This is a genomic window from Cohnella sp. LGH, assembly GCF_017671885.1.
GTDB lineage: Bacteria > Bacillota > Bacilli > Paenibacillales > Paenibacillaceae > Cohnella > Cohnella phaseoli.
In genome coordinates, this window is sequence record NZ_CP072117.1 from 5,414,156 (window position 1) to 5,471,826 (window position 57,671).

Consider the following 57,671-nt stretch of genomic DNA (forward strand, 5'->3'; position numbering starts at 1 on the left):
AGGCCAGCACGATCCCGACCATCGGCAAGTAGCTGAACAGAATCAGCAGCACGATCGCCGGCAGCATCATCAGATGCAGCGGGCCTTCCCGGATTTGCCTTTTCCGTCTGATTGAAGTCGAAGAAGCTTCTGTCATCGTTATCATCCTTTAATTCCAAGTCGCGGGGGAGGAAAGGTGTCTCCTCCTCCCTCCGCCTATACTGTCGTTACTTTTGGCTGGCAGCCCATTCGTTGACTTCCGTCGTAATTTCCGCGCCTCCGAGGGAGTTCCAGTTTTGCACGAAGCTGTCGAACTGCTCGATCGGCGTTACGCCCATGATAAATTTCGTGTAATTTTCCAGCACCAGCTTCTCCAGCGTCGATTGCTTGGCGGTCATCGTCGGCGTCGGCGCGCCGTAAAATACCGGTTCGACGATTTGCCCCTTCTCGACGTATTCGTTGACGACGCTGTAGGCCCCGAACGGCCCGACCCAGATCCAGCCCGGCCAGTTCTCGGTTTTGACGCCCCCCGCTTTGCCTTCCCCGCCTTCGCCGTCGAAGTTTTCCGTAAACTGCTTGAGATCGTTCTCGTTGCCCTGGTTCCAGGCGCTCAAGCTTTGAGGGTCTCTCGTTCGGCCGAATTCGACGATTCCGCGGTGGATCAGAATGTTCTGCTGCGGGTGGAAGACGGAGATCGGCGAGTATTTGTACTCGCTGTGAGATTCCTCCGGATAGTTCGGCCCGTTGTGGTACCGGGCGTCGTAGTTTTCGCTCATCGGGTTTTGCTTGTTCAGGAAGTAGTTCAAAATTTTGACGGCGGCCTCGGGAGTTTTCATCCCTTTCCGCACGACATAGAAGTTGCTGACGCCCAGCACGTTCTCCGCCGTAACGGTTCCATCGACGGAAGGAATGGCGTACGGCCTCCAATCGGCTTGCGGATTTTTCTTGACCGCGTCCGGCAGCGGCAGGAATGCGTTCCAATGCTGGCCGTAGAACATCCCGATTTTCTCCGAGACGACCGATTCGCTCACCTTGCCGCCGTCCTTGACGGCGAAATCCTTCTCGATGTATCCGGCTTTGTACATGTCAGCCAGCTTGCCGAGCGCCGTTTTCGCTTCGGGCTGCACGTAGCCGAGAATGAGCTTGCCGTCGCCGTCCTTGTTCCACAGCAAATTGCCCGGCATCCCGGTCACGGCATGGTAGCCGTTGAAAAATCCATTCAACACGTATTGGCCCCCGAACAACTCCTTCTGCAGCCCCAGTCCGTACGTGTCCTTCTGTCCGTTGCGGTCGGGATCGCTCTCCGTGAACGCCTGGGCGATCGCGTACAAATCGTCCATCGTTTTCGGAGGCTGCATTCCGACATTGTCGAGCCAATCCTTGCGAACCCACAGCACCGGAGCAGAATCGAGCGCGCCGTTCATCGCCGGAATCGCCAGCAGCTTGCCGTCGAACGTAGCCTGCTTCAGGCCGATGCCGCCGTCCGACGTCATGAGCTTGTCCGTGAGCTCGGACTTGTACTCCTCATATGCGGCAGTCAAGTCCTCGACCATGTCGTTGTCGACGAGCTGTTTAAGCTGCACCGCGTTGACGAGCGTAATATCGGGAAGATCGTCCGAAGCGATCGTCACGTTCAGCTTCTGCTCGTACTGATTGTCCGGAACGAGCCATTCCACCTTCAGCTTGACGCCCAGCTCCTGCTCCAGCCCCTGCGTCCATAAATTATTGTCGATCGACTCGCCGGCCGGAAATTTCATCGAACCGTCGTCCAGCGATTTGACCGTCGTCACTTCGATCGGCGGATCGAACTTGCCAAGCGGCTCGCCTTTCTCCGGCGCCGTTGCCCCCGAAGGGCTCGCCGTTTCTGTGCCAGCGCTTTCATTGGATTGGCTTGACGTGCCCGCCGGTTCCTCGTTCGATCCGCTGCAGGCCGCCAGCGCCGTCGCCAGCGCAAGCGTCGTTGCAAGCAGGCCCGCAGGTCTCTTCCATTGTCTATTTCCCATGCTTCTCCCCCGTTGCCACGTTATTAGAGCACCCGCGCTAAATGTAAGCGCTCTATGGAAATTTATTATGATTCATCGGAAGCGTTCTGCAAACGCATAACCTTTTTACCCGCTTATAGTTTTTTTACCTTCAAGGCCGAATGGTGATCTAATCGGTCCAATAAATAGGCTGTTCGTCGTCACACGCCAGCTTTAGATGAAATTCCGTACAGGAAACCCATCCCTCTTCGTTTATTCGAAGTCAAGTTGTACGATAAATCGTACAACTCTATTAACCAACCTTTCCAAACGCCGCATTTTGTACGATAAACCACATAAAATAGACGCATCGACCGACAAAATCGCGGTGTTTATACGATTTATCGCACAAATGAACACAAAGATAATAGCCCGCACCATGAAATCCAGCGCGGGCTTTAGCCCCCTTATTTATCCGTCCATCCTCGTCACCGCATCTGGCATGTCCGGCAGTCCCGCCATCCGGGCCTCGGCGTCAAGCAATCCGGGAAGCTCGTTGTCGGGGCGATCCAGATAGAAGTACGCGCAGCTGGACCAATCGTCCTGCCGCTCGAACAATCCCCAGTTCGGCGCTCCCCCGCGCTCGGAAAAATCGATGGCCTGCAAGCCTTGTCCGGCTTTGTACACCGTCCGGCCCGCATTGTGCAGATGCGGCTTCACCTCCGGCGACCAGCCTCCGATTTGCTGCATGGAGACGCGAATGTCCCGATGAAAATAAACCGGATCGGCGAGATGGTAACGGTAGAAGCAATAATGTATTCTCTCCGTATCGGCAATCGGGCAGCCCTGGCTCCATTGCGCGTATTGCCCTTGGCCCCATCCCGTTCCGATGTAGTCCTCGGTGCCCGTGCCGCACAGGCTGGGAAATCGCTCGTCGCCGTCGAGATATATTTTACATTCGCCCTCGCCCCACCAGGAATGGAAATAGCGCTCGCGATCGACGATGACCCCGGCGTTCAAGCCAAGAAAACGTCCTCTCCCGCACACCCGGGGCAGGAAGGCGTAGTCGTGCTGCAAGCACGTCGGATTTTCCCTGTTGAAATACGCGTGAAAATACATCGTGTCGTCGCCATGCCCGTCTCCCACCGTATAGTTAATGTCGTAGAAGAGACTGTCCAAATCAAAACCGCTCTCGTTCGTCAACGTTATTTTCATCCCCGCCTTAAAGGGCATCGGAACGGTGCAGTGGAAGCTGTGTCCCTCCGGACTTGAAAATAGCGCGCATTCGAAAGCGGCGGTCCGCCCGAGACCGATGCCGAAGAAATCGCCAAGCGGAACGCTTACCGCCGGCTTCTCGGCACCGTCCCAGCAGCAGTCGAGCCGCAGCCCGCGCAGCATAGCCGGAGAGCGATTCTCCATCGTCATCCAGATGCGGCGGATCGTCCCGCTGCCTGCCGCTTCCTCGGCAAGTAGGATACTCGCCCCCGCTTTCAAAGGAACGTTCGGCGCCCCTTTGCGTCCTCCGTTGCTTTTTCCTCCCGCTCCTGCGGCCGCAGACGGATTTTCCGGACTCGCCCATTTGGTGCTCAACGTTAGCTTGGGCATTACGAATAGCGGATTGCAGTCGTCGTACATGTCGCCTTTCCTCCTCGGTTGTTTTCCCATACTCTACAGCGCCTCCATTGTACAGGATTCGGGCAAGCATGGATTTGGCCAAAACTTCGAACTTGTCGGGGGCAATATGTTAGAATATCTCAATAACCAACCATACAGCCGCCGGCATTGAGGGGGCGCTTAGATGAGTTCCAACCAACCGCAAATAGACGAGACAAGGCAAGTAGGCTTCCAAGAGCTGGCGCCCTACGTCCGGCTTGTGCAGCACATCGAGGGGGACGACAGCTACAGGCTCCCCCCGAGAATCATCTATGATTATGAGCTTATATACGTCGTTGCCGGCCGCTGCGATTATGTCATCGAGGGCGCCGATTACCCGATCGGCGCGGGCGATCTGCTATTTATGCCGCCGATGGTGAGGCATTGCTGTTCGGTGCCTGCCGGAGAGACGTTCCGTTATTACGCCGTTCATTTCGATCTCGTCTATATGGGCGAAACGTTCGATTTCTCCGTCGACGACGTATACACGAGCCACGATTATTTGCATGCCCCGTATATTCCCGACGAGCCGGAATTGACGGAGCGTCCGGTCGTTCGCCTTGCCGAGGCCGAGCTTCCGTATGTGCTGTCGGCGCAGGAGCCGCTTGCCTGCGAATCGCTGCTGCGGTCGATGTTCCGCGTCTACGAGAGCGGCTCTTACGGCAAAGAGCTGCAGCTTCGGGCGGACATGCTGAGTCTGCTGGCCGTTATCGTCCGTCAACTGGCCACTCCCTCGGGCATCAGCAGACAGCATCCTCAAAGCGAGCGCATCCAGCAGGCTATGCAGTGGATGAAGCTCAACTACCGGATGCCGATTCAGCTCGCGGATATCGCGGCATCCGTCCATCTGTCCCCGAGCCACTTCCGCGCGCTGTTCAAGGAAGCGACGGGCAAATCGCCGATGGAGATGCTCGTGGCGCTGAGACTGGAACGCGCGAAGGAGCTTCTTCTGCATTCGGCGCTGTCTGTCGGCCAGGTCGCCGAGGAGGTCGGCTATGCCGATCTACATTATTTCAGCCGATTGTTTAAGAGATCTGAAGGGATGTCCCCTGTTCAATACGTCCAATCGCTGCGCCCTAAATTCCGCTAATCGTCCAACAGCATCGGCGTTTCGTCCAAATACGCGGCCCCATCCATGCGATACACTCGGAGTAACCTCTTGATGAAAGGTGATTATCCGAATGAATCGTAAACCGGAAGTGGCCGTCTATTATTTTCCTAACTATCACGTCGATCCTCGCAACGAGGCCGCCCACGGTCAGGGCTGGACGGAGTGGGAGCTCGTGCGCAGAGCGACGCCGCGCTTTCCCGGGCATCAGCAGCCGAAGGTACCCTTATGGGGTTACTTGGACGAAGCGAAGCCGGAGACGGCGGAGCGGCAAATCGCGGCGGCAGCCGATCACGGCGTCGACGCCTTCATCTACGATTGGTACTGGTACGAGGACGGTGCCTTCCTGAATCGGGCGCTGGAAGAAGGTTATCTGCAGGCGGGCAACAACGATCGGTTGAAATTTTCGCTGATGTGGGCTAATCACGACTGGATCAACATTTTTCCATACAAAAGGGGAATGGACCATACGCTGCTGCACAGCGGTCAAGTCTCTCTGCAAGCGTTCGAGAGAGCCTGCGATTATATGATCGAAAAATACTTCCGCCATCCGTCCTATTGGCGGGTCGACGGCGGTCTGTACTTCTCCGTGTATGAGCTGATGAGCCTGATGCAAAGTTTGGGCGGCTTGGAGGGAACAAAAGCGGCGCTGGACGGGTTCCGCGCCAAAGTACGCGCGGCGGGCCTTGGAGAGCTGCACCTGAACGCCGTTGTTTGGGGCATTCAAAACCTGCCGGGAGAACGCACGCTGGAAAATCCGGGAGAGCGCGTGAAGGAGCTCGGCTTCGATAGCGTTACCTCGTACGTGTGGATTCACAACGTGCCGATGGAGACGTATCCGACTGTCGACTACCCGGCTTACGCGCTGAAAGCCGAGCAGGATTGGAGCAAATACCGCGAACAGTTCGGCGATTACGGCCTCCCATATTTCCCGAACGTCTCGATGGGCTGGGATTCGAGCCCTCGCACCGTTCAATCCGACGTGCACGCGAATATCGGCTATCCGTTCACTCCGATTTTCGTGGGCAACACGCCGGACGAATTCCGCAAGTCTCTCGCCGCGGTGAAACGATTCCTGGCGGAGAGCGGCACGAATCCGCCGATCGTAACGATCAATTCGTGGAACGAATGGACGGAGGGCAGCTACATCGAGCCGGATACGGTTCATGGCTTCGGCTATCTGGAAGCGATCCGGGACGAGCTCGGCGGCGAATAAATGTTGGCGGCGACCCAGATCGTGTGAAAATCGCACAAACCTATTTCCACTAACGCGAAAACGGACGGCTTTCCAAGAGCGTCGCGCTCTCGAAGAACCGTCCGTTGTATCCCGCTAAATCAATCCCGATTTTTGCAGAAGCCGCTCGATCATCACCGCGACTTCCGCTCTCCGAATCAATTCCTTGGGTGCAAGCAAGCCATCGTTCGTCCCTGTTACGATACCGGCTTCGATTGTTTGCGCAACGCCGCCGATCGCCCAGGCGGAAATCTCGCCTGCATCCCCGTAAGAGCGAATCCGTTCCGCCGCCGAAGGAGCTTGAGCCCTCTCGCTCAATCCCGTAAGCTTCATCGCATTGGCGATCATCGTCATCGCCTGCTCCCGGGTGATCTTGTCGTTCGGACGGAACGTTCCGTCTTCAAAGCCGCTAATCAACCGGTAGGCATGAGCCGTTTGTACTGTGCCGCCATACCAGTCGGATTCCTTCACGTCCTTAAAGACGTTCGCGTCGGCGCTCGGTCGGAGTCCCAGGGCGCGCACGATCATAGCCGCAAACTCGGCGCGAGTGATGTCGCGGTTTGGGCCGAATTGATTGTCGCCGACTCCGCCCACGATCATTCGCGAGCCCATGCCGTTGACGGCGCCCTTCGCCCAGTGCCGTTCGACGTCCTCAAACGCAACCGGATTCGATACGAGAGAGTACGTGCTGTTCGTCAAGCTGTGGATAACCGCATACGCGGCTCCGTTGCGAACTTCCAGCTTCGTCGGTACCGATCGGATCGTTCCGTCTTCGTGCAGGACTACGGCGGTCGTGACGGTTCCCGCTTTGGTTCCCTGAGGAATCGGGATTTCGCGCGCCACGAAAGAATTGAAGCTCGTCACCCGAATCGTACGACCGCCGGATGAGGCGGTGATCTCGAAGTCGATCGGTGAAGCGACGAGGCTGAATCCGCCGTCTTGCGCCGCCTTCCGGAGTCGTTCGACGTTTGCGCCATCGCTTCGGACAATGTCTGCCTGAACGGTGACGTTCTCCGGCAGCGTTCCCGCCCCGAACTGCGACAGCAGCCGTTCGATCGGCACTTCGGCCGCCGGAAGCCTGTAGCTGCCGTTCGGCGTACGAATATCCAGAACGGCGCCTTTCTCCGCCAGTGCTTTGACGGCATCCCCCGTAAGGATCACGCTCACTTTATCCGCACTTAGGGAAACAGGGATGGCGACAACCGGACGATCTACCGCCTCCTTCAATCGTTTAATCAGCTTGGCCGAGTTCAAGGTCACCGTTGCCACCGTTTGTCCGTCTTGATCGGCGATCTTCGTGGTCACGATTGCTTCCGCCGCATTGCCGTCAATCGTTACTGCGAGATTCGCATCGGTTTGATCCGGCTGGGCGGGCGACACGCTTCCGCCTCCCCCTACGTTGCCGCCGTTGCCGGGAAACCCGCCTCCGCCGGAGGAACCGCCTCCGCTTTGCCTCGTTACCTCGATCGTATAGGTCTTCTCGGCGCCGTTCTGCGCCACGACTTCCAACGTGATCGTATTGTTGCCGGCGACGAGATCGATCGGACGGCTTGTCTGCCCGCTTGGGACCGGTTCGCCGTTAACCGTCACACTCGCTTTGCGACCGGCTTGCGCGATTGGGGTTACCGTGATGCTGGGGACCCCGCTCGCCACGGTTGCGGTATAATCGGTCGCGGCCGGGTCGAACGCCTGATCCAGCGCGCCGGACGACAGATGTAACGCCGTCAAGTCCCGAAGTGTACTTAGAGCTCGCCGGATGGCGGGTCCTCCTTCATCGTAGAAAGCCGCATAGGGGGTTCCGTCGTCTACGGATAGTCCCACGATTGCCGCTTGTCCCATCGAGAGGTTCGCATCTCCTACAAGGAGCCATTTGTCCACCGAAGCCTCGTATTGCACGACCGTCGCCGCGCCGCCCAAACGCCGGTCCAAGAATGCCGCGTAAGGAATACCGCCGTCTATCGCGAACGCGATCTCGGACGAATAGCCTTCGAATGGATTTATTCCGCCCAAGGAGCTCCATTCGCCGCCTTCATGCTTCGCTACCAAAGCGAACTCGTAGTCACGCAGTCCCAAATAAATGATGCCGTCTTCTATCTCCAAGCTTCCGATATTCACATACCGGGGGCCGTCTCCGTCTTCCACAGCAGGCGCCCAACCGCCGCCAAAATATTTTCGAACGACAATTTGGCCATCCGTCTGCGGATACGCAACGTAAGGAATTCCGTTATCTACCGTCACGGACAATGCTCCGCCGGCATAATAGTCTTCGTACGGGGAAGTGCCGATCGGCTCCCAGCTTCCGTTCTCGTACTTCATCACTCTGACGGCCGAAATATAATCGGTTACTCGTTCGAAGTATGCCGCGTAGACAATTTCATCTTCCACGTGCACCACGACATTGTAAGCCTCGTCGTCCGAGAATCCGGGTCCGCCCACGGGGTGCCATGTTCCGTCCTGATATTTCGCCACGGTCGCTTTCCGGCCTTCGGCTTCATCCGTATACGCCGCATAAGGAATGCCGCCGTTGACGCTGAAAGACACAGGGGCCCCAGCATCGGCTTCTCCGAAGGAGACGATGCCGCCGACGGAATGCCATTCATGGCTCGTATCGTTCACAATCTGATACGTCTTTGCCTGGACGTAATCCTCCGCTGTTACCGAGATCGAAGCAATGCCCGGAGTCAACACGCCTTTCGATATCGTGATTTTCCCTTCAGTTATGTTGTATTCGGTCCCTTCGGCAAGCGCGACGCCGTCAACCTTCACCGCGGTAACCGCCAAACGCCAAGCCGCATCGTCCGGGAACGTAATCTCGATGTCGTGTCCGCCATCGTTATCGATCGTATCCTCCGTCAACGCCGGCGAAGGCCGGAAGAGACTCATCACCTTTATTCTTTCGCTGTCCTCTTCCCGATAGGAAAGATACGGGATGCCGTCGGATACGGCCAACGAGAGAGTCGATACCGGCTCCGCGGATAACCCCGCTCGTCCGACCGTTACCCACTCGGCGCCGTCGTATTTCATTACGGTCGCCTTTCCGCCATTATCCCAGTCCTTAAATGCCGCATAAGGCGTACCGCGATCGAAGGACAACGAGAGGTCGTCGACCTGACCGGGCGAAAATCCGGCGTCGCCGACCGCCACCCAATCGTTGCCGTCATACCTTTTTACCGTTGCTCGAGAGTTTTCGTCATTGTCCTTATAGATCAAATACGGAATATCGTTGTCGATCGCCAAGACGCCTCCGAACGACGTTCCCGGAGAGCTAAGCGGCACCCACTGGTTGCCGTCATACTTCATCACATTCATGCCGAGCATAGTCCGATAAACGACGTAAGGATGGCCGGAAGAGTCCGCCGCAACGGAAATGTCGTTGATCTGTTGCCCGGAGAAGCCGGCGGGGCCTACCGTAACCCAATCGCTGCCGTCGTGCTTCATCACCGTCGCTTTCCACCCATTGGCCTGATCCCGATATGCCAGGTAAGGCGTGCCGTAGACAGCGACGGTTACGGACATGGAATACGCCCCTCCCGCGGTAAATCCGGCTCGGCCTATCGTCTCCCAGCCGCTGCCGTTGAATTTCTTCATCGTTGCTTTGCCGTCGTTGTCCCCGTCCATATAAGCGACGTAGGGCACACCGGACCCATCGAGCTTCATAAGCGGCTGATCCAACCAACTGTCCGCCTCCACCGGATTGCCGACGGTCTCCCAACCGCTGCCCCCGTGCTTCATCAGCTTCGCCTGGCCGTCTTCGTTCAGATACATCACATAGGGAGCGCCGTCATAGATGGCGATGGACGTTTGTGAGCCCTTCTCCGTGATGGCCGGGTCTCCGACTTCGCCCCAATCCAGCACGGCGGGCGCCGCTTCGGCCGTTCCCGCGACCGGCCCTCCGATCGCTCCCAAAATTCCGCCTGATACCAGTAGGGCCGCTAACAGCGCGCCGACTCGTTTCTTCCCTCTTTCAAACATGTTCTGCCTCCAATCCTTGTATGATGTTTGATCCGTGATTAAGTGTAGTGCACGCCAATGATATAACAATGACAACTCGGCTACCCGGCGCCGATCATCGATTGCAGATGAGCGTACAACTCCCGCAACTCCTCGGAAGGCTCGATATTCAGTTCCTGCCGCAATATTTTGGCATAGGCTTCATAGCGCTTCGCCAAAGAGGCTTGATCTTTCTTGATTGCATAGGCGCGAAGCAGCAATTCGACGTTCTCTTCGTCCAGTTCATTGCGAGCGGACAGCTTGCTCAGAAGCCGAAGGGAAACGTCCGTGTGCCGGCGCTCCATCAGCTTGCGCGCCAGCTTTTTGACGAATTCGGCATACACGGCGGAAAGACGCTCCGCCTCTCCCAATGCCCAGGCGTATCCTTTCTCGCCGAACAAATCCCCGGCGTACAGCTTCTCGATCTCCAGAGCCGTCTCCGGCTCGAAGGGGGTGATGCCGTCATTCCGCCTCAATCGGCCCTCGAACTCGATGAAATCGATCCAGGCGCCGTCAAGATGTACTCCGTAACCGTCGGCGTCCGATTGAATCAGGGTTTTCAAACCGTGCGAATCCAGCGCTTTTCTCAATTGGTAGACGGATGTGTTTAGATAGATTTCCGCGTTTTTGGGCGGTAAATCGCCGAATACATCGGAGATCAGCCTCGCGCGCGATACCATCCTGCCGCGATGCAGCAACAGATAGCCGAACAACTCGGCGCTTTTCCTGGAATTCCATTTCACCCTTTCTCCGCCGCTAAACAGCTCAAGCCCGCCCAACGCATAAATCCGAATGGAGCCAAACTCCCTCTTCCCCGGCGGCATCGATTCGGGTAAACGAGATGACTCGGATAACCGACGGAACGCTTGCGCGCGCTTTACCGAACGCTCGATTCGCTCCAAAGATACGGGTTTGACGATATAATCGAGCGCCTGAAGCTCGAACGCTTGCACAGCGTAATCTTTATGCGAGGTGACAAAAACGATCGAAAGGCCCGGTCGCAGCGCAATCAAGCGCTCGGCCAGGCGCAATCCGCTTTCCCCGGGCATGCGGATTTCGATGAACGCTAAATGAACGTCCTCCTCTTCGGCGAATCGGACGGAGGCAGCCGCGTCCGAGAAGCATCCGACGACTTCGACATCCGGCAGCTTGCCGAGCATTCCGGACATAATCAGATGCATAGCCCCTTCGTCGACGACGATTGCTCTTACCGGGCCGCCTCCTTCCCGCTGACTCATGTTCTCATCTCCTGCGGTCGTTGTTTCGCGAATATTCATTTTATAAGGAAACGGACAAAGAAAAAATCCCCCGTTCAGGGGGGGATTCTCAGAAAGTAATGTGAAGTTGTTCGGCTCGCCGGAGCAGTTGGACCCGATTGCTCACGTCCAGCTTCCGATACACGTTTTTCATATGCCATTTGACGGTTTCGGCGGCGATATTCAGCCGTGCGGCGATTTCTTTGTTCGACAATCCTTCGAAAACGAGGAGCATGACTCTCATTTCCTGCTCAGTCAGCATTCCTTCGCTCAGCGTTCTCACGTTGCTGGGGGATGGCCCGGGACGGAAACTCCCGTCGTCCGCTTTCCTGTCTCTTCGGCGGAGCTTGTCCAGGACGAGCGACATTCTCTCGGCGGTTACCGGCTTCATCACATAATCGAGCGCGCTTAATTCGAACGCCCGGACCGCATATTCTTCGTAGCCGGTCGCAAACACGATGCGGATATCGGGATCGATCTCGCCCAGCAGGCTTGCCAGCCGCAGGCCGTCGAGTTCGGGCATCGAGATGTCCAGAAAAGCCAGCTCGAGCCGGCGCTCCTTCGCATATTGATACGCCTCCCACGGATTCTGGGTCATATGAACGATTTCGATCTCGTCAAATTCGGACAGCATTATCTTTAACCGCTCTACGGCCAGTTCCTCATCGTCCACGATCATCGTTCTCAGCCGCATCCGCTTCACCCTCCCGTCGATCCGGACGTTCCCGCGGGAATGCGAAAAACGACCTTCGTTCCGGCGCCTTCGGCGCTCTCAACCCGCAAGCTTCTGCCGTACAGCAGTTCGAGACGCTCGCTGATATTCCGCAGCCCCACGCCCTTCGTCTTCCGCTTGCGCACGGCTTCCAACTGCTCCGCGCTCATTCCGCATCCGTCATCCTCCACGGCTATCGTAAGCTCGTCGTCCGGATGTTGAACGACGGAGATTTTCACCTTTCCGCCGCGCAGCGTGGACATCAGCCCGTGCCTCACGGCATTTTCCACTAACGGCTGCAAGATCAACGGCGGGATCGGAGTATGGGGGCGGACGGTATCTACGTCGTATTCCACGACCAATCGGGCCCCGAAGCGCGCTTTCTCCACATTTAGATAAGCCCTGACGAGCTCCAGCTCACGGGCAACGGAGGTCAGGGAATCGAGTCGATCAAATGCAAAGCTTTTTCTTAAATATTGCGAAAACTCCAGCGTCAACTCCTCGGCTTTGCGGGGATCCTTGAGACATAGCGTCGCGATCGAATTCAACGTGTTATAAAGAAAATGCGGCTTGATCTGGGAACGCAAAAAGGCGATTTCCGCATCCTTGGTCTCGGCCTGCAGCTGCTGATTTCTCCGAAGCATATCATTGATCGTTTCGCTTAGCGCCGTGAACACCAGGACGGATCCGACGATAATAGCGGCATGGATTCCATGCATCTGCAGCGTGTGCATACTGAAGCCTCTGACGACCGTGACGACGATAAGGCCGACGACGCAGTAGAACACAGCCATCGCCGCCGCGATGTCGATTCTCATTCTTCCCGCAGCGGCGAAAAATCGTTTGCGGGCATACAAGATCGCAGGCATGCTGAAGGCAAGCGTTAACAGAGTCGTGTAAAAGCCTGCGTCCATCCCCATGATCAATCGATAAAGAACGATAAGCGCCGACAGGGCCAAGCCCGCGCCCGTCCCGCCGTATAAAGTTCCAAGCAGCAGGGGAACGATCCGGATATCCAGCCGTATGCCCTGTGCCATATAGGCGGGGAAGGACATGCACAGCAGGATCGCCAATCCCATCGCCGCGGACAGGATGACGTTCGCGCGCGGCCTGTCCGACCTCCTCCCCGCATTGAAAATTTGGGAAATTGATACAATCGTTGCGATAATCGCCATTTGCGTCAAGAAATCTTTGAGCACGTTCATCTTCCTATTATATCAGGGGTTTGCAAAGATACGATAGGAAACAAAACGCAGCATGACCGTCGCCGCCTCCGCTCGCGTGGCCGATTCTTTCGGACGGAAGAAGCTGCCGCCTCTGCCCTTCATGAGCTCCAGCCGGTTCAACTCCTCCGCCGCGGCTTTCGCCCACGCCGGAATATCGCGATCATCCGCGAAAGACGTCGGCGATCCCTCAGGCAGCGATAGCCGTGACGCTCGGGCCAGCATAACGGCGATCTCGGCGCGCGAAACGTTCGTGTTCGGGCGGAACGAGCCGTCCGCGTAACCGGATACGATCCCGGCTTGCGACGCCTGAGCAACCCCCTTCCTTGCCCATTCTCCAATCCCGGCAACATCCGTAAATCCGGATTCCGCAGCTTCGTCCGCCGGCATTCCGAGCGCGTTCATCAGCATGACCGCGAATTCCGCCCGGCTCACGGGGGCGTTCGGCCGGAACGATCCGTTCGCATACCCCGATACGAGACCTTTCCCGGCCGCCTCCAGGATGGCGTCCTCCGCCCAGTGTCCGCCTATATCGCTAAACTTAGGCTCCGCAGGCTTCTGCTCCGAACCTACGGCAAACACCGCGAATTTCGTAAAATGGTCCACCTGGACCGAGAGCAGGCCGTCGGCCGCCGCGCCGCCGATTTCCACCCACTGCGCCGACGCTTCGTCGTAATAGAATACGACGGGCTTCTGACCTTCCGCCAAGCGGGCCGAATCGTAAGCCAGCTTCAATGTGACCGGCCTCTTGAAGTTCTCGGGAACGTTTTTCGTGATTTCGAAGATCGAACTGAGCAAACGTTCCTTATCGAATAGAAGCTTGCCGGTGTCCAGCACTTCTTCGATGACGAGAATCAGCTCCCGCTCCGCGGCGCCGGCCGGAACCGATACGCGAACCGCCTCGCCGAGACTCAGCAGTCCCGCTCTCCCGACGGGAAGCGTCAAGCGGCCGTTCGTGGAACTCAAAGGTCCATCGTCATGCGACGCCGCGCCTGAGCCTCCGCCGTTGGAAGAAGATCCGGCAGCGCCGCGCCTAACCGTCACCGTGTAGGTTTGAACTTCGCCGGTTAACGGCGTCACGTCGATTCGGATCGGGTTGCTCCCCACGTTCAGCCCAATTGCTTCGCTGGCTTGTCCGCTGGAGACTTCGGTTCCGTTCACCGTCAACAAGGCATGAACGTCATATACGCTCGCCGTGACCGATAAGCTGGACACTCCATAGGCTACATCGGCTACGTAGGACGTGATCGACGGGTCAAATTCCGGGAAGAGAGCCCCTGTCGACAACGATAATGCGCTTAATTCCGCATGACCGCCCGTTACGATCGGAACCGGCGTCGGTCCCGAGTACAGGGCGATCGGAATCGCGGAAAGATCCGGATCGTTGCTATCGATCAAGCTCGACATCATCGTGAACGTGACGAGACCCTTATCCGTGAAGCTGGACATCGCCCGGCTTTGCGTTTGGCTATTATGCCGGGGCTCGTTGTCGTAAAACGTCACTTGCTCCGAGGCTTCGATGTAAATTTCGGTTCGGTCGTCCACCGGTTCCCTGTTATTCCCGTAAACCGCATAAGTTACGCTCACAAATCCCGTTCTATTCGGATCCGCGACCGGTCGGCCCGCCTGAATGGCCGCGATCGGCTTGGCCCGGGGCTTGCTCTCGGCGATCTCCGAGAGGTAGACCTTCGAGCTGTTGTACACATCCTCGTATTCAAACCGGGGAACCCAACTGATCCCTGTCGCCGAGTCGTGAACAAACCCCCCGATCATCCTTTTATAGTCGGGATTCATAATGGAAAATGAAGCTTGTCCGGCCTGATTGTCCGAAGTAAGCGGTGTCGAGCCGTCTTGCAAACGCAAATAAAGCCGTTCATCGGCTTGAAGCGTATGGCCGTCAATTTCGAATTGGAGTTCCCCCTTCGTATTGATACACCCGCTGACCGCAGCCGCAATGAATAACAGAACGATCGACAAACTTAGCATCCTTCCGAAAACGAACCTTTTACTTAAGTTCAATTGTTCTCTTCTCCCTCTGCTTTTGACTGAATGCGTAACTTCAAGCATAACGCTCGCCAATGACAGAAGAATGACGGAAATCGGAGAGCACCGCCTTCGCCGTTGCGATTCATAATGCGACGGGTCGGCGTAAACGGAAGCAAATACGAAGCGATTCGCGAAAAACTAAGAATGCATCGTCCCCGAGTCGCGTCTTCGTTCATTTTGGCGCTCTTATCCGCTTTTCTCCCGATTTGTCTCCGATAGCTTTATTGCCAAGCGTGATATAATCTCCATAGTTTGCGCAAATCGGGAGCCCGTCCTCGGCGCTCCGACACCTACAACAAATAAAAGCCGGTGATGGAATGTTTCAGCTAAAGTGGCTATGGCAAAATTTGAAAGGAGATCGGGTACGGTACGTACTCGCTTTATTGTTCTCGGTCGTCGGCTCCTCGCTCACGATCGTGAACCCGTACATCGGCCAGCTCATCGTCGATACGTTCATTACGGGCGCGGACGCGGCTCAGAAGCTGACCGACGAGCGGGCGCTGCTCATCGGGCTGTGCCTGGGCATGATCGGCTTTTCCCTTCTCCGTACGGGACTGGCTTACTTCACGACTCTGATGTACGAGCGCGCTTCGCAGAACATGCTCTACCGCATCCGCATTTTTCTGTACAACAAAATTCAAGGCCAGGACATGCACTATTACGACCACAATCGCACAGGCGACCTCATGACCAAAATGACGGGCGACCTGGATATGGTCCGGCATACGATGTCCTGGATATTCAAGACGATCATCGAGTCGTTGACGGTATTTATCGCTGCAGTCGCCTATTTCTTCTACATTGACGCGGCGCTGACCTGGTGGATGCTGCTGCTGTCCCCTCCGATTTTTATCGTGACCTTTCTGTTTGCCAAACGCGTTCGCCCCATGTACACCGATCTCAGGGAGCGTTTGTCGCAGCTGAATACGATGACTCAGGAGAACATTGCAGGCAATCGCGTCGTTAAAGCGTTCGCCAGAGAAGAGTACGAGGTCGAGAAATTCAACGAAAAAAACATCAACTTCGCCAAAGCGAACAAAGCCGCGGCCATGGTGTGGCTCGATTACTTTCCGTATCTGGAGACGTTGGCCCAAGGCTTCACCGTCATTCTGATGATCGCCGGCGGATTGTTCGTCATGGACGGGCGCATCACCTTCGGGGAGTTCTCCGCCTTCTCCGCGCTGATCTGGGGCTTGTCCAACCCAATGCGCAACATCGGTATCATCATTAACGATATTCAGCGCTTCTTCGCAAGCTTAAGCAAAATCGTCGAGGTGTACTATGCTCAGCCGAAAATCGTCAACGAGCATAAAGGAGACGCGAAGCGACGTTACACGGGGCGAATTCAATTCGATCAGGTGAGCTTCAAGTACGACAATGCGATGGTTTTGGAAAATATCAGCTTCTCTGTCGAGCCCGGCGAGACGATCGCCATTATGGGTGCGACCGGTTCGGGCAAAACGACGTTGATCAATCTGATCCCCCGCTTCTACGACGTTGCGAAAGGGCGCGTGCTTGTCGACGGTACCGATGTACGCGAGCTGGAGCTGGATGAGCTGCGCGGCAATATCGGAGTAGCGACGCAGGACGTCCTGCTGTTCTCCGACACGATCGACGGCAATATCGCCTTCGGCAATCCGGAGATGCCGGAGGATGAAGTCGTGAAGTTTGCCGAATTGGCGGCCGCTCACAACTTCATTCGCAAAATGCCGGAAGGCTACAATACGATCGTCGGGGAACGCGGCGTCGGCCTATCGGGCGGACAGAAGCAGCGTATCGCCCTGGCGCGGGCGATGGCCGTGCAGCCGCCAATTCTGATTCTTGACGATACGACTTCGGCGGTGGATTTGGAGACGGAGGAACACATTCAGCAAAGCTTGCGAGAACTGGATTATTCCTGTACGAAAATCATCATCGCGCAGCGGGTATCCACCACGGCGCAGGCCGACCGTATTCTCATTCTGGATAACGGCCGTGTGATCGAAGAAGGCACCCATGCCGAGCTGCTGGCCAAGCGGGGCTATTATTACGAGGTATTCATGCTGCAGAACGAAGGCATCGGAAGGCAGGCGACAGCGAATGGCCAGAAATAAATTCGACATCGACGAAGAGCTGGAATCGCCGTTTAATATACGGCATTTCCGACGTGCGCTCGTCTATATCAAACGGCAGAAGAAGCCGATGATCATCGCTTTCGTCCTGAGTGCGCTATCGGCCGGCATCGGGCTCTCCGCGCCGCTTATTATGCAGCACGTCGTCGACGTCACGATTCCCGCTAAGGACAAGACGGGCCTGGTTGGTTGGTCGGCGCTTATTTTCGCCACCATCGTCTTCAGCGTCATCCTGGCCACCATTCGTTCGCGCATTATGACGCGCGTCGGCCAAGACATTATTTTCGAGATTCGCCACGATCTGTTTAAGCACTTGCAGAAGCTTCCTTTCCAGTATTACGACGACCGGCCGCAGGGCAAAATTCTCATCCGCGTCGTCAACTACGTCAATGCCGTGTCGGATGTGCTGTCCAACGGGATTATCAACTTTATACTCGAAATTATGAACCTGTTGTTCATCGCCGCCTTCATGTTCGCGGTGGACGCGCGGCTGTCGCTGATCATTCTCGGCGGGCTGCCGATCTTCCTCGGCATTATGCTGCTGATCAAGACCAAACAGCGCCGGGCCTGGCAGGCGGTATCCAACAAAAGCTCCAACCTGAACGCTTATATGCAGGAGAGCATCAGCGGCATTCGCGTCACGCAAATCTTCACCCGCGAAGAACGCAACGAAGGGCTGTTCACCCGACTGGCCGCGAATGCCCGCCAAACGTGGATGAAGGCGATGTATTTGAACTTTCTCGTTCCGTTCACGGTGGACAACCTGACGACGATCGTTACGACGGCGCTTTTCTTCGTGGGACTGCTGTGGATGGGGCCGGCCGAGATTACCTTCGGCGTCATTCTCGCCATGAGCGGCTATGCGGCGCGCTTCTGGCAGCCGATTCTCAACCTTTCCAACCTGTATAACAGCTTTATCAACGCCATCGCCTATTTGGAACGTATTTTCGAGACGCTTGACGAGCCGGTAACCGTAACCGACGTTCCTGATGCGCTCGAGCTGCCGACGCTGCAAGGTCGAGTTACATTTGACGACGTGACCTTCGCCTATGAACCGGGACACAATATTTTGGAGCATCTGAGCTTCGATATTAAGCCCGGCGAGAGCGTCGCCCTCGTCGGCCCGACGGGCGCGGGCAAGACGACGGTCGTCAACCTGATCTCCCGCTTCTATAATGTAACGGGAGGCCGGATTCTTGTCGACGGTCAAGATATCGCGGAGGCGACTCTGCAATCGCTGCGCAGCCAGATGGGCATCATGCTGCAGGACAGCTTTATTTTCTCCGGTTCGATTATGGACAATATCCGTTACGGCAAGCTCGACGCTACCGAGGAGGAAGTGATCGCCGCCGCCAAAACGGTGCGCGCCGACGATTTTATTCGCGAGTTCGAGAGAGGCTACATGACGGAGGTCAACGAGCGCGGCTCGAAGCTGTCCCAGGGGCAGCGCCAGTTGATCTCGTTCGCTAGAACGCTGCTGGCCAATCCGCGCATTCTGATTTTGGACGAGGCGACTTCATCCATCGACGCCCGAACGGAACGTTTGCTGCAGCAAGGGCTGAACGAGCTGCTCAAGGGCCGAACGTCGTTCATTATCGCGCACCGTCTCTCTACCGTCAAAAACTGCGACCGCATTATGTACATCTCCGACAAAGGCGTCGCCGAGTCCGGCTCTCACGACGAGCTGCTCGCCTTGCGCGGCCGATACTACAAGCTGTACAGCGCTCAGAAGATGGAGGCATAAAGGGCCATAGCTAAGAAGCTGTCCCATAAATACAAAGAGTCGTACCGATCGATGATCGATGGAATGGTGTAAGTCGCATCTATCTCCTTCCGATGCTATACGATCCTGAAATTTGAACTGATTAACCCGTGATAGGGTCATTTCAGGAACGTATGAGGCAGTCTCCAGGAGATAGATGCTTCTTCTTTTCCATCGATCCTCTTGTACGCCTTTACTTATGGAACAGCCTCTTCCCAATCCCTATGCCAGGATGACGGACAGAGGACGAAATCGCGGCGAGCTAAAGCTCGGCGACAAAACGGTTTGTCAGCGAGCCCAGCTTCTCGATCTCGATCGTCGCTTCGTCGCCGGGCTGCAAATACACTTGCCGCTCCGGTGGCAGTCCGAGCACAACGCCCTCCGGCGTGCCCGTCAAAATCACATCCCCGGGAACCAGCGTCATATGCCGGGAAATGTAGCTGACGATCTCGTCGACAGGGAAGATCATGTCCGACGTATTGGAGCTTTGGCGCACCTCTCCGTTCACGATCGCGCGGATCGCCAAATCGTTCGGGTTTCCGACCTCGTCCGCCGTGACCAAATACGGACCTAGCGGACTGAAGTCGTCGCATGTTTTGCCGAGCAGCCACTGCTGCGTGCGAAGCTGCAGATCGCGCGCGGACAAATCGTTCACGCAAGCATAGCCGAATACGTAATCAAGCGCCTTTTCTTTAGCTACGTTTTTCGCTTTCTTGCCGATTACGACGGCCAGTTCGGCTTCGTAGTCCAGCTTCCGAGTGACCTCGGGCACGGCGATCGGACGCAAATGCCCGGTCAGCGTGTTGTTGAACTTGTTGAACAAAATCGGATACTCCGGAATCGGCGCGTTCGTCTCTTCGGCATGCTTGCGGTAATTGAGTCCGACGCAAATGATTTTGTTCGGGCGCGTGACGCAGGGTCCCCACTCCAAGGACGATTCGTCCAGTACAAATTCGGAGGAAGCCGACAGCTCCAACTCCCCGATCGCCTGCTCCAGCTCCGCCACTTTGGCTGCGCCGCCCTCTATCACTTCCATAATATCGCTTGTCAATCCGACTCTTGCCACATCGACAACGCCCGCATCCACCTTCACGCCAAGCTGCTGTCTTCCGTTTCTAACGAAAGTTACCAGTTTCATAGTCCTAAGTCCCCCGTATTCCAATTCTGATCCTATTGGCCAAACCAAAACCTCAAGCTACGAGTCTCCCGTCAGGTCGAGACTGTAAAGCGGTAAGTGCCCGGCTGGCATAGATAGGCCACATTTTCTTCGTCTCGTCTCAGGAGAGCAACGCCATCCGCCTGTTCGGCGGGCACGCCGCTTTCCGTAACCGTCGCTCCGAACTTCAGCGGAATGACGACCTCTCCGGAAGCGTTGGGCGGGATCGTCACGCGCATTTCCAATTCGCCCCGATCGGTCACTTCCCACGCGGACTCGATCAACCCTTTGATGCAGCGATAGCGGACGTCGGCCTTGCGCAGCCGCTCGTTGATTCTCGGCTGGATGACGATTTTCTTGTATCCCGGCTCCGCCGGATGGATGCCTCCCATATAGCGGTACATCCATTCGCCGACCGAGCCTAACGCATAGTGGTTAAAGGAATTCATCAACGTATTCTGGAATCCTTTCTCTTCCGTCCATCCGTCCCATCGTTCCCAGATCGTCGTGGCGCCTTCATGGATCGTGTACATCCAGGACGGATAAGTATCCTGTTGCAGCAGACGATAAGCAACGTCGTCATAACCGTACTCGGACAGCACAGGGAGCAAGAAGCGGATGCCATGGATGCCGGTCGTAATGTGCCAATCCTCGATCTCGATGCGGCTGACCAGATGCCGGGCCGCTTGCTCGCGCTTTTCCTCCGGAAGCAGATCCATAAACAGCGCCATGGCGTAAGCCGTCTGCGTATTCCCGCTGATGCGCGCATCTTCGCCGACGAACTCCCGGTTAAACGTCGCTCTGATCTCTTCGTGCAGCTCGGCGTATTGACGCTCGTCCTCCGACTTGCCGAGAACGCCCGCGATATCCCGCATCATGCCGGCGACATAAGCATAATAAGCGGTTCCGAACACTTCAAACGGCGTCGTCGAGAACGCGCTGTAACGAGTGGTGCCGTGCTGCTCGTCGGTCTGATCGGCCGCGGGAATGGACAGCCAGTCCCCGTATTGCGGTTTGTTCCACCGGATATGACGCGGGTACAACATCCGGTTATAGCGAATCCAACGGCTCATGGCCTCGTAATGCCGCTCGAGTATGCGCTTGTCTCCGTAGATCCGATACATGTTCCACGGAATTACGACTCCGGCGTCCGCCCATCCCGAAGAACCGACGAGCGGATAGGCCGAGATCGTCGAATACGGCAAATGCGGCGAGACGTCTGTAAACGCCCCCGTCGGTTTCTGCGCATCCTCGACGTCGATCATCCACTTTTTGAAAAACGAGGCGACCTCCATATTAAAACTGGCCGTAAAAGAATAGATTTGCGCATCTCCCATCCAGCCCGCTCTCTCGTCGCGCTGCGGGCAATCCGTAGGTACGCTGAGGAAATTACCGCGCTGCGTCCAAAAAATGTTGCTGAACAGGCGATTCACCATCTCGTCCGAAGTCTCGATCTGGCCCGTGACGTCCATAGCGGAGTGTATCACCTCGCCGACCAGACATTCTTCCGTCAACTCCCCGGGATACCCGTCGAACTCGACGAACCGGAAACCGTGAAAGGTGAAGGTCGGCGCGTACGTCTCATCTCCCGAGCCGTTCGCGATATAGACATCTAGCTGTTTCGTGTTGCGAAGATTGTCCGTATACAGCTCGCCTTCGCGAGTGAGCACTTCGCCGTGGCGTATCGTTATCCGGTCGCCCCATTCAGCGTTCGCCGGAAGCTTCGCGATCACTCGGCCAACCATGTTTTGGCCCATGTCGACGATATATTTGCGAGGCGCGACCCGCGTTATTTTTTGCGGCTTAACGTTCATCGTCACTTTGATGTCAGGACCGCACTGTGCGTTCAAATAGCCTTTGTAGTCGAAATTGACGCTCGGGTCCAGCCAGCCGGTCGCCTCGTATCCGAATTCGTTCCAACCCGGCAACTCGAGTCTTGCGTCGTACACTTCGCCCATGATCAGGTCGGAGGAAACGATCGGACCAAAGGAAGCTTTCCAGCTTTCGTCCGTCGCCACGTACGACGAGCTCCCGTCTTCGTACTCGACATTCAGCTGCATCAGGGCAAAAGGATCGGTACCGTATTTCTGAAAATCGTACAGCCCGACGTAACCGGCATACCAGCCTTGGCCCAGCGTCAGCCCTATGCCGTTGCCGCCTTGCCGGAGTATTCCGGTCACGTCGAAAGTCTGATAATAGACCCGGGTATTGTAATCGGTAAATTCCGGAGAGAAGACATACTCGCCGACTTTTCTTCCATTAATGTGGCACACGTACAAGCCGAGCGCCGTGGCATGCATCGTCGCGCGTTTGACCGGTTTGGAGACGTTGAAAGTCTTGCGCAAATAAACCGAGGGCTTCTGAATCTCTTTGTTCGGCACGATGTCGGATTTCAGGCCGATCCACTTGCCCTTCCACTCGTCCCGGCTCAGCAGCCCCATCGACCAGCCCCCGTACGACCAGTCGGAAGATTCGTCGTTTTGATTCCATATTTTCACTTTCCAATAATACCGCTGCCTCGATTGCAGCTCCGCGCCCGCATACTCCACGTGCTCCGACTGCTCTGACGCGACTTTGCCTGTATCCCAGGCATGGCCTTCCTCGGCGTCGAGAAGCGACAACTCGGTTGCAACAAGAATGCGATAGGCCGTTTGACGGGTCCCTCTGCCCGAAGCTTCCAGGGCCCAGCCGAACCGGGGACGCAACTCGTCCATGCCTAGCGGATTTTCCAAATATTCAACTCTCAAGCGTTCTGGGCGGAATGCCATGTGAGCACCTCGTTCGTTGGGTTTGTTCAGTTAGGTCAGCCTTTGATGGCGCCGGCCGTCATGCCGGCAATAATGAAGCGTTGCGCGAAAAAGTAAATGATCAGAAGCGGAGCCGAGATAATCAGAATGTTGGCGAAAACAAGATTCCACATCGATCCGAATTGTCCGGTAAATAAGTACATGGTCAGAGGCAGAGTCATCTGTTTGCCGCTGGACAAGAAATAGAGCACGTACATAAAGTCGTTCCAGACGAAGGTGGAGTTAAAGATAAACAGCGTAACCATGATCGGTCCCATTAGCGGAAGAACGATCCGGAAAAACAATTTATATTTGCCGCAGCCGTCGATGATGGCGGCTTCGTCGATCTCTTTACTAATGCTCTTCAAGAACTGGTTCGCCAGAAATACGCTGAGCGGCGAACGAGTCGCCACGTTGATCAGTACGACGCCGAGGATCGTTCCGTTCAAATGGAAAAAGCTAAGCACCTTGTATAGCGGAACGATAGCGGGAGGAACGACGAGCCCCAGCATAACCAATACGTTTAATGCCGCACTCCAACCGTCTTTTCTTCGCTGTATCACGAATGCGGCCATCGCGGCCGAGATCAGAATGATCGCTACGCTCGAGAAGGTGAGCACGATGCTGTTCGTAAAGGCGAGCGGCAGATCGGCGACTTCGAACACTTTGGAATAATTGCTCCATTCCAGCTTTGAAGGGAAGGCAAGGCCCAATTCGCTCGCTTCAGCGGGCGACTTCAACGAATTGATAAAGATGAGGTAAAAAGGAACGAGGATCAGCAAGCTCATAGCGGATATCACGGCAATGAGAGCGATTTGTCCATACGGAAGGGAACGCGACTTCATTAGACCTCAACCTCCCGCTTGTCCAGGAATTTCCTCATTGTAACCGTCAGCGTGATCACGATCACGAATATAATCAACTCGCCGGCGGTAGCCAGGCCGTATCGGCCCATGGCGAATTGCTTGTAGACCAATGTTTTCAGCACTTCCGAATAATAACCCGGTCCGCCGCCCGTCGTTACGAATACGAGATCGAATTTCGTCAATCCGACGATAAGCGCGAAAATGACGTTGGCGTTAAACGCCGACGCAAGCATCGGAAACGTAATATAGCGGAATTTCTTCCAGGGTCCCGCACCGTCTATGGAGGCCGACTCCATCATGTCGGAGGGAATAGTCTGCAGCGCCGCGATAAAAATCGCCAAGTGAAAACCGGCCGATTTCCAGACGTCGATGAAGACTAAGGAGTAGATGACCTGACCTTTCTCGATGAGCCAATTCAGCGCCAAAAAATCCAATCCTATCGCTCGCAGCGCTTTGTTCAGCACGCCGATCTCCGGATGCATGATCGCAGTAAACAGGACGCCGATCGCGATATAGCTCAGAACGTAAGGGGAGAAGAAGATCGTACGAAAAAAGTTGCTGGCAATGCAATGATACAGCGCCATGGCAAGCGCTAGGGACACTCCGACTTTAAGGACGATCGACAAAATCGTAAAAATAGCGGTATTGGCCAGCGCCGTGGAAAACACCGGGTTGTTGAACATCTCGACAAAGTTGCTGAACCCGGAAAACTTCGCGGATGTCAGATCCCAGTCGGTAAACGCATAGTAGAAGCTGAACAAAGTAGGCAAAACGAAAAAAATGCCGTAGATGAGCAGCCAAGGAATAGCGAAGCTAATCGAGTAGGTTTTGCGTTCCAATTTATGCAATCTGATCTCCCCTATCCGATATTGAAGCCCCGTACGGGGCTCCAATATCCGTTATGCCGTCTATCAGAATCCCGGGGCGCCTTTGGCTTTCGCGTTCTTCGCAAGAATGTCGGACAACTCCGCGGCAAGATCCGCACCCGATTTCTGGCCCATCAGAATTTCTTGTACCGTTTGACCGAACGCGCCCATGTTGGCGACGACGCTGAAGTCGACTGTAGCGAACTGCTTCGCCGTTTTGGTGACTTCGATCATTTCTTTTACCGGATCAAGCAGTTTCGATTCGTCAAGCTCGACGCCTTTGTAAGCCGGTACGCCGGCTGCCGGCAACGTGTCGAAGTAAATTTTCTGTCCTTCGGAAGAGGCGAAGAACTCGATGTACTTCTTGACGGCGTCGGCGTTTTTGCTCGATTGCGGAATACCGTAGATCATCGGAGGCCATACGGTAACCGTCTTATCGCCTTCTACCGGCCATGGGAAGAAGCCCACGTCGTTTATCAGGTCGGGCATCGTGTCCAGAATGGTGCTAAAGGCGCTCGTCAGCACCGGATACATGCCCGCCTTGCCCTCGGAAATGGCTTGCAAGCCGTTCGTGTACGTAGCCGACAAGTAGTCGCTGTTCACGTAGCCTTGATCGACCATCTTCTTCATCGTATCGAACGCTTCGATGAAATGGGCAGCGTCCTTGAACGTAGCTTGATTCGTATTGATTTTGTCCAGTATGCCCGGGCTCTGCAGTTGGTCGTACGAGAAGGCGGCAAGTCCAGGAATTTGCAGCGTCCAGGAATCCTTCGCCGACAGGTAGAGCGGAACCTTGCCGGCCGCTTTCAGCTTCTCGCTGACGGCGAACAGTTCGTCGAGCGATTGCGGAATGCTGATGCCCGCCTCCGTAAACGCTTTCTTGTTATACGCGATTCCGCCAAATTTCAGCGCCTGTCCCGGCACGCCGTATACTTTGCCGTCCGGTTCTACGTAATAGGGCTTGATGTCGTCCAATATATTTTGAATGATCGGCATGTCCGACAGGTCAATCAGTTTGTCCTTCGCCTGCAGGTCGTCTCGCGTCCTCGCACCCGGGTGATAGCTGATCAGATCCGGAAGATCGTTCGTGCCGGCCTTCACTTTGTAGATTTGTTCCATTTGCTCCAGCGGCAGCACCTGGATGTCGAGCTCGACGCCGACCGCCTCGCCGATCGCTTTCATCCACACGTCGCGGCTCGGGCTGTCTCCGCCCACCGCATGAGATATCGTAACCTTTTTGCCCGTGTTCGCTGATCCGGCCGGTTCGGAGGAGCCTGCGGACGGCGACGCGGTCGAACTGGAAGGACTTGCATTATTGCCGCCTCCACATGCGGTGGCGGCGACTAAAGCGGCGGCGGACAATGAGAACAGCGCAGTACGAATGACTTTTGACATCTTGAAAATACCCTCCCTGATTTCTTTTTATTTTTTGGCGTTACATGGCGAGCAAACCGCCGTCGACGTACACCGTAGTCCCGGTAACGTAATCCGAATCCTCATGCGCCAGAAACACCGCGGTGCCGGCCAGATCCTCCGGCTCTCCCATGCGGCCCCAAGGAATTCTCTTAACCGTCTCTTCTCTCATGCCCGGCTTGGAGAACTCCTCCATGCTGATATCCGTATCGATGACGCCGGCGCCGATCGCGTTGACATTGATCCCGTATTGGGCCAGTTCGAGCGCCATGCACTTGGTCATGATTTTAATGCCGCCTTTGGTCATGGCGTACTGGGTCAAATCGGCAGTGCCGACTTCTTCGGAAATAGAGGACATATTGATAATTTTTCCGCCTTTGCCCTGCCGTATCATCTCCTTCGCCGCCCGCTGGCCGCTGAAGAATGTTCCGAACAGATTGACGTTCCATATTTTCCTGACCGTCTCCGGCTCGACTTCGATAAAAGGCTGGAATACGGCGATTCCCGCATTGTTTACGACGATGTTGATCTCGCCGAATTTCTCCAGCGTCTTGTCGTATAGCCGATTGATCTGATCGAGATCGGAAACGTCGCACACGATGCCGATCGCAGACCCGCCTTCCCGGCGGATCGATTCAGCCACCTCCTCGCACAGCTCCGCATTCGTGCCCGATACGATCACGTTCGCTCCTTCTCTGCCGTAGCGGACGGCGATTCCCTTGCCGATCCCTCTGGTGCTTCCCGTCACGATAGCCGTTTTGCCCGCTAACCTGCTCATTTTACCTCGCTCCTTCTGAAAGATTTATGATGTATTTGCTGAACTTGGCCTTGCCGTCGGCAAGATCCGCGAACACTCCGATCGCTTCCTCCAATCCGCATGTCGACGACCAGCCCTCACCGGTTACCTTGCCTTGGGACAACAATCTAACCGCCTGCTCGAAATCTTCGTCCGAATAGGTGTACGATCCGACGATCGCGATTTCCTGACGCACGACGTGGTTCATGGAGAGCAAGGATTGATCCTGTCCCAGTCCTACCGCAACGATCGTCCCCCCCGGATTGACGTTCCGGATCGCATCCTCGCGGGTAGATTGAACGCCGACGCAATCGATGATCGTATCCACTCCGCGTGCGCCGAACAATCTCGCGCAGGCTTCCTCAGAATGCTCCGGCGTCGAAGTGTCGGCGCCGAGCTGTTTGGCGAAAGCAAGCCTGTCGGGTTGTCTGTCTATGACCAGTACGCGATCGGCGCCCATCGTCAACGCCGCTTGCAGCGTCAGCAGTCCGATCGGTCCGGCTCCGTAGATCATCAAATTTTTGTATGGCTTCAGCCCCAGCTTGACCGCATGGATGCATACCGCAAGCGGCTCCGCCAAGGAGGCCAGGTTGGAGTCCATTGCCGCGGGTACGGAATACAGATTCGCGGCGGGCACGGCGACGAATTCCGCGAACGCTCCCGGACGGTGAATTCCGACGATCTGCCGGTTGCGGCATATGTTCCCTTTGCCGATCCGGCAGCGGTCGCACGTCCCGCAAGAGACGAGCGGGTTCACGATGACCTTGCTTCCGATCGTGAATTGGTTTACATGACTCCCCAAACGAACGATCGACCCGCAAAATTCGTGCCCCATCACGAGAGGAGGTTTTCTAATGCTACTGTGGCCTAAATACCCTTCCAATTCACTGCCGCAGATCCCGACGGCTTCGACGCGAAGGATCGCCTCGTCCGGTTTCGGTTCCGGAACGTCTCTCTCCTCGACCGCCAACTGTCTAGCTCCCAAATATACAAGAGATTTCATTACTGCTTCCAACCTCCGCTGCTTCGGTTCTGTTCCGTTTCCCACTAGATCTTGCCGACTCCGTTCACCACGTGCAGCAGACGCTCCCCGGAAAACAATCTTTTGATTTCGAGCGCCGCATATTCCTGCAAACGAAGAAGAGAGCTTTCCGAATACCAGGCGCAATGACTGGTGACGAGGCAATTGTCCATCTTCAGCAGCGGGCTGTCGGGAGCGATCGGCTCCTGCTCCAGCACGTCGACCGCGGCTCCCGCGATCTTGCCGTCGCGAAGGGCGTCAATCAAAGCTTCGGTGTCGACCGTTCCTCCGCGGGAGGTATTGACCAAGAAGCTTGTCGGCTTCATCTTGTCGAAGGCCTCCGCGTTCAACATCCGTTTTGTCGCCGGCGTAAGCGGCATGTGGACCGATAAAATGTCGCTGCGAGCGAGCAACGTCTCCCAATCCACCTTCTCTACGCCCCATTCGGCCATAACCGACTCGTCGACGTACGGATCGTATGCGATCGCTTTAAGACCGAACCCCGCCGCCCGCTTCAGCACCGCTTTTGCGATATTGCCGAATCCGGCCAACCCGATCGTTTTGTCCTGTAATCCGACAATCGGTCGGCAAGGGGAAATCTCCCATATGCCGTCTCTCACCCGTTGCACGACTTGAGGAATTTTGCGAACGATGGCCAGCATCAAGGAAAGCGTATGATCGGCCACTTCCTGGATCGCGTAATCGGGAACGTTAACGACGGGGATATTTTTGCGTTTGGCCGCTTCGAGATCGACATTGTCGACTCCGATGCCGTATCTCACGATCACCCGGCATTTCTCGAACGATTCGATCGCTTCCGCCGTAAGCGGCGCCCACTGAGTCAATACGGCGTCCGCGTCGCGGCACAGGGCGGCGACCTCGCTCGCCGTCCGGCATTGCCCTTCGGCAAAAGCGAAGCCTAGCGGCTGTAAAATACTTTTCTCCTGCTCCAAGTCGGGAAATCCGGAATCCGTAACTGCTACCAAGTAGTTGCTCATATTTCCCCTCCGTCTATTTCCGTATCGCCAGCGCTCTCACCGGCGAACCGTCGCGTCCCTTAATTCTCAAAGGAGCCGCCATGAAAAAGAATTCGTCCGCCCCGATGTCGCCCAAGTTAGCCAACCCTTCCACGATGACGATCTCCGCCTTCAGCAAAATTTTGTGAACCGGATCGAAATCGGTTGGATTCGGCGTCGGAACGTCCATGCCGATCATCGCGATTTTGCGTTCCGCCAGCCATTCCGCCAGCTCGATCGTCATGTAGGGAAAATCGGAGAAGTAGTGCTTTTGCGGATATTGCCTGAACCAATCCGTCCGGTAGATAAGCCGGGTTCCTTCGCCGATCCGGTGGGCCACGGAAGCGAAATCTTCGATCGTGATCGCTTCCTTGGGCTTCTTATGGGACAAATCGACGAGCAACGCATCTCCGATACACTTGTTCAAATCGAGCTGCTCGACCGTCTTCCCGTCGTCGAGGAAATGGAACGGCGCATCCAGGTGAGTGCCTTGATGGGTGCTCATGACGAGCTGCGAAATGTTATACCCCATACTGTCGACCGTGTGATGGACGATGACCGCGCATTTCGGATCCAGAGGAAATGTCGGTGCGGCATGGTAGATGTCCAAGGACAAATCCACGATGTTTCCGTTCATAGCTTCTCCAACCTCCCGCCAAAAGTTATATCCAATTTTCCGAAAACAAAGAACAATAAAACCCCGTCATTCCATTAGTAAGCGTTTGCAGATCAAGGTTAACACCGATAAATTGGTTATGTCAATACACTATATAAATTTTAAAGTTATATTAGTATTGTTGTTATATCTATAAATAAAGAGGAGAAAGTTTGGTGCAGTCTAAAATAAAACAATATGTCCAATTTAAGGGATTGAGAGAAGATATCTCGGCACTGGTTGAAGCGGATAGTTAAAAGAGCTTACCATCGGCAATCTGGATATGTCAACGCAATGAGTTGTTTTCGGAAATTTTCATTGGATCGCTCCACCCCACCCTCTATTGATATATCAATACAAATGTTATATACTTTCATCAAATCCCATTCAAACGGGATTCGATTTTAATAACGATTTCGGAGTGAATCCAGAGCATGAACGCTAAGAAGCCCCTATACTCGCAAATCCAGGATTACGTTATCGCCCAAATAGAAAAAGGCCAATGGCCGCCGCACTATCAAATTCCTCCCGAACGGGAAATCGCCGAGCAGTTTCAGGTCAGCAGAATAACGGCAAAGCATGCTATGCTTGGCTTGGTAAATGACGGCTTCCTTTACAGGCATCGCGGCAAAGGAACGTTCGTCTCCGACAGAAGCCCCAGCTCGACTCCGACGGAACCGCAGCGATCCGCGCCCCTCCTCGTGCAGCAAAACAAGAGGATGATCGGATTCATCATGCCTTGGATGGAATCCCACTATTCCTCTCTTTTGATATCCGGAGTAGAGTCCGCCTTGTCCCAGCTTTCCTATCATTTTGTATTCAAGAGGATTGCCACTCGCGAGGAAGAATCGCAGGCTATTCACGATTTTTTGAATATTCCCGTAGACGGGATCATTATCGTTGCCAGTCAAGGAGAGCAGCACTTCAACGATGACATCGTGCGCCTTGTACTTAATAAGCACCCCGTCGTTCTTGTCGAAAGAACGATGCGCGACATTCGGACCAACGGCGTTTATTGCAATACGAAGGAAATCGGCGCGCTTATGGCCGATTACCTGATCGAACGGAAGGCCCGCTCCATCGGACTCGTCACCTACCCGCCTTTATATACGATCGGCGTAAGCGATCGGGTAAGCGGGTTCCAGGACGCGCTGGCGCAGAAGGGGAAGGAGGCTTTGTCTCCCAGCCAAATTCTCTCGGTCTCCGCCTCGATACTCGAGCATTCGAATGCGGACGACATTCCTTCGGAAATCATCGAATTTCTGGACAACAACAGAGAGCTCGACGCGATCGCCGCCGTCGACGCGCTGCTCGCCCGTTACGTCGGCAAGGCTTGCGCCAAGCTCGGCTTAAAGCATATTCGCATCATTTGCTGCGACCAACCGCTTCTCTATCCGGATTGCGTCTCCCCTAGCGCTTATATTGACCAGTCCCCATTCGAGATGGGGACGATCGCGGCGCAGATGATCGTCGATGCCATCGCGAACGGAACCGAGCCGCGCAAGCATAAAATCCCTCCCCGCCTCGTCGAGCTGTCGTAGCCGACTGCGGTTGGGTCAGTTACCTGAGCACTTGTCCTACGGAAAGCGTTTGTAGGCCACTTTCTCGAAGGAATTACCGTCTTTGCAGTCTGTTGAGCCGTTACGCAGGCGGATTCGCACATTGGACTGCTTCTTACGGTCTCGCAGACCGTTATACGGGCGGATTCGTACATTGGACTGCTTCTTACGGTCTCGCAGACCGTTATGCGGGCGGATTCGCACATTGGACTGCTTCTTACGGTCTCGCAGACCGTTGTACGGGAGGATTCGCACATTGGACTGCTTCTTACGGTCTCGCAGACCGTTATGCGGGCGGATTCGCACATTGGACTGCTTCTTACGGTCTCGCAGACCGTTACGCGAGCTGGTTCAACTGGGTTTGACGTATAGGCAGAAGGCATCTCTTAAAAAACTGCTCATCGGCGCCATAACAAAAGAGAGTTATTAGCGGGCTAATGTAAGTCAATTCGTCAGTTATGACAAAAACCGGAGGTGCCAGGTCCTGTACCCGACGTCTCCGGTTTTAAGCTTCTTTGCGGCAATTCGCCACTCACTTTTTCCCCAACTTATCCGATCAAGCTCTCATAATAGCCCACCAAATCGTCGGGCGGACGAATGCCCAGTTCGCGGTCAAGCAGCCGAACGTAGTCGGCGTACAGCGCGTTCAAACCGTTCTTGTCCCCGATCCGCTCGCGCGCCAGCAGCATTCGGCGAATGACCGATTCGTCCAACGGATTACGCTGGTTCAGCTTCGCGAGCAGCTTAAGCGCGGCCGCCGCGTTCCCCATGAGAAGATAGGCTTCGGCAAGCTTTCCGGATAGCGAGGCGTACAACTCCGCGTACCGTTCCGTCTCATGGACGGCCCATACGTATGCCCTGTCTCCGAACAGATCGCCGGTATAGTCTTGTTCTATCCGCTGCGCCCGGTCGATATTATCGGACGCGACCGTCTGAAGCCGACTCGCCTGCGCCGCAAACTCGACATAATCGATCGCCGAGCCGGACGGCAATTCGAGCGCGTACCCGTCATTCTCGGAACGTACCGTATCGCGCAAACCAAGCGGTTCCAGAGATTTGCGCAGATGGTAGATCGATGTATTCAAATATTTTAGCGCCTGCTCATGCTCCATGCCTCCGAAAATATCGGAGATCAGCCGCGAGCGCGGAATCCTTCTCCCTGGATGGAGCAGCAGATAGGCGAACAGCTCCGCGGATTTGCGGGAGATCCATTTGACGCGGCCGGCTTCGTTGCTGACGACCACGTCGCCCAGCACTGTGACGACCGTCTTGCCCGTACCGACCGCCGTCGCTGCCGAAGCCGGCATCGCCGGCCCCGGCGCCCAGGTCCGATTCGCCGCAAGCGCCCGCTGAACCGCTCGTTGCAGCCGCTCCTGGGTGATCGGCTTTACCAGGTAGTCCAGCACGGACAGCTCGTAGGCTTTCAGCGCATATTCCTTATGGGACGTGACGAACACGATCTGCATCGGGGCCTCCGCAGCGTTCATCCGGGCGGCAAAAGTCAATCCGCTCTCGCCCGGCATAGAGATATCTACGAAAGCGAGACCTATATCCCCGTGCTTTTCCAGATAAGCCTTCGCCGACCTCGTATCCGAGAATGCTCCGACCACCTGAACCTCCGGCAGCTTGGCCAGCATTTTGCGCAAAATCAGATGCATCGTCGGCTCGTCGTCCACTACAATCGCTTTCATCCGCTCTCCCCCTCCCGATCGCCTTCGACGAATTCGGCTAGACCGCCTGCAAAGCCGGCCAGTGAAAAATAGAAGGTCGTGCCCTCTCCCGGAACGCTATCGAACCACAGCCGTCCGCCGTGAATCCGCACGAATTCTCGCGCCAGAACAAGCCCAAATCTGGCGTTCAGCGATTCGTCTCCTTGCACCGGAGGCTTGAAAAACGGCTCCTCCAGCCGCAGAAGCTCGGAAATATCCGGGTCGATGCCCGCTCCGTTATCCCGCACGGATACGACAACCGACTCTCCCTCCTGCGAGGCGCCGACTTCGATCAAGCCTCCGATTCCCGTATACTTGATCGCGTTGGAAAGCAGGTTGCGCAAAATCAAATCCAGCATCTCTTTGTCCGCGCGAACCGCCAGCCGAGCGTCAATGTTCTCCGTCAAGTCAATTCGTTTGATTCCCGATTTCGCTCCCGCCAGAGCTAGCGCCTGCCGGACAACCTGCTGCAAATTCCAGCTCATCGGACTAAACACAATCTGGCCCTTCTGGCTGCGATACCAATCCAATAGCTGCTCGACCAGATGGAACGTGCCGTTCACCTGGTCCTTCAATTCGAGAAATAGCTCGGCATGCTCCCGGCCGGCGGCGGTCAGCTCCTCGCCCAGAAGCTCGGTCAAGCTGACAAGCAGCGCGATCGGGTCCCTGATATCGTGCGCAACGACGGTAAACAGCTTATCCTTGAAGGTGTTCAGCTCGGCGAGCTGACGGGCGTTTTCGCGCAGTCTCGCCTCATTTTCCTTCAGCTCCGTAATATCGTTGAGCATTAAAATTTTGCCGATCGGCTGCGCGTCCGCTTCAATGATCGGAGTTAAGCTGCAGGCATAATACCGAGTTCGTTCCCCGTCCGTTCGGCGAAACGGAAATTGAGCTTCTCCCGAGCCGGCGCCGCGAATGCTTTCCAGCAGCTCCGGGTGCGCGGTCAACGCCACGGCGGTCTCTGCCGGATAGCGGGCAATACCGGACAACTCGCCTATCACAGACGCCGCTGCCCGATTAAAGCTTACAATCCGATCGTCTCCGTCTATCAGCACGACCCCGTCGCGAATCGTATCGAACAGCTTCGCCTGTGCGAGCGGCATGAGCCGCAGCAGATTAAAACGATAGATTCCCCATACGTAGACGATTCCCGATACGACAAAGCCGAACGGGGTGAGATCGACGCGAATGCCGAACCAGAACACCGCATTGAGCAGCATCGGGGCGGCCCCGCCGAAGGCAAGGATGACGATCTGCTTGCGCATAAGCGAAGGGGAACGCCAGTAAAGCGGGATAAACAACAGCATTCCGAACAGCATTACGCCGTAATTGTAGGCGCCGTGCACCTTGTACCAGAAGCCTTTGATCGTCGTGTATAGAGGAACCTCGGAATCCATATTTAAGATGTAACGTTCGTATACGAGGTGATGCCAATCGTTGGTCAAATGAAATCCGAACACAAGCGCCGGAATAATCATCAGCGCTACCGCCAACTGCTTCCGGCGCTTCGCGGCGATCCCCGCAAACTGAATAACGAGAAGCAACCACAGCGTGGAGCTGAAAGGAATGCCCAAATATTCGATCTGCAACGACAGCTTAAACTCGTCCAGAGTTCGGCTGAGCACCTCCAGCCCATAGCCGAACGCATAGAAAGCCGCTGCCAGCATCATGAAGAAAACCGTTTTGGCGACGGGCAGATGGCGCTTCCGGTAAGCAAGCCATGAGATGAACAGCATGATCGCCGCGGCGGCGAACAGAAAGATCGACATCCACTGCTTAATATCCACGAAGACGGCTCCCTTGCTTGCGATGATTGGCGGCCGGGCCGGAATGCAGCCCCAGTTCGGGATTCAAATCCCTCCGCTATCATCATAACATCCGAAGGCCACAGTCCGAATCGTTTTTTCGACATGGGGCGGAGCTAGCCGTTGCGAATCTCTTCGAAGAAGTAGCTGTATTCGCCCAACTCCTCCCGCGTAATCGTGCGATTGGTCTTGTCCAGCTCATATTGATACGCCTGGAAAATGTGTTTCATCCCGACGGACTCGCCGTTCCCGCTGGCCAGGAATGCCGCGGTGAGAGCGACGTTCTTGATGCTTCCGCCCGACATCTGCAGCTTGCGGCCAAGGAAGCCGCAGTCCAGATCGGGAGCAAGCGGCGTCTCCTGCGGGAAAATGCTCTTCCAGATCGTCTCCCGCTGTCGCTCGTCCGGAAACGGAAAACGAATGACGTAATTGATGCGGCGCAGGAAGGCTTCGTCCATATTTTGCAAATAGTTTGTCGCCAAAATGGAAATGCCCCGATACTCCTCCATCTTCTGCAGCAGAAACGCCACTTCCGTATTGGCGTTCTTGTCGTGGGAATCCTTCACCTCGGACCGTTTGCCAAACAGCGCATCGGCTTCGTCGAAAAACAAAATCGCATAGCTCGACTGGGCCTCGTCGAAAATTTCGCGCAAGTTTTTCTCGGTCTCTCCGATATATTTGCTAATAATTTGCGACAGATCGATTTTGTAGATTTCCATGTCCAGCTCATTGGCCGCGATTTCCGCCGCCATCGTCTTGCCCGTTCCCGGAGGACCGGAGAACAGCAAGCTGACCCCTGTGCCGTAGGAGAGCTTGCGCTGAAATCCCCATGAGCCATACACCGTGTGCTTGTAGCGGATATGGTTGCATGCATGCTGCAGCTTGCGAGTCTGAGGCTCGGGGAGCACAAGGTCGGCCCAACGATGCTTGGGGGACAACCGCTTCGACTTCGCCCCCAGATTGTGGTTCAGCTGCTTGTAGCAGGCCTGGATCAGATCGCCCCAGCCGATGAGCTCCCGGCCTCCGCCGGTCGATCTCCACTGTGCCGCAGCCCGTGCCGCAGCTAGCGAGCCTTCGATCTGGCCGGGATGGAAAATGAAACGCGACGCCAGCGCCTCCCAGTCAATTCCGCCCTCCACCTCGTAAGCGAGCGCAAGGGTTTGCCAAGCCTCGATCCGTTCCTCGTCCCGAAGACCCGGAATTTCCAGCTCTAGGCCGATGACGCCGCGACGATCAAGCGAACGCAACGGTTCCTCCGACAGCAGGAAAACGATGCCCGGAAGCCGGGCAAACCGTTCAAGCAGCGCCGTCATGCGACGCTTCTCCGCTTCTCCGTCAATCGCAGCGGGAAAGCCGTAAAAAACGGGGATCGCCTGTTGAATGGCCGCTTCGCGGAACACTGCGTCCAGCGCGTCCGGCCCGCCTTCGTCCGTCTCCGGAAGCTTCGCCATATCCACATACAGCAGCGCTTCATTAAAGTGAACGCCGATATGGGCGGCTTGCGCCCTCCCCCCCGCGCCTTCGGCTCCCCATAGAGAGACGACCAGCGAAGCTCCGTTCGATCCATCCTCCTCGATCCGCCGGGTCAGCCAGCTGCGCAGCTTCGTTTGAATGTCGAAGTGCCCCAGCAGCGGCGGCGTCTCCGCAGAGGAGGACACAATTTCCATATAACGCGCCAATTCTTCCGGCATGGCGATCGAATCGAGCGTGAACCTGACGATGCGTTCATCCAGACGACAGTATTTGTTAATGGTCGTTCCGCCTTTGCGCGTCCCTGCCGCTTCTCGGAGGAAATACCGGCTTAATACCCCGTCATCCCGCAAAATTCTCGCCGCCAACCGGCGCTCGTCCGCATTGCTTGCGGCAAGCGACGCAATTAAATCCCGGCTCGGATGCGTCGCGCTGCGCTCCCCTTGCAGCAACGCAAACGCCGATTCGTATTTCCGATCTACCTCTACCGCCAGGCAAATGACGGCAATTCTTTGCTCCAGTTCCGTCAGTCCGAACAGACGAGCCAAATACGGTAGCGGCAAAAAGGCATTATCCCGCTCCCCGAGAAGCTCGCCCCGCTCCGCCCTTTCACGAGCGCGTTCCCATTGAAGCGCCAGCTCCAATTCAAGCTTGTCCAACGGCGGCTCGCCCTCATTCGTGCGGCGGGTCGGATGACGAAAATCCCGCGCTCCCGCGCTCATTGCCGCGCCCGTACTGAACGCCTCAGCAGCAGAGCCGAGCTCCCCTTCCAGCCTCTCTCTCCGGTAAAGCATAAGGGAGATTCCGGAATCCAACCATTCCAGCCATCCTCCGACATAATCCGTTCCGTCCCGAAAAGGCGCCCCGTTTTCGGCTCCGCCGTATGCCGCCTCCGCTGTTGCAACTGCTTGCTCCATGCCGCTCCCCCTGCCCTAAGATGTATTCAGGAACAATCGGCGCTAGGTTCGGCCGAACAGCCGCTTCATGCGAGACATGATCCCGCCTTCCTCCGTTTTCGGCTTGGCCGCCTCGGCTCTCTCCTTCTCCACTTCCTTGGCGCGCTGCTTGTAGAATTTATGATGCTGAGTTTCTCCGCGCGCATGCGCGGTCAGCCGCTTGACCTGCTCGTCGCTGTCGACGCTCGGCGCTTCCGCGCCCGCTTTGCCTTGCCCCGCCGCGACGAGGGCATGCCGCTGCTTCTCCAAGCCGATGAATTCATCGATATTGTCGTAAGCCGAGAACTCCTTCTTCCCCATATCTCTGCGCGCTTCCTGACGCGCCCGGGCCTTGTGCACCTGGTTCCGCGAGTCGCCTGTTGCAATATCGCCGACGACTCCGGCCGCCGTACTCACCGCGCTCGTCGCCACGCTCGCCCCAGGCACAATATTGCCCGCTATTCCCGCAACCGTGCTGATACCCGCCTTCACCCGATCGGCCTTTATTTTCGTGCCGACTGCCTGCGCTTGGGAAGCCGAGCTTTCCTTGATCGCCTCGTTGCCGGTTGTCGCCGCGATCCCTCTGAGCAAATCGCGTTCCTTCACATCGTACTTTTCCGCCATTTTCTGCTTCAGTGCGGCGCCTGCCAGAGGAATCATGCCGACTGCGGTCTGCCCCGGATTTTGCACCATGTCGTTAATCGCATTTTTGGCTTTCTGCCGTACAGCGAATTTGCCCGGCATCAGCCGGTTCTCGATCTTATTCGTGCGGACATCCTCTTCGAGATTGACGTCGCGCTCGCGATTGCCGCTCCGGTCCCGGCTCTGGGAGAGATCCCATTTGCCGTAACGCTTGTTGCGGATATGCTGCGGAAGATCGTACCATTTCGGATTGTTGGCCGCGTCCGTCGTTTTCTGAACACGCTCATGAAACGCCGAGTCGATGCCTCCTCCGGCCTCCTCCGACTCTCCGCCCGACGACTCCGACTCTCCGCCGGCCTTCGGCCCCTCGGCTACGGGCCCGCTCGGCGCTTCCGACGGAGCCTCCACCTCCGGAACGGAAGACTGCATCGGCGCTTCTTCGGCCTCCTCCTCCATCTCCGGAGCTTCTTCCGCGCTTGGTTGCTCCGCTCCCTTGCTCGCGCCCGGTCCTCCCATTCCTGGAAATACGCGAACCGCTCCTTGCGCCTTCAGCCTTTCCAGAATGGCGGACTTGTCCGATTCCTGGCTTTCCGTCTCGCTCTGCTCCTGCAAATCCTCGTCGCTCCGGGATAAGGATCGTCTCCGTGTGGAGCTTTCCTCTCCTTTGCGGGCTTCGGTCGTTTTCGGCACTGGCGTCCAGTCCTCTCGTCAATACTTGATTTACGTGGATTATACCAGACGCCAATAAAAGAATAATAAAAGAAAAAAAGACCCCCGCGTTGACGGGAGCCTTAAACTTGCGAGCTATAGCAGCTTCTCGATTTCCGACGCGATCTCCTCGGGAAGAATGGGAGGCTCGAACCGCGCGACGACTTGGCCGTCGCGATCGACTAGAAACTTGGTGAAGTTCCATTTGATCTCGTTGTCCAGCAGCTTGTCCGGCATGTTGTTCGCAAACATCGCATGGAACTTCTGTCCCGACGGTTGCGTCTGATCGAAGCCTTCGAACGCCTTCTCTTCGGTCAGATAAGCATACAGCGGATGCTTGGCGTCTCCGTTGACATCGATTTTCTCGAAGAGAGGGAACGATACGCCGTAATTCACTTGGCAGAACTGCTCGACTTCCGCATTGGAGCCGGGCTCCTGCGCCCCGAACTGGTTGCACGGGAAACCGAGAATAACCAGGCCGCGATCCTTATACTTCTGATAAAGCTGCTCCAGCCCTTCGTACTGCGGCGTCAATCCGCATTTGCTGGCCGTATTGACAATGAGAGCGACCTGTCCCCGATAACGGTCAAGCCCGACCTCTTCTCCTTGAATCGTATTCGCGCTGAAACTGTAAACTCCCATATTCGCGCCTCCTTGTAATGACATCTCCTTTAGTGTACACCAGTTGCAAGACGGATGAAAATACCCAGGACGAGTGGGATCTATTATATGGACAGACCGACGGTTGCAAATCTTGCAGGAGTTTCATCGTGAATTCGACTCTGATTTTCGAAGCTGCTAGCCCAGACATTCGAACAAGGCTTGCGGAATTCTGCCGAGCGGCGTCTGTCTCTCGACGGCTCCGATCTCGTAGGCCACCTTCGGCATCCCGTATACGACCGATGAAGCTTCGTCCTGCGCGATCGTTCTTCCCCCTTTGCGGCGAATGGCCAGAAGCCCTTTCGCTCCGTCTCTGCCCATTCCTGTCAGCAGCACTCCGACGGCGCTGCGCCCCGCCTCCTTCGCGACCGATTCGAACAGAACGTCGACCGACGGGCAGTGTCCGTTCACTCTCTCACCGTCGAAGCATTCCGCGCGGTATTTTGCCCCGATCTTTTTCAGCCGCATGTGCCGATCTCCCGGCGCGACCAGCACGGTGCCCGGTTCGACGTAATCGCCGGTTTCGGCTTCCTTGACGCGCAGCGAGATTTGGCTGTTCAGCCTCTCCGCGAACATTCTCGAAAAAAGGGGAGGAATGTGCTGAACGATCACGATTCCCGGGACGGCGGAAGGAAGCTGGCGAAGTATGCTGAATATCGCTTCGGTTCCCCCCGTGGAAGCGCCGATGGCGATAATGTCATCCGTCCTCTGCACCTTGCCTGAGGGCGAGCGAATCGCCGTATCCTCTGCTGTCCGCATCGCGGTTTTGGCCGTTGAGGCGATTTTGATTTTATAGATCATATCGCGAATAAACGTCGCAACTCCTGTCGGAGACTGCACGTCCGGCTTTACGACAAAATCGACAACGCCCGCCTCCATCGCCTCGAACACCGCCTGACTAACCGCGCTCACCATGACGACCGGAACAAAATATTGCGGCAGCAGCCGGCGAACGAATTCGATCCCGTTCATCTTGGGCATCTCGATATCGCAAGTGATCACATGCGGGTGGAATTGCAATATTTTATCTCGGGCCTCGAACGGATCGCCGGCCGTAGCGACCACCTCGATCAGCGGATCGGACGAAATGCCCCTAGCAATCACTTCGCGAAATACGAGACTGTCGTCAACGACCAATACTTTGATTTTATTGCGGACCGCCAAATGCCTCACCCCTTCCTGTAGACCGCGGGCATTACATATTTGAATCGGGTGGCATTACGGTCCAGGGATTCCGAATGTCCAATAAACAAATAACCGCCGTATTCGGTCAAATCGTATAATTTGTCAATCAGTTGGCACTTCGTCTTATTATCGAAGTAAATCATCACATTCCTGCAGAAAATAACCTGAAATTTGCGCTTAAACGGAAAGACTTTATCCATAAAATTCAGCTTGCGAAAAATAACCTCATTGCGGATGCGATCCGCCAGAACGGATTGTTCCCCATCAAGCTCCCGAAAATAATTCAATTTCCAAGCGGCCGGCAGAGCCGCAATCTTGTCCTTAGTGTATATCCCTTTTCCAGCAATTTCAAGAACTTGGTTCGATATGTCTGTGGCTAATATTTTCGTATCCCATTGGGCTTTCTCCGGTCCGAAATATTCGTCGATCATCATCGCCAAAGTGTACGGCTCCTCGCCCGAGGAGCACGCGGCGCTCCAAATGCGCAAATCCTTGTCCTTGACCGTGCTTGCCAGATAAGGCAAAACCTTGTCCCGAAAAAAGTAAAAATGAGCGGGCTCTCGCATAAAAAAGGTGTAGTTGGTCGTAATTTTGTCGAGAAGAGTGACAGCCGCTTGGCCGGTCCTGTCGGCCACGACGTAGCTCAAATAGTCGGATAGGTTGTTAAAGTTTCGGCCGGCAAGCTCGCGGTTCAGCCTGCTGGCCACCAGAGATAACTTCTCCGCCTTAAGATGGATTCCGTAATGGAGTTTGATATATTCGGAGAATTGCTTAAACTCTTGCTCGGTAATGCGATTCATCGTTTCCCACCCGCCTTGCCGACTGGCTTTTCGTACCGCGAATTCTAACGTGTAGGGAGAAAAAGAGCGGTCAACCCTAAGATTGGACCGCTCCTTCTTCCTGCTTAATACTTGCCGAACTCGAAATCGCTCAGAGCGATCTTCTTGGTTCCGGAAGCAGCGGCTTCTCTATAGCCATCGGCGTGCTCTTCCGTCCTTTTGTTTCTGCTCATCGCTTCCAGCATCTTCAGCACCTCGGGGTTTAAGCCGTCCAATTCCCGATAGGGCGAACGCCGATTTTCTCTTTTCAGCCGGAATCTGCCGACCTGATCCTTCAGCAGCTCCGCCTGGCTGGCCAACTGCTCGCTGGCTGCGGCGCTCTCCTCGGACGTTGCCGAGTTGTTCTGCACGACATGGGACACTTGCATAACTCCCTGGTTAATTTGCGAGATGCCGATCGCCTGCTCGTTGGAGGCTACTGCGATATCGCTGACCAGCGTCGCTACCTTCTCGACATTTTCTACGATTTTGACGAGCGCGCCGGCGGTCTCGTTAGCTATGCGGGTGCCGCCCTCCACCTTGCGAATAGAACTTTCGATCATATCGGTCGTTTCTTTCGCGGCATTCGCCGAACGCGCCGCCAGATTCCGCACCTCTTCCGCAACGACGGCGAAGCCTTTGCCGTGCTGGCCCGCCCTGGCCGCTTCCACTGCGGCGTTCAGAGCCAGGATGTTCGTCTGGAACGCGATCTCGTCGATAACCTTGATAATCTTGGAGATGTTGGCGGAGGACTCGTTGATATCCTGCATCGCTCTGAGCATCTCCTTCATCTGTCCGTTGCCTTGCTCCGCATTCATCTTGGCGGTTTCGGCCAATCCGTTCGCTTCGCTCGCATTGTCGGCGTTCAAACGCGTCTGCGCCGAAATTTCCTCGATAGACGCGGTAAGCTCCTCAATGGAGCTGGCCTGCTCCGTAGCTCCCTGAGACAACGAAATGCTCGAATCGGACACTTGCGCCGAAGCGGAGGCGACTTGATCCGCCGCGGATTTCACGTCGCTCAGCACTTCATTGAAGGATTCGACGATTCGATTCAGCGAGGTTTTGATCTCGGCGAAATCTCCTCTGTAATCGCTGGTGATCTCGACCACAAGATTTCCGTTCGACATTTCCGTCAAAATATGCGTGACTTCGTTTACCACGCTTTGGAATGTCGCGATAACAGTCGCCGTCCCATACGCCAGCTGCCCGATTTCGGTATTGTCGATCGTGACCTTGACGGATTGCGACAGATCTCCTTCCGCCACCCGAACCATGTTTTCTTTAATCCGGATAATCGGCTTAATGATTTTGAAATGCGACAGCAGCAGGCTAATGCCGCTGAACACTGCGGTAATCACGATAAGCACGATCATGATAATAATGTTCCTCTGCATATCGTCAGCTGCCTGGTCCAGCTCCCCGGAGGCTCTGGCGTTCATCGTTTCCTGGAATTTCTCGATTAGCCCCTTGATGGCCTGCTTGCCCTGGTCGTACTGTTCGCCGAATACCAGACGCCGACCGTCATCGAGCTTCCCTTCCTCCACCGCCTGCATCGCTTTTTCTTCTATACCGACGAGCGCATCGGAATTCTTTTTCGCTTCGGTGATTAGATCAAGCTCGTTCTGCGGAGCTCCCAGCTCCGTCAGTTTTGCGACAATGTGGTCCCTCGTTTTCGTTTCGTTGACTTCTCTCCAGTAATTGTCGTAATGCGTTTTGTCTCCGAATTGGACGTAAGCTCTGACCTCGCCTGTCAAATATTCCGAGGCGTTCGTCAGATCGAAGCCAAGCTGCTTGAATTCGGATTTTCTCTGCTCGGCGGTTCTCATCTTCTCGAATGAGCCTATCACTTGAATCGACAAAATCACCAGCACAATCGCCAGCACCAAGGACAGGCCGCCCAACAAATAATTCAACGTAGATTGCTTAATGCCCCTCTTATTCACCATACAGCTTCCTCCTAATGGATGTGATCTGTTTCTAGCTGTTCGCAATTATAAAATGGAGCTGTGCAGTTGATCGAGATCTCCGTCATTCAGCAATCTGTTGCCGTCCAAAATCAGCTTGACTTCATTTCCGACTTTGCCAACGCCCTTGATGTACCTGTTGCTCGTTCTATGAATTTCCGGAGGGGCGATAATGTCGGCTTCCGGAATCGCGAGCACCTCCGCGACGCTATCCACGATAAGTCCAATGCAGTCGTCGTCGATATCCACTACAATGACGCAAGTGCGATCGTTGTACGCTCTATACTCCTTTTTGAACCGGAGCCTCACGTCCATGACGGGAATAATTTTGCCTCGGAGATTAATGATCCCTTTGATGTACTCCGGAAGCTCAGGCACCTCGGTAATCGGCTGAATGCCGATAATCTCGGTGACATACCGAATTTCGATGCCGAACGTCTCGTTCCCCAGCGCGAAAGTAAGGAACTTCCCTTGTTGCGTATCCTCTTGCTCCATTTGTTCCTGTTGTTGGATCTGCGCCATTCGGACACTCCTCTCTAGTCATTGGGAAGAAATCTGCGACTTCTTGTTCAGTAATCCGCCGATATTGAGGATCAGACTGATGCTGCCGTCTCCGAGCAGCGTACACCCGGCCAGCCCTTCGATTCTTCGGTTGTTGGCAATGTAGCCGGGCAGCGCCTTGACGACGACCTGTTGCTGCCCCAGAAGCGCGTCGGCGAACAGGCACACGCTTTTGCCGTCCTGCTCCACCATGAGCATAATGCCCTCTGTAAGATCGGCAACGGCGGCCGGCACCGAATACAGCTCATGAAGGCGCAGAATCGGATACACTTTGCCGCGCAGCAAAATCATTTCGTTCGAATCCGGATCCGTGACGATATCCCGCAGCTTCGCTTGGAAGGTTTCCTGGATCGAGGTCGTAGGGATCGTATACTTGGCGCTTCCGACCCGGATGTTCATGCCGTCGATAATCGCCAACGTAAGCGGGATTCTCAACGTCGTGACCGTTCCGACGCCCTCCTCGCTGTCAATCGACACCGAGCCGCCGACCGCCTCTAGATTTTTCGAGACGACGTCCATGCCAACCCCCCGTCCGGAAAATTCCGTTACGTTCTCGTTGGTGGAGAAGCCGGGAAGAAAAATCAGATTGTAAATTTCCTTGTCCGTCATTTCATTCTCAGGCTTCACCAACAAGCCCTGCTTCTTCGCTTTGGCCAATATTTTGTCTTTGCTCAATCCCTTGCCGTCGTCCTTAACGGTAACAAGCACGTTGCTCCCGGCATTTTGCGCTTCCAGCGTAATCCGACCGGCCTGCGGCTTGCCGCTTGCCGCTCTCGCTTCGGAGGACTCGATGCCGTGATCGGCGGCATTGCGCACGAGGTGCATCAACGGATCGGAAATATGCTCGATGATGTTTTTGTCCACCTCGGTTGCTTCCCCGATCAGCGTCAGCTCCAGCTCCTTGTCCAGCTTCCGCCCCATATCTCTGACGATGCGATGCATCTTATGGAAGGTGGCGGACAGCGGAACCATGCGAATGGACATCACCATATCGCGCATTTCGCTCGTAATTTTCCTGAGCTGGCGAGCCGCTTTGTCGAAGCCGCCCAGCTGCAGCGCCTTAAGCTCCGGGTTCTGGGTCACCATCGCTTCGGCGATCACCATTTCCCCCATCAAATCCATCAGCTTGTCCAATTTGTCTACGTCAACGCTGATAAAGCTTTGCTGGGCGCTCTTATTCTCCGCCTGCTCCCGGGTCGGCGACTGGGCTTTGGCCGGGGGTTCGGCCTTGACGCGAGGCTCCGCCGCGGCCGCGAGCTCAAGCTCGGCTATCGCAAGCTCCGTTTGTTCAGAAGGCTTCGAAGACGATTCGTCCTCCAGCTCGACAAGCGACAGATTGCGCACGAACGCGGTGCTCGCGATTATATCATGCAGCTCCCGCAGCGTTCTTGCGCTTCTGAACGTCGCCTTAAAGCCCCTCTCTCGAATGATATGGACGCTGTCGCCGTTCTCGACGATATCTTCGGGAGAATACGAGAAATCCTCGGCAATCTCGCTTAAATGATGGACGATAGCGTACGCCCTGATGTTCTCCATCTCGCAGCCGTCGTCAAAATGAATGACGGCTTCATAAGCTTGCAGCCGCGAACGGGCCGCTCCGGCGCCAGGCCCGGAGGGAAGCGACCGCGGCTGCGCCGCGACGGCTTCCTTCCTCGGTCTGGGAGGCGATGAGCCTCCGCCTTGCGCCTTGATAACGGACAGGAATCTTCTGAACGTCTCGATCAGGCTGCCAGGGTCGCCGTCGAGGCTTCCCGCGCTTCTTACTTTGTCTAGTTCCAGTTTTATGAAATCGATACCTTCTAAAATGAGGTCGGACAGCAGGACGAGATCTAAGTTGACATGTTTCTCCTCTCGGATGTAAAAAAATAAATCCTCCATCGCATGGGCCAACGACGCAATATTGTTGTACGTCATCATGGCGGACGAGCCTTTGATCGTGTGCATAATTCGGAAAATCTCATTCACGGTGTCGAGGGTAAGACCGTTAGCTTTTTCGAACGTCATAACGGTTTTTTCGAGCTGATCGATATTTTGCGTCGTTTCATAGATGTAAATGTCCAATATCGAATCGTTGGAAAATCCTTGATCCAAGCGCCTTTCCCCCCCCATCTCATAGCTGATCTGAACATCATCCGTTTATGCAATACGTTAACCAAGCCTTACATTAGCCATAATTTCGACAAAAATCGCCAAACACCTTTTTTTGTCAGGCAAAATAATAGAGCGATTTTAGACGAAGTTAACAGGGCCAAAACACCATCCGAGCGGGCACCGGCTTCTCTCTATTATGCGGCCTGCGACGGGTGTTCAAGCTATCGATAATCTCTTATGACCCTACTTAATGAGAACCCCCGTTTTCGTTTATACAAATGCTGGGTATATATTAGTCATGACGTCATCTTTGCCCCTGAAAGAGGCGTCCAAATGACCATAGTTATTTAATTAAGGAGGAATATCCGTGTCCAAAAAATTAACGCCTGTTTTGCTCGCTGCATCCCTGATGCTGCTGCCGGTTCTGTCCGGACAAGTCTCCGCGCAGGAGTCACCGACAATTACAGCTCCAGTGTACGGAAAAAACGAGCGGGGTCACATCCTTATTCCTCTTCGCGTCGTCTCCGAAGGGTTGGGAGCCAAAGTGAAGTGGGACAAGCCGACATTATCCGCAAAAATTACAAGAGAGAAAATAGAGGTTAATGTGCCTCTTAATTCGGATTATGCGACGGTTAACGGCAAAAGCGTGCGCTTGGACGCACGCACCATTATCGAACGCGGAGTCACTTATGTGCCGCTTCGCTTTGTCGCTCAATCGCTGGGAGGAACGGTCACCTGGAACAACGAAACGCAAAAAGCCACCGCTTCGCTCGGCGACCGGAAGGTCGTCATTAATGCCCGACAGTATCCGGAGCTGACTCAGACGCGGCTTAACGCGCTCGTCCAAGCGGCGAACGATTCGGCTAATCCGTCCAAGTACAAGCAGATTCGCACGAAGTTCAAACCTTATTTTACGGATGAGTTCATTAACAAGATTGTTCAGAGGAAAAGTGTCTTAACGCAGCATCGATTTGTTTCGAAGCCCTACATCTACTACTATGAAGGAACAGGTCGCGGCAGCATCACTCAGCTGGAAAGTCCTCGCGATGCCGGAGGCATGAACGTTGAACGCATCATTACGATTCGCTATATCAACGGCAAGTGGATGGCGGAGAACGTGGATTATCTTCTTGTCTCCCCTTAAGAAATACACGAGGGGGGCTGACTCATAAGTAAAGGCGTACAAGAAGATTATCGATGAAAAGTAAGGGTATCTATCTCCTGGAGACTGCCTCATACGGTCCTGAAACTACCCCTTTACGGGTTTACCCTTCAAGTTTCAGGATCGTATAGCAACGGAAGGAGATAGATACCCGGAATATCCCATCGATAATCATTTCGTAAGACTCTCTTTACTTATGAGCCAGCTCCGATAGAACCGTTCCCAACCGATCCAGATTTTGTTCGTTGGCATCGATGCAGTACGGCTTGGCCTGCTCGAAGTCCTCCTTTAGCTTAAAGCGCTGACGGAAGGTAACTACGGTTCTCCCATTGCTCTCCTCGAAAGTGGCCGTTATCCGAAATTCATGGCCGGACAGATGATCCAGCACGACTCGTTCCGGCTGCACAATCTCGACAAATACGCATTCGTTCGGATAATTTGTACCGTCGAGCCCGTGCATCGTGAATTTCCATTCGCCGCCCGGACGAACATCGCACTTATGGAATGTGTTGTTGAAGCCCTCCGGCCCCCACCACCGAGCAAGCAATTCCGGAGTTGTCCAAGCCCGGAATACGAGCTCCCGCGAACAACCGTACTCGCGTTCGGCTACCAATTCATTTTCATTTTCGCCGATCGTCACGCCTCATCGGCTCCTTCCATTAACGGAACAATCCCGTCCAGCATCAGATTTGTACCATGCTCCCTGATTTCCGGCGTATCGTGCCCGTCAAAATAAGCGCCCTGCTCAGTGAAGATCAGCTTCGTGCCGCCTTCCGTTCGAACGAACTCGACCGTCGTGATCGAGACGGAAATACGCGTATCGTCCGAATCCAGCGTATAACTATAGACGATGCGTTGATCGGGAACAAGCTCTTGATAGCATGCGTCAAAGGTGAAAACCGGCCCTTCCGGCGGCCCGCCGCGGCTATACTCTCGTCCGCCGACCCTGAAGTCGAAGCTGTCTGCCGGCGAAAACCATTTGGCTTTAAGCTGCGGATCCGCCCAGACGCGGAATACCCGCTCCGGCGCGGCGGCATATGTTTTCTCGATGGCAAAGGTGGCGTGTTTGACGAATCTTTCGTTCATGATAGTTCCTCCTCAGGGTTCTTGATTTTCATTTTCCTCGACAAGCGTCTCTCCCAATCGATCCAGATGCCGCTCCCAGCTTGAACGCCGCTCGAAGACCGGCTTCTCGAATTCCGTTTTCATCGCCTGCAGCAAGTTTGCAAAATCCTCGGCCGACAGCCGTTCCTCTCTCTGTACCGACTTGGAAACATGTCTAAGCAGGTCCAGACGATTCTCATGGTGTCTGATTTGCTCCCGAAGACGTTCCATCTGCAGCTCCAAGATGGCCAGCGGACTGACTTGTCCGCCATTCAAAACCGATCTTACTTCTTCCAGCGATAGCCCCAGCTCCTTCAGCGCCAAAATCTGATGCAGCCTCGACAAGTCCGATTCTCCATATAGCCTGTGGCCGGATTCGGTCTGAGCGGACGGGGAAAACAAACCGATCTGATCGTAAAACCGTAAAGTTCGCACCGTAAGTCCCGTCAGTTTGGCGAGGTCGCCGACTTTCCATAGCTTGGTCATGAATCAACTCCGTTCTTGGGCGCTAGCGAAGTACCGGTAGCTTCATTATAAAACCTTACGTAACGTAACGTGCAAGTGTAAAAATCAAAATTGCCGCAACCGCCAGCTGCTAAAATTCAAGTGTATTTGTTTATAGTCAAACTCTACCGCGAAATGAACAGAAAGTAATGCGATAATAAGGAAATAATAGGAACGGGAGGTTGGGGTTTATTCATTTCTTAATCAGAAAATTGCGTCACCCGGACGATTATCCGGCTGTAGCGCCTCTGCTCAATCTGATCTGGTCGGAGCCGACCACAGCCCAAGAGCTTCAGGCGGACGAAGAAAAGATCCCTCCCGGACAGCTCCATTACAATGAGGACGGCAAGCTGATGGGCTGGGATCGGCCCAAGTGGGTGGCGGAAAACGAGCGCGGCCAGGTTGTCGGCTACGCGATTGTCTGGAGAGCGCCATGGAACGAACCCGGGTCGCTGGGTCATACGGTCGTCGTACACCCGGACGCGCGGCGCAACGGAATCGGCGGCGCCCTGTACGCTGAAATGCTGAACTGGGCATGCGAAGTTAAAGCCTCGCGCCTTGTCGATTATTTGCGAGAATCGGACGAAGCGTCCATCGCGTTCGCGCAGCGGCGAGGCTATGTCAAAGGACGGCATTCCTTTGAATCCGTATTGGATTTGGAGGCCTACACAATTGAAGAAGCTTTGAGCGAGTCGATCGCCGATGCAGAACGCGGCGGCATTCGTTTCGTTACGTTGGCGGAGGAACCCGGCGAAGAGAACGAGCGTAAGCTCCATGAGTTGTATAAAACGACTCATCCCGACATTCCCGGCTTCGTAGGCGATTATCCTTGGTTCGAAGAATGGAAGAAATGGAACCTTCAGCTGCCCGGCATACGGCCGGAATGGATTCACATCGCCAAGGACGGAGATCGCTACGTCGGAGTCGTGGCTCTTCAGTACAATGAACAAACGCAAGCCATGTACCATCAGTACACCGCCGTGCTGCCGGAATACCGGGGACGCCGGATTGCATTGGCCTTGAAGCTGCTCGGCGTACGCACGGCGCAGGCCAGCCGGGTTGCCTATCTGCGGACGAATAACGATTCCATGAACGCTCCGATGCTGCGAATCAATCGCGATTTGCTCGGCTTCCGTCCGGAACCGGGCAATTTCGAAATGATCCGTACGCTTTGATTGAGGCTGTACGCGCATCGTATATCCGCGAAGTTAAAAAACATCGATCGCCTCCAGCCGTCGGGCTTTGGGAGATCGATGCTTTTTTAGCTTCGCTTCTTTAGACTTATTCAGATGCCATGGCATCCGCTTTGGTAAGATGAACCGTGCCGCGCGGATGCTGCGGCGGCGCATAGATCGAGTACACCTTAAGCGGTTTGCCGCCCGTATTCGTTACGTTGTGCCACGTTCCCGCCGGGACCATGATCGCATACCCGTCACCGACGTTCGCCGTGTAGTCCAACTGCTCGGGACTCTTCCCCATTTGCACCAAGCCTTGGCCCTCTTCCACGCGAATAAACTGATCCGTCTTCGGATGAACCTCCAGACCGATATCGCTGCCGGCCGGGATGCTCATCAAGGTCACTTGCAAATGCTCCCCGGTCCAGATTGCCGTACGGAAGGTTTGATTATCCTCGGTCGCTTCGTCAATATCCAGCACAAACGGTTTGGGCCCTTGATCCTGAAGCCTCGCTCTCCGTTCATCCGCAGAAACGTATCCGTTCTCGAAATCATAGCTGTAGCCCTGATTGCGTCTGAGCAATGGATAACCTAGCGGCGAGCCGGCCAGCGCGTGCTGCCTTGAACCGTAAGCGGCCGAGAAGCCTCCGGGATAGACCACATACATTATCGGGTAACTATAGTACATCATCACTAACCTCCAAAGGTTGATAAACCATCTTATGCCTATGGAACGTTATGGTGCTTGCCGGGCAGCGATGCTCCAGGCCATATCCGTCGTTCTGACGATCGAAAAGTTTCTTTTCATCCGCAAACTATGTTTTAATAACTTATATGAAATCATCCAAACTTCCGATTATCTACGGTATCGTCGTCATCGCCGTCGTGCTGCTCATGCTGCCCAAATACGCTTTTAACGATCCGGACACGTTCTGGCATATCGAATTGGGAAGCTATATGCTTGAGCACAAACAGGTGCTCTATCACGCCATACATACGTTCTACGAGGACAAGCTGCCCTACATTCCGCATGAGTTCGGCTTTCAGATTCTAGTGGCGTTGTTCTATCAGGCGTTCGGCTGGCCCGGCGCTTATTTGCTGACCGCGCTTAGTCTGCTGCTGCTTATACCGGGGCTGCTTCGTCTTGCCCGTATATCGCGCAAGGAATTGGGCATGGAGGAGGAGCATCCATTGCTGCTCCTGTTCGTGCTGCTTATCGCCTGCTGGATTTATTACGGCTACTTCAAAATCAGGCCGCAGATGATCTCAGCCGGGCTGATCGTCTGGTTTGTCGTCTATTTGCGGGAATTTCAGCTGCGTGTCGGCTGGAAGCCTGCTGCCGCCTTGATCGTCCTATCCCTGCTCATTGCAAATATTCATACGGGCGTCTGGCTAGTCATCGCCGTGTTCACAGGTATGGCGCTTTTGGAGTCGCTGCTGAATAAACAGCTGAATAAACCGCGGATGTTGACGTTTCTGGGCGTCTGGTTAGTCGGGCTGCTAAATCCGGGAGGTCTCAAAAGTCTGTTCTTCATTCTGACCGTGACGAAGAACGACTTTAATATGCTCATTAATGAATGGCAGCCGCTTCAGTTCAACAAGCTGGACAGCTTGCCGATCATGCTGTTGCTGCTGTTTTTTGTGTTAACGCTGCCCTTCGCGCTGCGCGGCAAGCCTTTCCGTTTCTTTCTGGCTGCCGGCATCCTCTACTTGGGCATCGCAAATTTTAAGCAAAATCTGTTCATGTGGCTGCTTATTCCTTATTTCGCCGCGGCCGCTCTGGATGCGGCTCCGCCATGGCTGCGTTCGTGGCGTCCGCAGCTTCGCATGCCTGCCATTCTGCTCTGCTTGGCGGTTGGACTCGCCGTCAACAGCGCTTACGTATTCGTCAGGACGCCGCAGATTGACGCGAAGAATTACCCGGTCGAAGAGATGAATTACATTATGGAGCGCAAGCCCGAAGGCAAGCGGCCGAGAGTGCTGTCCACCTACGGTACTTCCGGCTACGTCATGTTCCGGGGCGGCGACATTTTGACCGACGGCAGACAGGACCCTTTTATTACTGAACAGTCCAAAGGAACGTTAGGCTGGACCGCATTCGAGCGCTCGATGCACGGCTTCTCGGTCTACTTGCCGGAAATTGTCTCCTATGACAAGCCCGACTACGTGATCGTTCGCGGCGATTCCTCCTGGAAGCTGTACGACGGCTGGGTCGAGGCGTTCGGAGAGCCGTCTTTCAAAGGCACGTACGGCAGCGTGTTCGTTATCCCAAGACGGTGACGAAATGATGTTCGTATTGGCGATTGTCGATCCCGACTCCCGTTAGACAGCTTGACTGCGCGGGCTACGGCACAGTTGAGGACCCGGTTAGGGCCGTTAGTCGCCGCTCGCCAACTTTATATGGAATTTCGTACAAAGTTCGGCTCTCATCGTCTATTTGAGGCCAACTTGTACGATTTATCACACAATCCGCCGCTCCGGCCTCTCCAACGCCGTATCTTTGTACGATCAATCCTACAAAACAGACACAGCGCCCCACAAAATTGCGGCACTTATACGTTAAATCGCCCCGATTGCCGCGTCCAAGCGGAAAATGAGGCGATTTATCGGGATATTCTGCGAGACGCCTGCGCTTAATACAGATGGCATGAAACCTGTTGGCCCGGCTCGACTTCCTTCAACGCCGGAGCGACAGTTTTGCAGATGTCCATGCAGCTTGGACATCGCGTATGGAACGTGCACCCAGACGGCGGATTCGCCGGACTCGGCACGTCGCCGCGCAAAATGATGCGCTCCCTCTTCGCCCCCTCTGCGCCGCGCACCTCCGGTGCCGCCGACATCAGCGCACCCGTATACGGGTGCCTCGGCGAACGGAACAGCTGCTCCTTGCTCGCGAGCTCGACGACACGTCCAAGGTACATCACGGCGACGCGATCGGAAATATGCTCGACGACCGATAGATCGTGAGAGATGAACAGATACGTCAGCCGGTACTGCTCCTGCAAGTCCTGCATCAGGTTGATCACCTGCGCTTGGATGGAGATATCGAGCGCGGACACCGGCTCATCGGCGATAATCACCTTCGGATTTAGGACAAGCGCCCGTGCGATGCCTATCCGCTGCCTTTGACCGCCGCTGAACTCATGCGGATACCGAGAAGCGTAGCTTGGATTCAAGCCGACGTTGTCGAGCAATGAAGCGACCCGTTCGATTTGCTCGCGCTTGCTTCCGATTCCGTAGATTTTCATCGGCTCGGCCAACGTGCGCCCGATCGTCCATCTGGGGTTAAGCGACGAATACGGGTCCTGGAAAATCATCTGAACGTCGCGACGCATCGCCCTCAGTTCGGCGGGCGACTGCGCATGAATGTCGCGCCCGTCCAGACGGACCGAGCCTTCCGTCGCCTGCAACAGGCGAATAATCAGCCGCGCCACGGTGGATTTGCCGCAGCCGCTCTCGCCGACGATGCCCAGCGTCTCGCCGCGACGAACCTTAAAGCTGACGCCGTCCACCGCTTTCACATGCCCCTTCGGCCTGGAGAACACGCCGCGCCTGATCGGAAAATATTTTTTCAACCCGTCGACTTCCAGAATGGCGTCATCAGCCTCGTCGGTTTTATCCAATAGATGATCCAACAAGCGCTTGTCCTCCTTTCTCTACAAGCCAGCAAGCCGCAGCTCTGCCCGCTTCGTCTATTGGGAACAGCGGCGGCAGCTGCTCGCGGCACTTGTCCATCGCGTGCGGACAGCGATCGACGAAGCGGCAGCCTTGGCCCCACTGCGATGGAGGCGGTACATATCCGGGAATGTAGTTCAGTCGTCGTTCGCTGCCCGCGCTCTTGGGCAGCGAATTGAGCAGCCCTTGCGTATATGGATGGCGCGGCGAATCGAGAATATCCCGCACCAGGCCCTGCTCGACGATTTTGCCGGCGTACATGACGATGACATGGTCGCAAACTTCGGATACGACGGCCAGATCGTGCGTGATAAGCATCATCGACATATTGTTCTGCTTCTGCAAATCCTTCATCAGCTGAAGAATTTGCGCCTGAATCGTCACATCGAGAGCGGTCGTCGGCTCGTCCGCGATCATCAGCTCCGGCTGGCAGGCCATCGCCATGGCGATCATGACCCGCTGTCGCATGCCTCCGGACAACTGATGCGGATAGTCGCCGGCGATTTCCTCCGCCCGCGGAATGCCGACCATCTGCAGGAGCTCGATTACTCGTGCTTTCAGCGCTTTGCCGGAAGCCTTCTTGTGGATTTTCAGCGCTTCCCCGATCTGGTTGCCGATCGTATATACCGGATTAAGCGACGTCATCGGCTCTTGAAAGATCATTGCGATTTCGTTGCCGCGTAAGACGCGAAGCTCCCGCTTGCTCACCTTGAGCAAGTCTCTGCCTTTGAATTTGATTTCGCCCTTCGTGATTTTCCCGGGCGGCTTGATCAGCCCCATGATAGACAAGGAGGTTACGCTTTTGCCGCAGCCGGATTCGCCGACGATGCCCAGCGTCTCGCCCTTGCGGATCGCAAAGGAGATGCCGTCGGTCGCATTGAAGGTATGATCGCGGGATTGGAACGTGGTCGTCAGGCCGTTAACCTCCAGCAAATATCGATCGTCCATGTCATCTCCCTCTTCTTGGGCCGGTGCCCTTACACAAATTGTTTTACCGTGTCCGCAGACAGCATCCTCGAATAAATAAACTGGAAGAACCGCTGCCGATCTTCCGGCGCCACTCGTTCGTATACTTGCTTAACCGCTTCGTTGCCGCGCCAATACGTATAAATAAACGGCGAACGCAGCGGATGGGTAAAGAAACGGAGCCGGGAAGCGATCCAGTTCTCTTCGCCGAACGCGTACTCGGCCAGAAATTGCGCCACCTCTTGCTCGGGTTTGCGCTCCGCATGCAGCATGTGCGCGGCGTTCATCCCCGAGGTCGAGCGAATTTGCTGGTAGATTTGATAAATATGATCGTCCTCGGTCTCCAGCCAATCGATGAAATAAATCCCGTTGTCGGCAATTCCCTCGAATACCGAGCTGCTTGCGGTATTGACGACGACCATGCTGGCATCGATCGGTATATCTCCGGACTGCATGCCCAACTCCCGGAAACGCATATGAGTCGTATGACCCGGAAAGCACTCGTGAGTAACCAAATGCTTCAGCCCTTCATAAGTGAAAGGAATATCGCCGTTCAAATACATTTTGCCGTTCACATAGTCGCAATAGGCGTTAAAAGGGAAATCGTGAACGATCTCCGGAACGACCTCGACATCGGCCATCTGTGGAAACATTCGATCGACGACCCGCTGTTTCGCCACGGCCAGCAGCTCCTTCAGCACCGTCTCCAGCTCCGCGACCGGGACGCGCCGTTCGGCCTCCCATGCCTGAACCTTCTCATGAAGCGACCCCTTATACCCTCTACCCGCAAGCGCGACGTCGAGCCGACGATGCAGTTCGCCGCGTTCCGCCTGGCTGAGCGGATTCTCGTTGACGTACAGCAGCCCTCTTACTTTATCGCGAAAAGGCAGTTGAACTCCCGCACACCAGTCGGCCAGACAAAGCACGGAGCCGATCTGCTGCTGCATATAGTTACGGCGCACCTCATCCTCAATGTCCAGATAGCGGAGGCGCAAATAGTTCAAATCCTCCTTCACGTCGGACCAGTTGCTGTACGTAATGGGATGTTCATCGGATAAACTGTACGTCAGCCCTTCGTTGTCGAACAGAGCTTCCCCGGTTTTTACCAGCTTGGAACGGTAAAGCTGATCCATGCCGAGCACGATACGGGTATACTCCACGGCCAAACGGTGATCGGTTTTCTCCATACTCGTCATTAACAAACCCCCTCTATTTAATTCCGCTTTAAATTGGAATCCGTCAAGTCGCGAATGCCGTCTCCGAGCAAATTAAAGCCGAGCACGGTAATCATAATCGCCAGCCCGGGATAGATCGACAGATGCGGCGCATCCTTCAGAAACTTCATCCCGAACGCCAGCGTCCAGCCCCAGCTCGATTCCGGCGGCTGAATGCCGAGCCCGAGGAAGCTAAGCGTCGCTTCGGCGACGATCGCCTGTCCAAGTCCGAGCGTCGCCACAACGATGATCGGAGCAAGACAGTTCGGCAAAATATTGTAGAAAATAATGCGAAAATCGCTGGATCCGATCGTACGCGCCGCCTGAATGTACTCCGCTTCCTTGACGACAAGCACGTTGGCCCGGACGAGACGGGCGTAATTCGTCCAATACACGAGTCCCAGCGCGATAATCACGTTATTGATGCCCGGCCCCAGCGCGGCCACGAAAGCGATTGCTAGCAGAATAACCGGGAACGACAGGACGATGTCCACGATACGCATGATTAACGAATCGACCCAGCCCCCGTAGTAGCCGGCGATCAGCCCGAGCGTAACGCCGATGACAAGCGACAGGCCGACGGCAACGATCCCGACCTCAAGCGACACTTTGGCTCCGTACAAGATGCGCGTATACAGATCTCTGCCGAACTGATCCGTACCGAGCAGATGACCGGACGTCATCGGCTTGGCCAGACGTTCGCCCATGACCATCTCGTACGGATCGTGCGTCGACAGCACCGGTGCGAGCAGCCCGGCGAGAAGCACGAGACAGACGATGATTCCGCCGATCAGCACCGATTTGCTGCGCGTTGCCGCGAGCCAGCCCTTTTTCCATCCGGAGGAACGCGGCTTGATCGCCTTCCCGTATTCCGCTTTTGATGAAGCGCTCATCGCTCCTCCTCCTTACCTTTGCTGAATCTTCGGGTTGATTTTCGTATATAAAATATCGATGACCAGGTTCGTGAGCGCAAACATCAGCGCAATAACGAGCACGCAGCCCTGGACGAGCGGAAAGTCGCGTTGACTGATGGCTGAAATGACAAGACGTCCGATGCCCGGCCATGCAAATACGGTTTCGGTGACGATCGCCCCGCCGAGCAGGTTGCCGAATTGAAGACCGATGATTGTCACGATCGGAATCAAGGCGTTGCGAAACGAGTGCTTAAAGATGACCGAGAGAGTGCCGACGCCTTTCGCTTCTGCTGTCCGCACATAGTCCTCCTTCAGCACCTCAAGCATCGTCGAACGCACCATCCGCGTAATGAGCGCGGCACTCATGATGCCGAGCGTGAACGCCGGAAGCAGCAAGCTGCGAAGGCTTTGCACGATATCGTACAAATTGCCGGTGCGAACGAGCGTCGAGAACGCTTCGGTCAGCGGTTCTCCCCGTCCGAACGACGGCAGCCAATTCAGGTTGACGGAGAAACCGATAATGAGCAGCGTCCCCATCCAGAATACCGGCATCGATACGCCCAACTGCGCGAAAAACATACTGACGTAATCAATCCACGAGGACTGCTTCACCGCCGACAAAATGCCGAGCGGAATGGAGATAATAAGCGCGATGACGAGCGCGAACACGGCAAGCTCAATCGTCGCCGGAAGATGCTTCATAATGAGCGAGTAGACGGATTGATCCTGGAAGATCGATTGCCCGAGATCGCCTTGCAGCAGCTGTTTCAAATAGACGAAAAACTGCACGTACAGCGGCTCGTTTAAGCCCAAAATGTTGCGGATGCGCTCCACTTCGTCCGGCGGGGCGTCCTGGCCGAGCAATACCGTTGCCGGATCGCCGGGAATCATATGCAGCAGCAGAAAGACGAGAACCGTTATCCCGAGCAACACGGGAATGAACTGCAGCAACCTTCTTCCTATATACGTCAGCAAGTTAACGCTCCTTACTTAAACCGAAAGGAAGGAGCGAGCGATCCGCCTCTCCCTCCCCGGCCTTTTTTTCCGTGCTATTTAATTACCGCGTTCTTGAAATTATAAAAGCTGCCTTTCGGATGAAGCGTAAATCCGCTCAGCTTGTTGGAGTGCATGACGATGTACCCTTGGTACAGCACGATGTCGAACGCCACGTCGTTCACCATCATTTGCGCGGCTTCTTGATAATACTGCTTGCGTTCGTCCAGATTCGAAGTCGTTCTGC

Annotated in this window: 46 protein-coding genes (2 of these 46 running past the window's edge); 8 read left to right on the top strand and 38 right to left on the bottom strand. The window is 55.3% G+C overall.

The window, feature by feature from the left end:
* From J4772_RS23140 to J4772_RS23150, 3 genes are all read right to left on the bottom strand, one after another.
* Window positions 1-136 carry the 5' portion of an ABC transporter permease gene (locus tag J4772_RS23140; protein ID WP_209071567.1) on the bottom strand. 788 nt of this gene lie to the left of the window's left edge, so the window shows 136 of its 924 coding nt (coding positions 1-136); the start codon lies at window positions 134-136; its stop codon lies beyond the left edge, outside the window.
* A 70-nt stretch (window positions 137-206) separates the two neighbouring features.
* A complete protein-coding gene (locus J4772_RS23145) occupies window positions 207-1,982 on the bottom strand; it encodes an extracellular solute-binding protein (protein ID WP_209071568.1) in 1,776 nt (591 codons plus the stop codon).
* Window positions 1,983-2,411: 429 nt separating this feature from the next.
* Complete coding sequence (locus J4772_RS23150) at window positions 2,412-3,605, bottom strand: glycoside hydrolase family 172 protein (RefSeq protein WP_209071569.1); 1,194 nt, start codon at window positions 3,603-3,605, stop codon at window positions 2,412-2,414.
* Window positions 3,606-3,738: 133 nt separating this feature from the next.
* Here J4772_RS23150 and J4772_RS23155 point away from each other — a divergent pair, with 133 nt between their 5' ends.
* Window positions 3,739-4,683, top strand: a complete 945-nt coding sequence (locus tag J4772_RS23155; protein ID WP_209071570.1) for an AraC family transcriptional regulator — start codon at window positions 3,739-3,741, stop codon at window positions 4,681-4,683.
* Window positions 4,684-4,774: 91 nt separating this feature from the next.
* Window positions 4,775-5,917 carry a glycosyltransferase WbsX family protein gene (locus tag J4772_RS23160; protein ID WP_209071571.1) on the top strand — a complete coding sequence of 381 codons (1,143 nt, stop codon included), beginning with the start codon at window positions 4,775-4,777 and terminating at the stop codon, window positions 5,915-5,917.
* Window positions 5,918-6,031: 114 nt separating this feature from the next.
* On the opposite strand, the gene J4772_RS23165 is transcribed toward J4772_RS23160, so the two are convergent.
* The 5 genes from J4772_RS23165 to J4772_RS23185 all read right to left on the bottom strand — a co-directional run bounded on the left by J4772_RS23165 (window position 6,032) and on the right by J4772_RS23185 (window position 15,135).
* Window positions 6,032-9,907 carry an S-layer homology domain-containing protein gene (locus J4772_RS23165; RefSeq protein ID WP_209071572.1) on the bottom strand — a complete coding sequence of 1,292 codons (3,876 nt, stop codon included), beginning with the start codon at window positions 9,905-9,907 and terminating at the stop codon, window positions 6,032-6,034.
* Window positions 9,908-9,987: 80 nt separating this feature from the next.
* Complete coding sequence (locus J4772_RS23170; protein WP_209071573.1) at window positions 9,988-11,163, bottom strand: response regulator; 1,176 nt, start codon at window positions 11,161-11,163, stop codon at window positions 9,988-9,990.
* An 88-nt stretch (window positions 11,164-11,251) separates the two neighbouring features.
* Window positions 11,252-11,875, bottom strand: coding sequence for a response regulator transcription factor (locus J4772_RS23175; RefSeq protein WP_209071574.1), 624 nt, complete (start codon window positions 11,873-11,875; stop codon window positions 11,252-11,254).
* Between the two features lie 5 nt (window positions 11,876-11,880).
* Window positions 11,881-13,092 (bottom strand): sensor histidine kinase, encoded by a 1,212-nt coding sequence (locus J4772_RS23180; protein WP_209071575.1) that lies wholly within the window; start codon window positions 13,090-13,092, stop codon window positions 11,881-11,883.
* A gap of 18 nt (window positions 13,093-13,110) precedes the next feature.
* Window positions 13,111-15,135: an S-layer homology domain-containing protein gene (locus tag J4772_RS23185; protein ID WP_209071576.1), complete on the bottom strand. Its 2,025-nt coding sequence runs from the start codon at window positions 15,133-15,135 to the stop codon at window positions 13,111-13,113.
* 344 nt (window positions 15,136-15,479) lie between these two features.
* On the opposite strand from J4772_RS23185, the gene J4772_RS23190 reads away from it, so the two are divergent.
* Both J4772_RS23190 and J4772_RS23195 read left to right on the top strand, forming a co-directional pair.
* On the top strand, window positions 15,480-17,255 hold the full coding sequence (locus tag J4772_RS23190) for an ABC transporter ATP-binding protein (protein ID WP_209071577.1): 1,776 nt from the start codon (window positions 15,480-15,482) through the stop codon (window positions 17,253-17,255).
* The gene (locus tag J4772_RS23195) at window positions 17,242-19,017 is read left to right on the top strand and encodes an ABC transporter ATP-binding protein (RefSeq protein ID WP_209071578.1); all 1,776 of its coding nucleotides are present in this window, start codon (window positions 17,242-17,244) and stop codon (window positions 19,015-19,017) included. The genes J4772_RS23190 and J4772_RS23195 overlap by 14 nt, the downstream gene beginning before the upstream one ends.
* Before the next feature lie 280 nt (window positions 19,018-19,297).
* On the opposite strand, the gene J4772_RS23200 is transcribed toward J4772_RS23195, so the two are convergent.
* The 9 genes from J4772_RS23200 to J4772_RS23240 form a co-directional block, all read right to left on the bottom strand.
* Complete coding sequence (locus J4772_RS23200) at window positions 19,298-20,173, bottom strand: fumarylacetoacetate hydrolase family protein (protein ID WP_209071579.1); 876 nt, start codon at window positions 20,171-20,173, stop codon at window positions 19,298-19,300.
* 71 nt (window positions 20,174-20,244) lie between these two features.
* Window positions 20,245-22,959, bottom strand: coding sequence for an alpha-L-rhamnosidase (locus J4772_RS23205; RefSeq protein WP_209071580.1), 2,715 nt, complete (start codon window positions 22,957-22,959; stop codon window positions 20,245-20,247).
* Window positions 22,960-22,994: 35 nt separating this feature from the next.
* Window positions 22,995-23,822, bottom strand: a complete 828-nt coding sequence (locus J4772_RS23210; protein ID WP_116065015.1) for a carbohydrate ABC transporter permease — start codon at window positions 23,820-23,822, stop codon at window positions 22,995-22,997.
* Window positions 23,822-24,691 carry a carbohydrate ABC transporter permease gene (locus J4772_RS23215; protein WP_116065014.1) on the bottom strand — a complete coding sequence of 290 codons (870 nt, stop codon included), beginning with the start codon at window positions 24,689-24,691 and terminating at the stop codon, window positions 23,822-23,824. Before J4772_RS23215 ends, J4772_RS23210 begins: the two co-directional genes overlap by 1 nt.
* A gap of 63 nt (window positions 24,692-24,754) precedes the next feature.
* A complete protein-coding gene (locus J4772_RS23220) occupies window positions 24,755-26,104 on the bottom strand; it encodes an ABC transporter substrate-binding protein (RefSeq protein ID WP_209071581.1) in 1,350 nt (449 codons plus the stop codon).
* A gap of 40 nt (window positions 26,105-26,144) precedes the next feature.
* Window positions 26,145-26,900 (bottom strand): SDR family NAD(P)-dependent oxidoreductase, encoded by a 756-nt coding sequence (locus J4772_RS23225; RefSeq protein ID WP_209071582.1) that lies wholly within the window; start codon window positions 26,898-26,900, stop codon window positions 26,145-26,147.
* Between the two features lies 1 nt (window position 26,901).
* Window positions 26,902-27,921, bottom strand: a complete 1,020-nt coding sequence (locus J4772_RS23230) for a zinc-dependent alcohol dehydrogenase (RefSeq protein WP_209071583.1) — start codon at window positions 27,919-27,921, stop codon at window positions 26,902-26,904.
* Window positions 27,922-27,965: 44 nt separating this feature from the next.
* Window positions 27,966-28,937: a C-terminal binding protein gene (locus tag J4772_RS23235; protein ID WP_209071584.1), complete on the bottom strand. Its 972-nt coding sequence runs from the start codon at window positions 28,935-28,937 to the stop codon at window positions 27,966-27,968.
* Between the two features lie 13 nt (window positions 28,938-28,950).
* Window positions 28,951-29,592: a cyclase family protein gene (locus tag J4772_RS23240; RefSeq protein ID WP_209071585.1), complete on the bottom strand. Its 642-nt coding sequence runs from the start codon at window positions 29,590-29,592 to the stop codon at window positions 28,951-28,953.
* A 452-nt stretch (window positions 29,593-30,044) separates the two neighbouring features.
* Between J4772_RS23240 and J4772_RS23245 the strand changes: the two genes are divergently transcribed.
* Window positions 30,045-31,151, top strand: a complete 1,107-nt coding sequence (locus J4772_RS23245) for a GntR family transcriptional regulator (RefSeq protein ID WP_209071586.1) — start codon at window positions 30,045-30,047, stop codon at window positions 31,149-31,151.
* 36 nt (window positions 31,152-31,187) lie between these two features.
* Here J4772_RS23245 and J4772_RS23250 read toward each other — a convergent pair whose 3' ends face one another.
* The 11 genes from J4772_RS23250 to J4772_RS23300 form a co-directional block, all read right to left on the bottom strand.
* Entirely contained in the window at window positions 31,188-31,475 is a 288-nt protein-coding gene (locus tag J4772_RS23250; protein ID WP_209071587.1) for a hypothetical protein, read from the bottom strand.
* A gap of 242 nt (window positions 31,476-31,717) precedes the next feature.
* Window positions 31,718-32,860 carry a response regulator gene (locus J4772_RS23255; RefSeq protein ID WP_209071588.1) on the bottom strand — a complete coding sequence of 381 codons (1,143 nt, stop codon included), beginning with the start codon at window positions 32,858-32,860 and terminating at the stop codon, window positions 31,718-31,720.
* Window positions 32,857-34,665 (bottom strand): sensor histidine kinase, encoded by a 1,809-nt coding sequence (locus J4772_RS23260; protein ID WP_209071589.1) that lies wholly within the window; start codon window positions 34,663-34,665, stop codon window positions 32,857-32,859. The genes J4772_RS23255 and J4772_RS23260 overlap by 4 nt, the downstream gene beginning before the upstream one ends.
* Window positions 34,666-34,799: 134 nt before the next feature.
* Window positions 34,800-37,070, bottom strand: a complete 2,271-nt coding sequence (locus tag J4772_RS23265) for an ATP-binding protein (RefSeq protein WP_209071590.1) — start codon at window positions 37,068-37,070, stop codon at window positions 34,800-34,802.
* A gap of 42 nt (window positions 37,071-37,112) precedes the next feature.
* Window positions 37,113-38,420, bottom strand: a complete 1,308-nt coding sequence (locus J4772_RS23270) for a hypothetical protein (RefSeq protein ID WP_209071591.1) — start codon at window positions 38,418-38,420, stop codon at window positions 37,113-37,115.
* Between the two features lie 114 nt (window positions 38,421-38,534).
* Complete coding sequence (locus J4772_RS23275) at window positions 38,535-39,080, bottom strand: glutathione peroxidase (RefSeq protein WP_209071592.1); 546 nt, start codon at window positions 39,078-39,080, stop codon at window positions 38,535-38,537.
* A gap of 156 nt (window positions 39,081-39,236) precedes the next feature.
* Complete coding sequence (locus J4772_RS23280; RefSeq protein ID WP_209071593.1) at window positions 39,237-40,262, bottom strand: protein-glutamate methylesterase/protein-glutamine glutaminase; 1,026 nt, start codon at window positions 40,260-40,262, stop codon at window positions 39,237-39,239.
* A 5-nt stretch (window positions 40,263-40,267) separates the two neighbouring features.
* A complete protein-coding gene (locus J4772_RS23285) occupies window positions 40,268-41,083 on the bottom strand; it encodes a CheR family methyltransferase (RefSeq protein ID WP_209071594.1) in 816 nt (271 codons plus the stop codon).
* A gap of 104 nt (window positions 41,084-41,187) precedes the next feature.
* Window positions 41,188-43,047, bottom strand: a complete 1,860-nt coding sequence (locus J4772_RS23290) for a methyl-accepting chemotaxis protein (protein WP_209071595.1) — start codon at window positions 43,045-43,047, stop codon at window positions 41,188-41,190.
* 45 nt (window positions 43,048-43,092) lie between these two features.
* Window positions 43,093-43,587 (bottom strand): chemotaxis protein CheW, encoded by a 495-nt coding sequence (locus J4772_RS23295; RefSeq protein ID WP_116064999.1) that lies wholly within the window; start codon window positions 43,585-43,587, stop codon window positions 43,093-43,095.
* Window positions 43,588-43,605: 18 nt separating this feature from the next.
* Window positions 43,606-45,717: a chemotaxis protein CheA gene (locus J4772_RS23300; protein ID WP_247740824.1), complete on the bottom strand. Its 2,112-nt coding sequence runs from the start codon at window positions 45,715-45,717 to the stop codon at window positions 43,606-43,608.
* A 367-nt stretch (window positions 45,718-46,084) separates the two neighbouring features.
* Between J4772_RS23300 and J4772_RS23305 the strand changes: the two genes are divergently transcribed.
* Window positions 46,085-46,861: a copper amine oxidase N-terminal domain-containing protein gene (locus J4772_RS23305; protein WP_116064997.1), complete on the top strand. Its 777-nt coding sequence runs from the start codon at window positions 46,085-46,087 to the stop codon at window positions 46,859-46,861.
* A 208-nt stretch (window positions 46,862-47,069) separates the two neighbouring features.
* Here J4772_RS23305 and J4772_RS23310 read toward each other — a convergent pair whose 3' ends face one another.
* The 3 genes from J4772_RS23310 to J4772_RS23320 are packed head-to-tail and all read right to left on the bottom strand — an operon-like array spanning window position 47,070 to window position 48,469.
* Window positions 47,070-47,519: an SRPBCC family protein gene (locus J4772_RS23310; RefSeq protein ID WP_209071597.1), complete on the bottom strand. Its 450-nt coding sequence runs from the start codon at window positions 47,517-47,519 to the stop codon at window positions 47,070-47,072.
* Window positions 47,516-47,965, bottom strand: coding sequence for an SRPBCC family protein (locus tag J4772_RS23315; RefSeq protein WP_209071598.1), 450 nt, complete (start codon window positions 47,963-47,965; stop codon window positions 47,516-47,518). Before J4772_RS23315 ends, J4772_RS23310 begins: the two co-directional genes overlap by 4 nt.
* A 12-nt stretch (window positions 47,966-47,977) precedes the next feature.
* A complete protein-coding gene (locus J4772_RS23320; RefSeq protein WP_209071599.1) occupies window positions 47,978-48,469 on the bottom strand; it encodes a MerR family transcriptional regulator in 492 nt (163 codons plus the stop codon).
* A gap of 200 nt (window positions 48,470-48,669) precedes the next feature.
* Between J4772_RS23320 and J4772_RS23325 the strand changes: the two genes are divergently transcribed.
* Entirely contained in the window at window positions 48,670-49,662 is a 993-nt protein-coding gene (locus J4772_RS23325; RefSeq protein ID WP_209071600.1) for a GNAT family N-acetyltransferase, read from the top strand.
* Window positions 49,663-49,768: 106 nt separating this feature from the next.
* On the opposite strand, the gene J4772_RS23330 is transcribed toward J4772_RS23325, so the two are convergent.
* Window positions 49,769-50,353, bottom strand: coding sequence for a cupin domain-containing protein (locus tag J4772_RS23330; protein ID WP_247740825.1), 585 nt, complete (start codon window positions 50,351-50,353; stop codon window positions 49,769-49,771).
* 143 nt (window positions 50,354-50,496) lie between these two features.
* On the opposite strand from J4772_RS23330, the gene J4772_RS23335 reads away from it, so the two are divergent.
* Window positions 50,497-51,942, top strand: a complete 1,446-nt coding sequence (locus tag J4772_RS23335) for a hypothetical protein (protein WP_209071601.1) — start codon at window positions 50,497-50,499, stop codon at window positions 51,940-51,942.
* 353 nt (window positions 51,943-52,295) lie between these two features.
* Here J4772_RS23335 and J4772_RS23340 read toward each other — a convergent pair whose 3' ends face one another.
* The 6 genes from J4772_RS23340 to J4772_RS23365 all read right to left on the bottom strand — a co-directional run.
* Window positions 52,296-53,300 (bottom strand): ABC transporter ATP-binding protein, encoded by a 1,005-nt coding sequence (locus tag J4772_RS23340; protein WP_305827738.1) that lies wholly within the window; start codon window positions 53,298-53,300, stop codon window positions 52,296-52,298.
* Window positions 53,278-54,285 (bottom strand): ABC transporter ATP-binding protein, encoded by a 1,008-nt coding sequence (locus J4772_RS23345; RefSeq protein WP_209071602.1) that lies wholly within the window; start codon window positions 54,283-54,285, stop codon window positions 53,278-53,280. The genes J4772_RS23340 and J4772_RS23345 overlap by 23 nt, the downstream gene beginning before the upstream one ends.
* Before the next feature lie 29 nt (window positions 54,286-54,314).
* Window positions 54,315-55,499, bottom strand: a complete 1,185-nt coding sequence (locus J4772_RS23350; protein ID WP_209071603.1) for a hypothetical protein — start codon at window positions 55,497-55,499, stop codon at window positions 54,315-54,317.
* 17 nt (window positions 55,500-55,516) lie between these two features.
* On the bottom strand, window positions 55,517-56,410 hold the full coding sequence (gene nikC, locus J4772_RS23355) for a nickel transporter permease (RefSeq protein WP_209071604.1): 894 nt from the start codon (window positions 56,408-56,410) through the stop codon (window positions 55,517-55,519).
* 12 nt (window positions 56,411-56,422) lie between these two features.
* Complete coding sequence (locus tag J4772_RS23360; RefSeq protein WP_116064987.1) at window positions 56,423-57,406, bottom strand: ABC transporter permease; 984 nt, start codon at window positions 57,404-57,406, stop codon at window positions 56,423-56,425.
* 74 nt (window positions 57,407-57,480) lie between these two features.
* Window positions 57,481-57,671, bottom strand: partial view of an ABC transporter substrate-binding protein gene (locus tag J4772_RS23365; protein WP_209071605.1) — the 3' portion only. 1,447 nt of this gene lie beyond the right edge of the window; the window shows 191 of its 1,638 coding nt (coding positions 1,448-1,638); the start codon falls outside the window, past its right edge; it ends in the stop codon at window positions 57,481-57,483.

Bases quoted from the DNA above. Each gene is read 5' to 3' on its own strand.
- J4772_RS23175 (WP_209071574.1), bottom strand. From the start codon at position 11,875: ATGCGGCTGAGAACGATGATCGTGGACGATGAGGAACTGGCCGTAGAG.
- J4772_RS23235 (WP_209071584.1), bottom strand. From the start codon at position 28,937: ATGAGCAACTACTTGGTAGCAGTTACGGATTCCGGATTTCCCGACTTG.
- J4772_RS23330 (WP_247740825.1), bottom strand. From the start codon at position 50,353: ATGATGTACTATAGTTACCCGATAATGTATGTGGTCTATCCCGGAGGC.
- J4772_RS23145 (WP_209071568.1), bottom strand. From the start codon at position 1,982: ATGGGAAATAGACAATGGAAGAGACCTGCGGGCCTGCTTGCAACGACG.
- J4772_RS23315 (WP_209071598.1), bottom strand. From the start codon at position 47,965: ATGAACGAAAGATTCGTCAAACACGCCACCTTTGCCATCGAGAAAACA.
- J4772_RS23170 (WP_209071573.1), bottom strand. From the start codon at position 11,163: ATGAGTCAGCGGGAAGGAGGCGGCCCGGTAAGAGCAATCGTCGTCGAC.
- J4772_RS23220 (WP_209071581.1), bottom strand. From the start codon at position 26,104: ATGTCAAAAGTCATTCGTACTGCGCTGTTCTCATTGTCCGCCGCCGCT.
- J4772_RS23275 (WP_209071592.1), bottom strand. From the start codon at position 39,080: ATGGGAGTTTACAGTTTCAGCGCGAATACGATTCAAGGAGAAGAGGTC.
- J4772_RS23160 (WP_209071571.1), top strand. From the start codon at position 4,775: ATGAATCGTAAACCGGAAGTGGCCGTCTATTATTTTCCTAACTATCAC.
- J4772_RS23345 (WP_209071602.1), bottom strand. From the start codon at position 54,285: ATGGACGATCGATATTTGCTGGAGGTTAACGGCCTGACGACCACGTTC.
- J4772_RS23265 (WP_209071590.1), bottom strand. From the start codon at position 37,070: ATGGAGCAAGCAGTTGCAACAGCGGAGGCGGCATACGGCGGAGCCGAA.
- J4772_RS23245 (WP_209071586.1), top strand. From the start codon at position 30,045: ATGAACGCTAAGAAGCCCCTATACTCGCAAATCCAGGATTACGTTATC.
- J4772_RS23150 (WP_209071569.1), bottom strand. From the start codon at position 3,605: ATGGGAAAACAACCGAGGAGGAAAGGCGACATGTACGACGACTGCAAT.
- J4772_RS23205 (WP_209071580.1), bottom strand. From the start codon at position 22,959: ATGGCATTCCGCCCAGAACGCTTGAGAGTTGAATATTTGGAAAATCCG.
- nikC (WP_209071604.1), bottom strand. From the start codon at position 56,410: ATGAGCGCTTCATCAAAAGCGGAATACGGGAAGGCGATCAAGCCGCGT.
- J4772_RS23195 (WP_209071578.1), top strand. From the start codon at position 17,242: ATGGCCAGAAATAAATTCGACATCGACGAAGAGCTGGAATCGCCGTTT.
- J4772_RS23285 (WP_209071594.1), bottom strand. From the start codon at position 41,083: ATGAATCGCATTACCGAGCAAGAGTTTAAGCAATTCTCCGAATATATC.
- J4772_RS23320 (WP_209071599.1), bottom strand. From the start codon at position 48,469: ATGACCAAGCTATGGAAAGTCGGCGACCTCGCCAAACTGACGGGACTT.
- J4772_RS23155 (WP_209071570.1), top strand. From the start codon at position 3,739: ATGAGTTCCAACCAACCGCAAATAGACGAGACAAGGCAAGTAGGCTTC.
- J4772_RS23295 (WP_116064999.1), bottom strand. From the start codon at position 43,587: ATGGCGCAGATCCAACAACAGGAACAAATGGAGCAAGAGGATACGCAA.
- J4772_RS23210 (WP_116065015.1), bottom strand. From the start codon at position 23,822: ATGAAGTCGCGTTCCCTTCCGTATGGACAAATCGCTCTCATTGCCGTG.
- J4772_RS23290 (WP_209071595.1), bottom strand. From the start codon at position 43,047: ATGGTGAATAAGAGGGGCATTAAGCAATCTACGTTGAATTATTTGTTG.
- J4772_RS23255 (WP_209071588.1), bottom strand. From the start codon at position 32,860: ATGAAAGCGATTGTAGTGGACGACGAGCCGACGATGCATCTGATTTTG.
- J4772_RS23335 (WP_209071601.1), top strand. From the start codon at position 50,497: ATGAAATCATCCAAACTTCCGATTATCTACGGTATCGTCGTCATCGCC.
- J4772_RS23240 (WP_209071585.1), bottom strand. From the start codon at position 29,592: ATGAACGGAAACATCGTGGATTTGTCCTTGGACATCTACCATGCCGCA.
- J4772_RS23165 (WP_209071572.1), bottom strand. From the start codon at position 9,907: ATGTTTGAAAGAGGGAAGAAACGAGTCGGCGCGCTGTTAGCGGCCCTA.
- J4772_RS23200 (WP_209071579.1), bottom strand. From the start codon at position 20,173: ATGAAACTGGTAACTTTCGTTAGAAACGGAAGACAGCAGCTTGGCGTG.
- J4772_RS23350 (WP_209071603.1), bottom strand. From the start codon at position 55,499: ATGACGAGTATGGAGAAAACCGATCACCGTTTGGCCGTGGAGTATACC.
- J4772_RS23230 (WP_209071583.1), bottom strand. From the start codon at position 27,921: ATGAAATCTCTTGTATATTTGGGAGCTAGACAGTTGGCGGTCGAGGAG.
- J4772_RS23190 (WP_209071577.1), top strand. From the start codon at position 15,480: ATGTTTCAGCTAAAGTGGCTATGGCAAAATTTGAAAGGAGATCGGGTA.
- J4772_RS23225 (WP_209071582.1), bottom strand. From the start codon at position 26,900: ATGAGCAGGTTAGCGGGCAAAACGGCTATCGTGACGGGAAGCACCAGA.